We start from the raw sequence: 55,950 nt of genomic DNA on the forward strand, positions 1-55,950 counted from the left end.
GGAGAGCACGAGCTGACCGCCCGACACGGTCACGCCGAGGTCCGTGGTGATCGCGGGTTCGAGCAGGTTCACCGACCCGAACGTCATGTTCACGGGCAGGAAGGCGACGAGCAGCGCGGCGAGTCCGGTGCCGGTGAGGGCGCGCGCCGGAAGCGGTGCCCCGGTATGCGCGGCGGGGGCGGCCGGGCCGCCGTGGGTGGCGGCCACGGGGACGGCCGGTGGGGTGTGCGTGGCGGGGACGGACGGTGCGGTCGTGAGGGTCATGACCAGACTGTGCGCCGCGCGCCATCCTGGTACCAGGAGCCTGTTTATCGGGGTACCAGTACTACCTGGATCCTTTGGCCCCGAAGCCCGACACTGGTGCGGTGACCTCTACGACGCCCGACCGCGACGCCCTCGGCGCCTTCCTGCGCGCCCGCCGTGCCCGTGTCACCCCCGGTGACGTGGGCCTGCCCGCGGGCGGCCGGCGCCGCACGCCCGGTCTGCGGCGCGAGGAGGTCGCGCAGCTCGCCGGTGTCGGGGTCACCTGGTACACGTGGCTCGAACAGGGGAGGGCCAAGAACGCCTCCGACCAGGTGCTCGACGCGGTGGCGCGCGTCCTGCGCCTGGACGCCGCCGAGCACCGGCACCTCATGGTGCTCGCGGGCCGGGGCACGGCCGCCGAGCCGGGACCTCCCATGGACCTGCGTCCCGAACACACCGCCGTCCTGGCGAAGTTGCTGCCCTACCCGGCCGCCGTGCAGACCGACTGCTACGACCTGGTCGCGGCCAACCGCACCTACCGGTACCTCTTCGCCGACCTCGACGCGTACCCGGTGGAGGAACGCAACTGCGCGTGGCTGATGTTCACCGAACCGAGCTGGCGCAACAGCCTGGTCGACGAGGAGACCGTCCTGCGCGACATGACCGCGCGGCTCCGCGCCCGCCAGCCGGAACACCGCGACGACCCCCGCTGGCACGCGCTGATCAACCGGCTGCGTCAGGAGTCCCCGGACTTCGTGCGGCACTGGGAGTCGTACGAAGTCGGCGCCGACCGGACCCAGCTGCGCCATTACCGGTCCCCGCGCGTCGGCCCCCTCGACGTCCAGTTCCAGAGCCTGTGGCTGGACCGGACGCGCGGCGAGCGGATCATCGTCATGACCCCCGACGACGCCGCCACCGCCCAGCGTCTGGAACGCCTCGACTCGCTGGTCGGGGCCGCTCCGGACTGGACCTCCCTCGGCGCCGGTGGAGCCGCCGGAGGCTCGGCCGCCGGGGCCTGAGGGCTGGGCCGCCGCCTTCCGCGGACCTCGGGCCGCGGAGAAAACGGGTTGCCCGGGCGGCGGGCGCCCTCCGAGAATCCGCCCATGACTCCGACATCCTCCGCGCTGCCGCTGCCCTCCCTCGCCGTCGCGAGCCGGGGCCTCCAGCAGCAGCCCGGCGGTCCGGGGAGGCCGACTCCGCCCCGCGCGTGAGCGCGGCGCTGGTCGCGGGGCTGCTGGCCGGGTACGGCATCGCCGTACCGGTCGGGGCGGTCGCGGCCTACCTGGTGGCCCTCACCGCGCGGACCTCGCTGCGGGTCGGCGCCGGTGCCGCCCTCGGCGTCGCGACCGCCGACGGCCTGTACGCGCTGGTCGCCGTAGCCGGGGGCTCGGCTCTCGCCCCGCTCGTCGAGCCGGTCGCGCTGCCCCTGCGGTGGGCCTCGGCCGTGGTCCTGGTGGCGATGGCCGGACGGGGCGCGGTGACGGCCCTACGCCACCACCGTGCGGGACGGGCCCCGGGCGGCCGGGCCGACCGCGGACCGGCGGGCCCGCTGCGGGCGTACCTCGCGCTGCTGAGCCTCACGCTGATGAACCCGGTCACCGTCCTGTACTTCACCGCCCTGGTGCTCGCGGGGCAGGGGGATGCCGCGCCGGGCCACGCGGAGCGGGCCCTGTTCGTCCTGGCGGCCTTCGTGGCCTCCGCCTCCTGGCAGTTGCTGCTGGTCGGCGGCGGGGCGCTGCTGGGGCGCGGACCGACGGGCCCGCGGGGGAGGTTGGCGACTGCTCTGCTCTCCAGTGCGGTGATCACCGCACTCGCGGTGCGCCTGGCACTCGCCCCTTCCTGACGGAGGTCCTACGCGACGGCGTCCCCTGCGGGCGGTGGCGGCGACTGCTCCTTCGCCGTGGCGATCACCTCGTCCAACACGTCCCGGGAACGCAGCAGTTCGGCGATCTTCCGGTCGATCCTGTCGCGTTCCGCACCGAGGTCGCTGACGAGCCGGGGCGTGGCGACGGCGGACGGCCCGCCGTCCGAGTCCCGTACACAGGGCAGGAGTTCGTGGATCTTCGAGCTGCACAGGCCCGCCGCGTAGAACTCCTGGATGCGGATGACCCGGTCGACCGCGCCTTCGGGGTACGCGCGGTGCCCGCCGGGTGTGCGGTCCGAGGCCAGCAGGCCCTGCTGCTCGTAGTAGCGCAGGGAACGCTCGCTGACGCCCGTGCGCCGGGCCAGTTCACCGATCCGCATGACGCCCAGCTCCTTCGGGACTTGAACCTGACACCGGTGTCAATTCTTACTCTCTCGGCATGACGAACGCACCCGTTTCCACCGCTGCGAAGGTATCGGTCTTCGACCCCGCCGGCCTCGGCCCGCTGCGCCTCCCGAACCGGCTCGTGATGGCCCCGCTGACCCGTAACCGCGCCACCGCCGACGGCGTCCCCACCCCGCTGATGGCCACCTACTACGCCCAGCGCGCCACGGCCGGCCTGATCATCGCCGAGGCGTCCACCCCGAACGCGGTCGGCCAGACCTACCCGAACATCACCGCCATCCACCGCCCCGACCACGTCGCCGGATGGCGCCTGGTCACCGACGCGGTGCGCGCGGCGGGCGGGCGGATGTTCCTCCAGCTCCAGCACGGCGGACGGGTCGGACACCCCGACACCAGCGGCCTGGTCCCTGTCGCGCCCTCGCCCGTGGCGCTCCCCGAGACGCTCCACACACCCTCGGGCAAGCAACAGGCGCCCGTACCCCGGGAGATGGGCTTGGACGACATCGAGGAGCACATCGCCGACTTCGCCTCCGCCGCGCGCCGCGCGATCGAAGCGGGCTTCGAAGGGGTGGAAATCCACAGCGCCAACGGCCACCTGCTCCACCAGTTCCTCGCGCAGAACACCAACCGCCGCACCGACGCCTACGGCGGCCCGGTCGACAACCGCGTACGGTTCGTCGCCGAGGTGGTCCAAGCCGTAGCCGAGGAGATCGGCCCCGAGCGCGTCGGGCTGCGCGTCTCCCCCGGCAACATGGTCAACGGCATCGTGGAGGGCGACACCGAGGAGATCTACCCCGCGCTCGTCGCCGCCCTGGCCGACAGCGGGATCGCGTACCTGCACGTGGTGCACGCCGACCCGGACCAGCCCGTATTCCAGCGCATCCGCAAGGAATGGCCCGGCACCCTGATCGGCAACCCGGTGCTCCCGCAGGACCGCCTCCCCGAGGACGGCGGCCTCGCCGCGAGCGAGCGCCTGCTCGCCGCCGGGGCCGACCTCATCGCCCTCGGCCGCCCGTTCCTCGCCAACCCGGACCTGGTCCACCGGCTGCGTACCGGAGCGCCGGTCAACCAGGTGCGGGACGCGTACATGATGTACGTCGGCGGGGCGACGGGCTACACGGACTACCCGACGCTGGCGGAGCTGCCGGGCGTCGAGTGACCCGGGCGGGGCGACGGCCCGTCCGTTTGCGGTCCGTCCCGCCCTTCCGCGGTCTGCCCCCTCCTCCTGCGGTCTGCGCCGCCCCCGGTCCGACCGGTGTCAGGGCAGGGGCAGGGGCGGAGTCAGGGGGCAGGGTCAGGGCGGAGGGAGCCGCCCAGCCAGGCGAAGGCGGATTCCTTGATGTCGCGCTCCAGGTCGCTGCCCTTGGTCGCGAAAACCCGGCTGACCGGGTAGCCGCTGGCCTCCAGCAGGTAGGCGAGCGCCGCGTACTCCCGGGGGTGGCGGGCGACCGCCCGCGCGTCGATGTCGACGATCCCGGCGGGAAAGGTGAAGCTGCCGAAGTCGTAGACGCTCTTGCGGTCGCTGATGCGCCACACCCCGTCCCGCTTCTCCAGCTTGTCGATGAACCGGTTGTGACCGTTGCAGCCGAGCCGGAGGTCGACGTTCTCGCCGATGATGACGGCGTTGGTCTCGCTGACGGCACGGGTCCCGTCGGCCGAGAAGGTCACCACGGGCGCGGTGATCAGGTGCTTGGTGCGGAAGGCGGAGGCCCCCATCCGGGCGGAGGCGTCCACGAACTCGTACGCCGGTCCGTCGAACCAGGTGATCTCGATCCGCCCGTCGGGGTGGAAGAGGGCCTTGAGGCGGTCCCACTCGCCCAGGTCGCGGTGGATCCACCCGGTCATGAGGTCGGCGATGTCCTGTCGGTCCTGAATCGTCACGTTCATGCGTCCAGTGTTCGACGTGAGGAGCGAGGGGTCCAACCGAAAGATACGATCGATTGATCGGCCGGAGCGATGGAAGCACGGAGGTGGACGGTGGAGCTGAGGCACCTGCGCTACTTCGTCGCCGTGGCCGACGAGCGCCACTTCGGCCGGGCGGCCGACCTCCTGCATGTCACGCAGTCCACCCTCAGTGCCCAGGTGCAGGCCCTGGAACGCGAGGTGGGCGGACGCCTGTTCAGCCGCACGAGCCGACGTGTCGAGCTGACCGAGGCCGGTGAGCAACTGCTTCCCGAAGCCCGCCGCGCGCTCGCCCAGGCAGACCGGGCCCTCCAGACCGCCCGGTGGTCGGTGCGCGGCGAGACCGGGGCGGTGCGGGTCGGCTTCTCCGGCGTGGCGGCGCTCCAGGGTGTCCTCTCCGAGGACGTGCGCGGCTTCCGCCGGGCCCGCCCCCGCGTCGGCCTCACCCTGACCGAGCTTCCGCCCGCCGCCCAGGTCCAGGCAGTGCGCGACGGCGCGCTCGACATCGGCTACTGCCCCGACCTCGGCCTGGCCGACACGGACGGCCTGCGCGTCGTCCGGCGCGCCCTCACTCCGATGTCCGTCGCCGTGCGCTCCGACCACGAACTGGCGTCCCTCGCCTCGGTGACCACCGTCGACGTGAGGGCCCACGACCTCATCGTCTTCGCGAGCCGGGAGGAGGACGAGACCGTGCTGTCCCGGCTCTGGCCCGGCCCCGTGGAGGACCGCTCCGGAGTCCGCCTGGTCGCCAGCACCCTGGGCGTCCTCGCCCTCGCGGCAGCGGGTGAGGGGGTGGCCCTCGTCCCCACGGCCACGGAGCGCATCACCCTGCCCGGTCTCACCTACCGCCCCCTGCGCGGAGCGCCACCGGGGCCGGACCTGTTGGTGTTCGGCCGGCACGACGAGACGTCGGGAGCGGTCCGCGCGTATCTCGACACCGTCCCTTCGATGCCGTGACTCCGGCGTCCGGCGCGGCTGCGGTGGCGCCTGACGCTCCGGACGCTCCGGGGGAGAGGGGAGGGCCGGGGGAGGAGGCCCCGAGATGCCGAGGCTCCAGGAGGACCGGGACTGATACGCTCCGCGCCCGTCCGTCGCCGGGACCGACGCTCCGGGTCGGCCGGGACGCGGGACCGCTGCCGGGTCCGCCGGACGGCCCGGCTCGGTCGCGCGCGAGGTGCGACGACCGGGGGAGGGGCGTTCGGCGCCCACCAACCAATCTGAGCGAGGAACAGTGCAGGACGCGGAGAAGGACATAGCGGCGTTCGAACTGCCGCTGGTCAAGGCTGTGTTCAGGGACGTCACCCCGCTGAACGTCTCCCGGTCGGCGGCTCGGGCCGCCGCCTCGGTGACGCGGACCGTGCTGACGGGCCTCATCGACGGGGCGCTGCGGGCGGCGGCTGAGGAGTCCCGGAAGAAGCTGCTTCCCCGGGACCTGGTGACCGCCGTGGACCGGGACGTCGAGCTGGAGGTGGGAGCCGCCTGGTACCACCACAGCCCTACGTTCAAGGGACTGACCGGAGTCGTCCACGACGCGGAGGGCGCCGTCGTGGAGGCTCCCGGGCGCGGCGGCTCACCCAAGCTGAGCGCTGTGGTGGGCGCTCACCGGTTCGAGGGCGGGATCAGGAAGCTGCTGCGCGAGCGGGGAACGGGGGCCGTCCCGGAGATGGTCCGCGAACTGGACGGGATCGCGAGCGTGTTCCTGACGGACCTCGCCCGGGACGCGGCCAGGGTTGCCCGGGAGGGCGGGGTCGGACGGTTCGGCTCGGTCGCCTTGGTGGTGCCGGGCGAACTGTCCGACCCGCTCCCGGTGTCCGATCCGGCCCGGGTGTCCGAGCCCGCCCGGGTGTCCGATCCCGCCCGGGTGTCCGATCCCGCCCCGGTGTCCCCGGCCCGTTCCACCCGCACGGGAGACGGGCGGACCATCGACAGGGACGACGTCCTGGCCGCCACCATGATCCAGCTGTTCGGTGGAGTCAGGCAGCGTGCCGTCGCCGCGGTACGGGAAGCGACGGAGACGGCTCAGTAGTAGCCCTTGGTGCCGTCGAGCAGTTCCCGGACGATGTCCGCGTGCCCCGCGTGGCGCCCGGTCTCCTCGACGAGGTGGATCAGCATCCAGCGAAGGTTGGCGCCGGCGGAGTAGAAGCCGGAGTGCCGGCCGACGTCGTCCAGGGAGGCCGCGGCGACGATCTCGTTGCTGCGCGTGCACTGGGCCTCGTACTCCGCGAGGAGTTCCGCCAGCGGACGGCCGTCGGTGACCCAGTCGGCGGCCTCGCTCGACTCGCCGAACGCCGGGTTCTGCTTCTCGTCCCCGCCGAGGAACAGCACCTCCAGCCACATGTGCTCGGTCCAGCGCATGTGGGAAACGAGACCGGCCATCGTCATGAGCGGCGACGTCGGGACGACGGAACGGTGCGCGTCCTCCTCGCCGACACCCTCGCACTTCCAGCGCAGAATCTGCCGCTGGAGGTCCAACCAGCCGACCAGCGCGGTGCGTTCGTCGGCCTGGAGTGGGGGGCGCTTCAGTTCCGGTGTCATAGCGGCGCACGCTACCGGGGTGGCTGGGAAGCGCAATCGGATTTACGGGCCGCGGGGTGCGCGCCCGGTGACGGCCGAGGAGGGGCAACCCCGGCTCGGGAAGGCTCCCGAGCCTCCCGGACAAGCCTCGGCCCCGAGCCGGTCCATGGCCCGGGGCCGCAGGCGGAGCGGCGGGCGCGGGGGCATGCCCGCGTCCGGCGACTCAACGACGGGCGGCGAAGGGGACGAACTCCGCCCAGGCGGTGGCGGTGATGAGGAGCACGGGTCCGGCGGGGTTCTTGCTGTCGCGGACGGGGACGATGCCAGGGAAGTCGTCTGCAACTTCGAGGCAGTTGTTCGGCCCGCCATCGCTGAAACTCGACTTGCGCCAGCTGACGTTGCTGAGGTCGAGCGAGCGGTTCATGCTCGGTTCTCCTTCAAGAAGTCGTTGATGAAAGTGATGGAGTCAGGCGGGGACAACGCCAGATCTCGGACGTGATCGTAAGACAGACGGAGGCGGGTGACAGCTACTGGATCTTCGATCAGCTCGCCACAGCTGTTGCCCTCGGTAAAGGCAACACAGCTGCCGTCGTTCTGCCACAGCAGCGACAGGGCTCCGGTCATGAGAGCGTGTGCGCCGGCCGAGAGGGGCAGCACCTGAAGGGTGAGTGATGGCGCCTCCGCCATCTCGACGAGGTGGCACAGTTGCTTCTCCCAAGCCTTGGCATCGGACACGGGACGATGGAGTGCGTACTCGTCCATGATGATCCGGACCGACGGCGCCGGAACACGATGGAGCAACTGCTGTCGGCCGAGGCGCGCTATGACCTGTTCCTCCACCAGCTCAGCCTCAGCCGTCGTTTCCTGGGCCCCGGACAACGACTCCCGAGCCACATCCTCGGTCTGGAGCAGCCCCGGAATTCCCAGGGTGAACAGGTGCATGATCCGGGCCGTCGGCTCCAGCCGCATGAACTCCTTGTACTTGTCCTTGAAGACTTCCCTCCGGGCGACCTTCCATAATCCCTGGAGCAGTTCCCCGCTCCTGTAGTGCCGGTCCAGGTCCTCCATCACCTCCAGCCGCGAGAGGCGTTGGCCGACCTCCAGCCGGTACAGGTAGCTCTTGTCGTAGCGGGTCTCCTCGGCGAGTTGGCCCAGGGACTTGCCTGCCTTCTCCCTGAGGTAGCGCAGCGTCCGTCCGAGCGCGGCGCGTCCTGACTCCTCGTCCACGTCGGCCGGTTCGGTCATGGTGGGCCTCCCGTTGTCCTGTGTGCGGGCAATCGTGTGCTGCTTCCGAGCGTAGGTCGCGGCGGTGATCATCGAGTCACGAACGGTGACTGTCACCCGATGGAAGTCACCCCGAGTCACTACGTCTGCGAGGCGCACGTCATGGCCGATTCCCAGTTCCGTCTGCTGCCCTGGAACTCGCCCGAGGGCAGGCGGTGTTATCTCAGCACCGATGATCCGGACAGCCGGATGTCGCGGCTGGCCGACGAGGTGGAGGCCGATCTCGTGGCGTGCGGGGAGGACGTGCTCGCCGGGGCGCGGGAGGTGCTGGCCGACGAGGTGGCGGGGGAGGCGGCCGTACGGTTCGCGCTCAGGGCGACCGCGGACGCGTTGCGGGACGTGCTGCGTGTGGCGGAGTGCCGGGAGGGCAGGCCGCCGCTGGCCTGGATGGTCGGCGGGGTGAGTCCGGGGCCCCGGCGGGACGGCTACCGGTCCTCCTGGGCGGCGGGAGACGACGATGCGGCACCCGGGGCGGGACCGGCGGCGGACCCCGGTCGTCCCGGAAAACCCTGATGAATGCCGTTCAAAAGTGATCTCCAGAGCTACTCCGTACATTCCGTTCCAGCCCTGAATCAGTCGTTCCCGTTCTATTACAGTGCTGGCGGAGCCGTACCGACGGTAGGGGGACTGGCCGGATGACCATCGGGACCACAGCTGTCTGGGGCCGTGTGGAACAGCAGGACTTCCGCAGCCGGGTACGGGGAGCGCTGCTGGGCGCGGCGCTCGGGGACGCCCTCGGGGCCGGGGTCACTCTGCTGACGCTGGAGGAGATCCGGGCGGCGCACGGGGTGGGCGGGGTCGCCGACTTCGTGCCGGTGGACGGGCGGCGGGGCGGGGTCACGTCGGTCACCCAGCTGACCCTGTTCACCGTGGACGGGCTGATCCGGGCGCAGGTGCGGCGTGACACGGGGGCCTGGCATCCGCCGACCGACGTGTACCGGGCCCATCTGCGGTGGGCGGCGACGCAGCGCGACTGGGGGCCGGACGAGCGGCGCGAGGGGGACGGCTGGCTCGCGCGCGAGGAGTGGCTGTACGCCCGCCGCGCGCCCGCGCGGTCCTGCCTGCACGGCTTCGGCGACACCACGATGGGCACGCTGGAGCGCCCCAGGAACCCGGAGGCGCGGGATTCGGCCGCGCTGACCCGGTCCGCGCCGTTCGGGCTGCTCGTGGGGTGGGAGCCGCAGTTGGTGTGCCAGCTCGCGGTGGAGTGCGCGGCTCAGAGTCATGGGCACGCCACCGCCCAACTGGCGGCCGGTGCCTTCGCGGTGGTGATGCACGGGCTGGCCCGGCGGGACACCCTGGACGGTTCGGTGCAGCGGGCGCTGGCGCTGCTCGCGGAACGCCCGGGCCACGAGCCCGTCACCGAGGCGTTGCGCAGGTCCCTCGGAGCCGTACGGCAGGGAATTCCGGGTCCCGCGCTCATCGAGTCGCTGGGCGCGGAGGACTCGGCGGAGGACGTACTCGCGGTGGGGCTGTACTGCGCGCTCGTCGGCGAGGACGTGCGTCACGGGCTGCGGCTGGCCGTGAACCACGGCGGGCCGTCCTCGCCCACCGCGGCGGTCTGCGGGGCGCTGCTGGGCGCGCTGCACGGGGAGACGGCCCTGCCGCCGTCCTGGCTCGCCGAGATCGAGGGCCGGGCCACCCTCCTCGAACTCGCCGACGACTTCGCGATGGAGATGACGCAGGGCCCGGCCCTGCACAACGCGACGGCCGCGTCACCGGGTTGGCTCGCCCGCTATCCGAGGGCCTGAGGCGGTCCGGGTTTCTGAGGTGGCAGAGGTCCCCCGGACGGCCCGGACCCCGGCCCGCTGCCCCCCCCCGGGTCCCCCGCCCCCGGTCCCCGTGGACGGGGCGAGCGGTGCCAGGGGCGTGCCGTGGCGTGATCGTTAGGCTGTCGCGGTCCTCCCGCCCTGGAGGAAAGACGAGTTGGAGGAAAGCGATGACGCCGCTTCGAAGAACCCTGCTGCGCTGGGGTGTACGCCTCGCCGCCGCCCTGACGCTGCTCGCGGGCACCACGACGGCCGCCGGTGCCGACACCGTGGACCCGGTCACCGCGCCGCCGGTGCGGACGATCACGTACAACGTCTGCGGCGCGTACACCTGCCGGAGCGGGCTGGACCTCGCGACGTGGACGGCGAAGGTACGCGACCAGACGGTCTCCTGGGACACGGACGCCCTGATGCTCCAGGAGCTGTGCTTCGGCCAGTGGGCGGCGCTGCGCGACGCCCTGCCCGAGTACACAGGAGTGTGGACCAGCACCGTGGGCTCCGCCCCCGGCTGCGCCAAGTGGTCGTCGGACACCCGGTTCGGCATGGGTGTCTTCGTCAAGGCGCCTTCCGCCGAGCGGTACGCGGCCAACCTGACGGTCCCCGCCGGTGAGGAGTCGCGGGCGGTGCTCTGTGCCCGTGCCGCTCTCGACGGGCGCACCACACTGGCCTGCACCACGCATCTCGCCCAGTACATCGAGGACAACGGCACCCCCCAGGTCCTCGCCCGGATCGACACCTGGGCGGCCGGCGTCCCGGTGATCCTCGGCGGTGACTTCAACGCGGGCCCCGCGTATCCGGCGCTCGACCCGCTGCGCGCCGGGCTGCCCGGCACCGGCCCGTTCGCCGAAGCGGACGAGAACGACCGGGACTTCTTCACCGCCCAGTGCCTCGCGGACGGGGTCACCGAGTGCCGTTCGGGGGAGCCGACCGTCGCGTCGGGCAAGAAGTTCGACCATGTCTTCCTGACGGCGGGTGACTTCCACACCGTGCGGGCGGACGCGTTCGAGCCCGAGCCCGACGGGGTGGCTCCGCTCTCCGACCACCTGCTGCTGCGGGCCGCCGCCTACCCGGAGCCTCGCGCGGGCTCCGGCGTGGGCGGCGACCTGACCGGTGACGGCCGCCCCGACTTCGTCGCGGTCAAGGACGACGGCAACCTGCGTCTCTACTCCGGGACCGGTGGCGGGGCCGTCGGCGTCCAGCGCCAGATCGGTACCGGTGGCTGGGCGGGCGCGGGAGTCAGCCACCGGGGTGACTGGACGGGAGACGGCCGGGAGGACCTGGTCGTCCGTATCGGCGACAATCTGTGGGTCTACCCCAACGACGGCAGCGGCGGCCTCGGCACGCGCGTCGCGATGGGCGGGCGTCCCACCGGCTGGAGCAACGCGACGCCGGTCAGCGCCGGAGACGTCGACGGCGACGGGCTGCCCGACGTCCTCGCCCGGAGTGCCACCGGTCTGTGGCTGCACCGGGGCGGCGCGGCCGTAGGCGGTGTCCCCTCCTTCGCGGCCAAGGCCGCGGTGCGGATCGGGGGCCCCGAATGGGCCGGCCTCGACGTGCTCGCGCCGGGAGACGTCGACCACGACGGCCGGGCCGACGTGTGGGCCCGCGACCCGTCCACCGGAGCGGTCACCGAGTACCGTTCGGCCGGAGCCCAGGCACTCGGTGAGCCCCGGCCCCTGGACGGCGGACCGCTGACCGCGTCCGACCGGCGCCTGGCGGTGTCGGCCGGAGACGTGAACGGCGACGGTGCCGCCGACCTGTGGACGACCCGGACCGCGGACGCCGCCGAGAACCTGGAGTTGCTCCCCGGTACCGCCGTCGGCTTCGGCACGCCAGTGCTGATCGGCACCGGCGGCTGGCAGTGGATGACCGCTCTAGGCTGACCGCTCTGGGCTGGGCTCTGGGCTGGCCGCGCTGGGTTGGCCGCGCTGGGTTGGCCGCCGTGGAGTTCCCGGACCCGGCTTCGTGGCCGGGGCCGGTCGCCGGCGGTCAGTCGCTCGGGCGCCGGGCGTCAGTCGCCCCGGGGCCGCCCGTGGGTGCGCCCGTGGGCCCGGCCCGGTCGCAGGAGCACCGGTCGCAGCCTGCTGTAGCCCCGCACCGATACGGGTCGCAGGGACCGGAGTTCGTACGCGGGCAGGCCCGAAAGCTCCCCGGCCAGTTCGGTGTTGACGAGTACGGTGTCGGGGCGGGCCACGGCGGTGAGCCGGGCGGCGATGTTCACGGCCGCGCCGTAGACGTCGCCGAAGCGGCTGAGTACGGCTCCGTGGGCGAGCCCGGTCCGTACCTGCGGCAGCCGCTCCTCCGCCCCGGCGCGGGCGGTGAGCTCCAGGGCGATGTCGGCGGCCTCGGACGCCGACTCGCAGACGAAGAGCACTTCGTCGCCGATGGTCTTCACGACGCGGCCCCGGCCCTCGGCGACCACGTCACCGGTGAGGCCTTCGAACAGGTCGAGTACGCGGACGAGTTCGGCGTTCCCGAGGCCGCGGGTCATCCGCGTGTAGCCGACCATGTCGGTGAAGCCCACCGCGCGGTCGCGGACGTCGGCGCCCTCGTGGTCCGGCAGCGGTTCGTCCTGCCCCGGTCCGGCGGGCGCGGTCTGCGCCGCCTCCTGCGCCTCGGCGAGGACGCGTTCCGCGTACGCCGCGAGGTGCCGGCGCCACACGTGCTGCTGCAACCGCTCCATCTCCGGCAGCAGTGCGGCGGCGTGCGCCATCAACTTCGCCCCGTCGAGCGAGAATTCCGACTCGCGGTTGATCCAGGACCAGAGCGTGTGCACCTCCCACTCGGCCAGCCGGGACAGGTGGTGGCCCAGGGCGCGGGCCATCATGATCTCGCTCTCCTCGGTGATGAGCCCGGCCGCGATGAGCCGTTCCCCCGCACGGAGCGCCTCGACGTCGGCGTCGGTGAAGACCCGCGCGTCCTCCTCGACCATCGGGAAACCGAGGGCGCGCCAGATCTGCGCGGTGCGCCCGGCCCCCACCCCGGACCGTTCGGCCAGCTCCTGCCGCGTCCAGACACGACCGCCACCGAGCAGCACCTCCTCGATGGCCGGGCCGAGTTCGACGGCGCCGAAGAGTCCGGGTGCCCCGCCCACCGGGCTGCTCACACCCGCCGGGCCGCCGGCGGCCAACGGATCGGGGGCGCCGGCGCCCTCGGCTCTCTCCGCCGCGCTCATGTGGTGTGCACGATCAGCACGTCGAGCGGGGCCTTGCGGGCGATGTCGGCCGGTACGGAGCCGAGGATGCGTCCGGCGAGCGAGCGCAGCCCCCGGTTGCCGACGACGAGGAGGTCGGCCGAGGTCTCCCTGGCCGTCCGGGTGAGCGCGGCGACCGGCTCGTCCTCCACCGCGATCGTCCGAACCTTGTCCGCGCCCTGCGCCCGTGCCCGGTCCTTCGCGACGCGCAGGGTGGACTCGGCGGGAGCGGAGCCGACGACCTGGTACGCCTCCGCACCCAACTGGTCCTGTGCCGCGACGAGTTCGTGCCCGCGCATCGGGACGTACGCGCAGGCTATGACGAGTTCGGCCTCGCTGTCGGCAGCCAGCCGGGCCGCCCTCTCGACCGCCGCCAACGACGACTCCGAGCCGTCCGTGCCGACCATGACCGTGCGGTAGGCGCCCACACCAAACCCCTTACTCCGCAGTAAACTTACTGAAAAGTAAGGTAGGGCGGGGCGGTCCGTCGGGCAAGGGGCGGGACGTGTGCGGGGCGCGTGACGTGCCGCACGTCGCCGCGCTCCCCGCTCCCCGCCTCTCCGCTCCCCGCTTCCCCGCTCTCCGCCTCCCCGCTCTCCGCCTCCCCGCTCTCCGCCGTCCCTACGCTCGCGCCCGTGTGGGCAGGGTGAGGATGTCGGCTCCGTCGTCGGTGATGGCGATGGTGTGCTCGGTGTGCGCGGTCCGGCAGCCTGTCGCGCTGCGCAGCGTCCAGCCGTCGGCGTCGGTGACGAGGGTGGCGGTGTCGGCCATGATCCAGGGCTCCAGGGCGAGCAGCAGTCCCGGGCGCAGCTGGTAACCGCGGCCGGGCCGACCGGTGTTCGGGACGTGGGGGTCCTGGTGCATGGTCGAGCCGATGCCGTGGCCGCCGAACTCGGTGTTGACCTGGTACCCCGCCTCGCTGAGGACGGCGCCGATGGCGTGGGAGAGGTCGCCGATGCGCGCTCCGGGCCCGGCGGCGGCGATGCCGGCTGCCAGCGCGCGTTCGGTGGTCTCGATCATCGCGACGCTCTCCGCCGGCCCGGTCCCGCCCACCAGGAAGCTGATCGCGGCGTCCGCGGCGACCCCGCCCTTGGACACGGCGAGGTCGAGGGTCAGCAGATCCCCGTCCGCCAGCGTGTAGTCGTGGGGCCGCCCGTGGAGCACCGCGTCGTTGACCGCCGTGCAGATGTAGTGCCCGAACGGGCCCCGGCCGAAGGAGGGCGCGTAGTCGACGTAGCACGACTGCGCGCCCGCCTCGGTGATCATCTCCTTGGTCCACCGGTCGATGTCCAGCAGGTTCGTACCGGCCGTGCTGCGCTGCTTCAGTTCGTGCAGGATGTCTCCGACCAGGGCGCCGGAGTTCCTCGCCCGATCGAGTCGCGCGGAGTTCAGGATTTCGATCATGGGGGACCTCTCGCATGCGCCCAATAACTATACCGTTCTCACTGTACCGGTATAAGAATGGGTCCATGGTCGGGTCGTGGTCGGTTCAGGCCGGGTGGGCGTAGTTCTTCCGGCCGGAGTACACCCACGACCCGGACGTCCAGGTCCCCAGCCGGAGCCGCAGCCCGCTGTGCGGCGCGAGCGTGCCGGAGAGCGCGATGTCGTGGTACCGCGACCGGCCGTTGGAGCACGCGGTCTCCGGGGAGTTCTTCCACCCCTCGCCGGACCCGCCGTACTGCAGCCGGACAGTGAAGCGGGTGGCGGTGTGGCAGTGGGCGAGCAGACGTCCCTTGAGCGTGTAGGTGCGGTGTCCCGCCCCGCTCCAGGACAGCCGGCCGCTGAAACTCAGGACCGCGGAGACGTCTCCCCGCTGGACCCGGAGCCCGACCGGCTGGTCGGCGCGAACGGCCTGGAGGAGAGGGGCGGCCGGGGCTGTCGCGGCGGTGGCCGCCGTCGCGGGGACGAGCAGCGCGGCGGCGGTCACGGTCGCGGCGGCGGTACGGGCAGGGCGCACGGGAGGAGCCTTTCGGAGAGCGCGAACAGGTCGGGATCTTCCTACCGGCCCACCGCGTCACCGCTCGCGGATGAACGATTCACCCCTCACCCGGATGGGCGTCGCGTCACCCGGGCGGGGCCGGGCACGCCGCCGTCACGCCTCTTTCCCGCCGCCGTCACGCCCTCCCGGCGGCCGGCCGGCTGTCCGGCGGTGTCCCCGGGTCCGGCTGTCCGGCGATGCCCCCCCGGGTCCGGCTACCCGACGATGTCTCCCGACCGTGTCGGGACCGCGTCCAGCGCGGCGAGGGCCGGGGCGTCGAGGGTGATCGCCCCCGCGTCCACGTTCGCCGCCAGGTGCCCGGCGTCGGCGGTGCCGGGGATGAGCAGCACGTTCGGGGCGTGGTGCAGCAGCCAGGCCAGGCCGACCTGGGCCGGGGTGCGGTCCAGCGACTCGGCGACCGCGAGGACGGCGGGCTCGTCGGTCACCTTCGGCATGCCGGGGAAGGCGCTGCCGAGCGGGAAGTACGGCACCCAGGCGATGCCCTCCGCGACGCAGAGGCGGAGCATCTCCTCGTCGTCGCGGGAGACCAGGCTGTACGCGTTCTGCACGCAGTCCAGGCCCACCGGCAGCGCGCGGCGCAGCTCCGCCATGCCGACGTGGCTGATGCCGATCCTCTCGATCTTGCCCTCGTCGCGCAGTGCGGTCATGGTCGCGAGCTGGTCGTCGATGTCGACGATCTGATCGCCCTCGGCGATCAGCCCGGGGCCGCGTGCGGCCCGGCGCAGGTTGACCAGCGGAATCCGGTCGAGGCCGAGGCTCTTCAGGTTGTCCTCGACCGAGGCCCGCAGCTCCTCGGGCCGCTGGGCGAGGCGCAACGGATGGGGCCCGCCGGAGTGGGGCGTGGCGCCGACCTTGCTGACGACGAGGACGCCGTCCTCGGGCCGGAGGGCCTCGCGGATCACGTCGTTGGAGAAGCCGTCCCCGTAGAACTGGGCGGTGTCGATGTGGTCGACGCCGAGCTCGACCGCCCGGCGCACGAGCGCGAGGGCGGCGGCGCGGTCGTCCCGGAGGCGGGGGAGCTGCATGGCGCCGAAGCCGACGCGGGAGACGGTGCGGGCGCCGATCCGGCCCGCTCCTCCCGCTCGGAGGGCGCCGGTGGCCGTGGTGGTGGTGTCTGTGGTCGCCATGAGGTCATCCCTGTCTCGTGAGAGCATGGGTAAACGGAGGAACCTCCGTTCAGTCGACCGTAGCACTACCGGAGGGTCCTCCGCTTTGATGACACCCGAAGCATCCGAAGCATCCGAATGTAGTCCGCGACCCGGTCCGAACACGAACCTTTGCGCCAACTACCTCGCCGGAGGGCCGCCGAATGGTATGGGGGCCCGGGCGACGGGGGAGCGGACGGAAGGTGGTGACGGGGTGGCTTCTTGCCGGTCGGCTCCCCCGCAAACCCGCGTGCACACGGAAGAGTGGCGCGGTGTTTCATGGAGGGGCGAATGGGCAGCCGCGAGGAGGAACGGAATCCTCCGCATCGACACCGGTACGGCACCGGTCTCGTCGGGAGCCCCCGGAACGAGAGGTCCAGTCGCGTGGTGCTGAAGGTGGACGAGGCCGAGCAGGGCGACTGGACCGTGCTCCGGATAAACGGCGAACTCGACCTGGTCACGTCACCCGTCGTCCGTCAGTCCGTGCACGGCGCCGTCGCGGCCGGCCGGCACCGGGTCGTCCTCGACCTGACGGAGGTCCTCTTCTGCGACTCCAGCGGCGTCGGCGTGCTGATCGCCTCCCGCCGCCTGATGAAGTCCTGCGGCGGCCGGCTCCGGCTGATCCTGCCTGCCCGGGGCGCCGCGGACGGCTCCCACGTCAACCGGGTGCTGGCCGCGCTCGGCGTGCGCCGCCTCTTCGAGGTCTACCCGGACGCGAACGCCGCCGTGGACGAGTCCGCCCGGCCGCTGCCCGCCTGAGCACCCAAGAGGCCACCGATGCGGTGAGGTTGTCATACCGCGTCGTCACACGTCCGTCGCGCCACGGTGACACGTGACGACCCCGGGCGTCGTACGCTCCCGCCATGGACAGCGCAGAATACGAGCGCAAGATCGCGCACCGCTTCGCCGCCTTCGACCAGGACGGCAGCGGCTACATCGACCGGACCGACTTCAACGCCGCCGCGGCCCGGCTGCTCGCCGAGTTCGGCACGACGGCCCGCTGCGACCGGGGGCAGGCCCTCTACAGCGGGGCGGAGGCCTTCTGGCAGGGCATGGCCGGGATCGCCGATGTGGACGGGGACCAGCGGGTCAGCCGCGAGGAGTTCGTCGGCGGGGCGGTGAAGCGGCTGCGGGACAGCCCCGAGCGGTTCGCGGAGATCGCCCGCCCCTTCCTCCGCGCGGCCATCGACGTCGCCGCGGCCGACGGCACGGAGGACCCCGTCACCCCTTCCCCGGGCGCCTCGGTCGCCGGTACGGCCCCGGTCGACGCGGTGGAGCGCGCCCTGCGGGTGCTCGGTGCGGACGTGGACATCGCGCGCCTCGCCGCCCGGAGCCTGGACACCGACCAGGACGGGCGCATCGCCGAGGACGACGCCGTGGCGGCCCTCGCCGCGTACGTCACCGTGGTCGAGCCGGACGCCTGAAAGACCCGTGCGCGGAACGGACTTCCGGCGGGCCCGCCCGGGCCTCCCCGTGAGCCCCCCGCACTCCGGCCGCGCGCTCCGTAGTGCGCCGGGCGTGCGGGTGGGCGTGCATTCGCTCAGGCGTCCTGCCTCCCTCTTCGCGCAGATGTCCGGCCCGGCCACCCGTCGACGGCGGAGCGAACCGTTCCGCCAGGGGTGAGTCCGGTCGCCGCATGCGGTGACGTGCGGTGACGTTCGCGCGCCGCCGTTCACACCGAACCGGGCACGCCTCGTGATCATTTCGTCACCGGCAGGAGTCGTCGGCGTGCTCGGGTACGCTCCGTGGGATGCGAGAGCCAGTGGAACCGGAGACTCCGGAGGCAGCCCGCGCTGCGGTCGAAGACCGGGTGCGGGGCCTTGCTGGTACCTCGGGGAGCTGCACCGGGCCGGGCCGGACGGCGATGTCAGGGGTACGGAGGACCGTCTCGGCGGCCTCCCGCCGCGTGCGTCGCACAGTATGCACCACGCGTGCTCATTCGCGCGTGAATATGCCCGAAGCGCTTGTTGCGGTGACTGTACGTCAACCATGCTGTCGCGCACAGGAATCACGTTCCGTGATCCTGAGGAGGCGCGAGGCGATGTGTCCGCCGGTTCGGATGGTGTGAGCGGTGCAGGTGCTTCAGGTTCAGCTGGAGGTCGGGGCGGATCCCGCAGAGGTGGGACGTGCCCGCAGATGGGCGCGGTCGCGCCTGGAAGGGTCGGGGATAAGGAAGGACGAGCCGCTCGCCGAGACGCTCATCCTCCTGATCTCGGAACTGGTCACCAACGCGGTCGTGCACACGGGTTGTCCGGCCGTGCTGCGGATGCTCTTCGGCCCGACCGGTGCGCCGGGCGCGGGGGGCACCGTGCGCGTGGAGGTGGCGGACGCCAGCGCCCGCCCGCCGAAGCAGCGGCACGCGGAGGGCGACGACACCAACGGGCGTGGCCTGGAGCTGGTCGACGGGCTCGCCGACCGGTGGGGCTGGATGCCCGAGGGCACCGGGAAGCAGATCTGGTGCGAGGTCGACCGGAACGGCCGCGCGGCGGCCCAGGAGCGGACCGAGGACCCGGCCCCGCCCCCGCTCGACTCGTACGACCCGCTGCTCGCCTTCACCGACCTCTACCCCGATCTGACCTGAGGTCCGCGCCGGGCCGGACCGGATCCGGACGGGAGCTCGGACGGGAGCACCGGCCCGGGGCCGGTCACCCCCGGGTGCCGGCGGTCGCGCGGAAGGTTCTGCGGTAGACGGTCGGAGGGACGCCCAACGCCGCCTGGAAGTGCTGGCGGAGCGAGGTCGCGGTGCCGAAGCCGGACTGCCGGGCGACCTGGTCGACGGAGAGGGACGAGGACTCCAGGAGCCGGCGGGCGTGCTCCACCCGCTGCTGGGTGATCCACTGCCCGGGGCTGATGCCGACCTCCTCGCGGAAGCGCCGGGTGAAGGTCCGTACGCTCATCGACTCCCGCTCCGCCATGTCCCGCAGCCGGATCGGCCGGTCCAGGCGGCCCAGCGCCCACGCGCGGGCGGCGGTGGTGGTGGCGAACCGGGGTTCGGGCACCGGGCGTTGGATGAACTGACGCTGCCCGCCCTCCCGGTGCGGGGGCACGACGGTGCGGCGGGCCACGTCGTTGGCGACGGCGGTCCCGTGGTCGCGGCGCACCAGGTGGAGGCAGAGGTCGATCCCGGCGGCCACCCCGGCCGAGGTGAGCACCTCCCCGTCGTCCACGAAGAGCACGTCCGGATCGACCCGGATCTTCGGGAAGAGGCGCTGGAAGTGGTCGGCGTACGCCCAGTGGGTGGTGGCGGGCCGGCCGTCCAGATACCCGGCGGCGGCGAGGACGTACCCGCCGGTGCAGATCGCGACCAGCCGGGTGCGGGGCCTGATGTGGGCCAGCGCGGCGGCGAGTTCAGCGGTCAGCCGCCCCTCGGCGTGCACCGGGCCCAGCTCGTACGAGGCGGGGACCACGACCGTGTCGGCGGTGGCGAGGGCTTCCGGGCCGTTCTCGACCAGCACGGCGAAGTCGGCGTCCGTCCGGACCGGGCCGGGCGGGCGGGCGGAACAGGTCACCACCTCGTACAGCCGCTCGCCCGGGCCGTCGGGACCAAGGCTCCGGGCGATCTTGAAGATCCGCTGCGGGATGCCCAGTTCGAAGGGGAGCAGCCCGTCCAGGGCGAGCACGACCACGCGATGCGGCACGACCGACTCCTCGATTGACGGCGGGGAAAACCCTTAGTGGTATAGACCTTCACCTGATACACCTCTGCGGTGTGAGCGACAAGCGACGGGACGCCACGCGCATTCCCGCATACAGCGACCTGGGGACGGCACCCGCCCCGCGGCCCCCGGCCCCCCGGCAGGACCCGACCGTACCGCCGACCGGATCCCGGGACGGCACCGGATCGGCCGCCGGGCTCTGGAACCGCAACTTCCGGTACTTCTTCGTCGCCCGCACCGTCGCCCTCTTCGGGGACGGCATGATCCCCGTGGCGCTCACCGCCGGGCTGCTCGGCGCGGGCCGCCCCACCTCCTCCGTGGGGTACGCGCTCTCCGCGTGGATGGCCCCGCTGGCGGTCTTCGTCCTCTTCGGCGGGGTGCTCGCCGACCGGTTCACCCCGCGCCGGATGATGGTCGCCGCCGACGCGCTCCGGCTGGCCGGGGCCTCGGTGCTGGCGGTCCTCTTCGCCACCGGCAACCCGCCGCTCTGGGCGGTCTGCGCGCTCAGCGCGGTCGCGGGCGTCGGCGCCGCGCTGTTCCAGCCGGGCGTCGCCTCGACCGTGCCCCGGATCTCCACCGACGTGCAGCGGGCCAACGCGGTGCTCCGGGTCTCCGAGGCCCTGATGGCGATGGCCGGTCCCGCCTTCGCGGGGATCCTGGTCGGACTCGCGAGCGCGGGGGCGGTGTACGTGGCGAACGCGACCACCTTTGGAGTCTCCGGCGTCTGCCTGTTCCTGCTGCGCCTCGCCCCCGCCCCGCACGACGACGCGCCACGCGGCGGACTCCTCGCCGAACTGGTCGACGGGTGGCGGGAGTTCCGGGCCAGGTCCTGGCTCTGGGGGGTGATCGTGATCTGGACGGTGTACGGCTTCGCCGTCCTCGGCCCGAGCCTCCCGCTCACCGCCGTCCGGATCACCGAGGGCCACGGCTCGGGGACGTACGGCGCGATGATGGCGGTCAGCGGCGCGGGCAGCGTCGTCGGCGGGCTGCTCGCCCTCCGGCTGCGCCCCCGACGCCCGCTGGCGGCAGGCGCGCTGGCGCTCCCGGCGGTCGCGGTGAACCTGGTGGTGCTGGGCCTCGACCTGCCGGTGGCGTTGCTCGGCGCGGGCCAGCTGCTGGCGGGCGCGGCCTCCGCGTTCTGGCTGGTGATGTGGTCCACCACGGTCCAGACGCACGTACCGCCCGAAGCCCTGAACCGCCTGCACGCCTACGACGTGGCGGGTTCGCTCCTGATGGTCGCGGCGGGCCGTGCCCTGGCCGGACCGGTCGCCGAGGCGGTCGGCACGTCCCGGATGCTGCTCGCGGGCGCGGCGGTCAACCTCCTCGTCGTGGCCGCCCTGCTCGGCGCGCGCCCCATCAGCCGACTGGAACGGACGCGGTGAGCGGACGCTCCGCCCGCCCTGCCGCCCGCGGCACCGACCGCGCCCGCACGGGCGGGCGTTCGGGTGCACGGCAGGCGATCGTACGCACTCCGCACCGGCACGGCGGTCCGTGGCCCGATCCCTTCGACAGGTGGCCTTCGGGCCACTCGTCCGTACCCCCTTCCGCGCCGGATGATCCGACACGTGACCCAGACAACCGAAAGCGCCGCCCGGGGCGAGGACGAGGGCCGGGCCCCCGCCCCGGAGGCGCGCCGCTCGACGCCCTCCCGCCCGTCCCGCCTTCCGGCCGGTCTCCGTGTCCACCGCGCCTGGATCGTCGCCGCCGTCACCTTCGTGACGATCATCGGCGGCGCGGCCTTCGCCTCGCTGCCGGGGCTCCTCATCGACCCGCTGCACACGGAGTTCGGCTGGTCGCGCGGCGAGATCGGCCTCGCCGTCTCCGTCGACCTCGCGCTGTACGGGGTCACCGCCCCCTTCGCCGCCGCGCTGATGGGCCGGTTCGGCATCCGGCGGGTGGTGGCCGCCGCGCTGGCCGTGGTGGCGGCCGGGGCGCTGGGCAGTGTCTGGATGACGGCGTCCTGGCAACTGCTCGTCTACTGGGGCCTGCTGGTCGGCCTCGGGACGGGCTCCATGGCGATGTCCTTCTCCGCGACCGTCACCGACCGCTGGTTCGTCGCCCGGCGCGGCCTGGTCACCGGCATCCTCACCGCCGCCGGGGCCTCCGGCCAGCTGGTCTTCCTGCCGCTCTGCGCCTGGATCGTCAAGGAGCACGGCTGGCGTCCCGCCTCGGTGACCGTCGCGCTGGCCGCGCTCGTCGTCGTCCCGCTCGTCTGGTTCCTGCTCCGCGACCACCCCGCCGACGTGGGCCTCGCCCCCTACGGCGGTACGTACACGGAGAAGCCCGCCCCCACCCGGGGCGCCGCGGCGAGGGCGCTGCGGGTGCTCTTCGACGCGGCCCGCACCGGGCCGTTCTGGCTGCTGGCCGGGGCGTTCGCGATCTGCGGCGCCTCGACCAACGGCCTGATCCGCACCCACTTCGTGCCCTCGGCCCACGACCACCACATGCCGGTCACCGCCGCCGCCTCGCTGCTCGCCGTCATCGGCGTCTTCGACATCGTCGGCACGGTTTTCTCCGGCTGGCTCACCGACCGCTTCGACTCCCGCCGGCTGCTCGCCGTCTACTACGCGCTGCGCGGGATCTCGCTGCTCCTCCTGCCCCTGCTGATGGCGCCCTCGGTGCACCCGCCGATGGTCCTCTTCATCGTCTTCTACGGCCTGGACTGGGTCGCCACCGTCCCGCCGACGATCGCCCTCTGCCGGGAGCAGTACGGCGACGACAGCGCGATCGTCTTCGGCTGGGTGCTGGCCTCGCACCAGATCGGGGCGGCCGTGGTCGCCTTCCTCGGCGGCGTCGCCCGGGACGTCTTCGGCTCGTACGACGTCGTCTGGTACGCCGCCGGAGCGCTCTGCGCGGTCGCTGCCCTGATGTCCCTCGTCGTCCGCCGCACGCCCCCGCCCGCGGGCGGGAAGGCGGTGGTGGCGGCCTGAGAGGTACGGAGTACGCACGGCAACTCCCGTACACGCCAGGGTGATCGGGGCGAGAATGCCTCCATGACGGGGATGCGCGCAGGGGGCAGGACGACCTGGTGGGTGCTGGCCGGGGCCGGTGCGGCGGTGGCGGCGGGGCTGCTGGTCTGGGTGACGGCGGCGGACCTGGAGCGGTCGAGCCAGATCGCGGGCGTGGTCGGTTCGGTGGTGGGCGTCGTCGCGCTGGGGGTGGCCTTCCGGCAGCTCCGCGCGGGTACGCCCGCCGCGCCCGTACCCGCCCCCGAGCCCGTACGGGCGGCCGACGGGTCCAACGCGGCGCGCGGCAGCGTCCGGGCCGCCTCCGCGCACGACACCGCGCCCGGCCCCGGCCCCGCTCCCGCGGCGGGAACGGACGCCCCCGGCATCACCGCGACCGGCGGCTCGAACGCGGCGGGCGGCGACATCGACGGCTCGACCGCCCGGCACGGCTCGTGAAACGCAGACCACCGACCGGCCCGGACACCCCGCAGACGCCGCCCGTCTTTGCCCGCGCGGGGTCCAACGCGGCCGGACGGGACATCCTCAACTCCGTCGCCCTGCACGTCGAGAACGCCACCCTGCCGCCGGCCGAGGCGTACGGGCCCATCCCGGGCGAGGCGGCGGACGGCGGTCTCTCGAACCTGCCGCGCGGTGCCCTCTTCGTCGGCCGGTCCGCCGAACTCGACGCGCTGGACGCCGCTTTCGAAGCGCCCGGCGGTGTGGTGCTGCGGGCCGTGAGCGGGCTCGGCGGAGTGGGCAAGTCGGCGCTCGCCGCACGCTGGGCGGCCCGGCACGCCACGGCCCGGCTCCGCTGGTGGATCAACGCCGACAGCCCCGCCGGGGTCGAGACGGGTCTCGCCGGACTCGCCCGCGCCCTCCAGCCGGGGCTGACCGGACTCCCGCAGGAGCTCCAACGCGAACGCGCCCTCGCCTGGCTCGCCGCCCACGACGACTGGCTCCTCGTCCTCGACAACGTCAACCACCCCGACGACGTGAGCCCGTTGCTGGACCGGCTCGGAGGCGGCGGCCGGGTCCTGGTCACCACCCGCCTCGCCACCGGCTGGCACCACCTGACCGCCACCACCGTCCGGCTCGGCGTCTTCGCCCCCGCCGAGTCCGTCGAACTGTTCCGCCGGGTCCTCACCCAGGACGGGCCCCGCGACACCGAGGGCGCCGCCGAGGTGTGCGAGGAGGCCGGCCACCTGGCCCTCGCGGTCGAGCAGGCCGCCGCGTACTGCCACGAGAACGGCACCACCCCGCGCGCCTACCTCGCCATGCTGCGCTCCTGGCCCGCCGAGACGTACGCGACCGGCGCGGAGACCACCGACGCCGACCGCACGGTGGCCCGCGTCTGGCGCATCACCCTGGACCGCCTCGCCGACACCCCGCTCGCCGGAGACGTCCTGCGCACCCTCGCCTGGTACGCCCCCGACCACATCCCGCGCGACCTGCTGGACGGACTCGCCCCGCCTCCCGTACTCGCCAAGGCGATCGGGCGGCTGGTCGCCCACAGCATGGTCACCGCCGGACCGGACGGCACCCTCTCCGTCCACCGCCTGGTGCAGGCCCTCGCCCGCACCCCCGACCCGGACGACCCGCACCGCACGGCGGACGCGGTGGCGGAGGCCAGGGAGCGGGCGACGGACGGCCTGCTCGCACGCGTCCCCGACGAGGAAGGGCCGGACAGCTGGCCCCTGAGCCTCTCGCTCCTCGTGCACGCCGAGACGCTGGCCGAGCGCGCCCGGCCCGAGGAGGACACCAGAGCGACGGCCCTCCTGCTCGTCTGGATGGCCGAGCTGGTGAAGGAGCAGCGCGACGCCGTGTCCGCGATCGCCCTCCACCGGCGGGCCCTGCGGGCGTTGGTCTCCGCCGTGGGCGAGGACCACGCGGAGACCTGGACGGTCCGCAGCAACATGGCGGGCCTCCTCATGATCACGGGCGGGCCCGAACAGGCCGCGCAGATCTTCGAGGAAGCCCTCGTGGGCATGGGCCGCCTCGTCGGCGAGCACCATCCGGACATCCTCGCAGTCCAGGTCAACCGGGCGACGGCGGTGATGAGGGCAGGACAGCTGGACCGCGCCGCGGCGCTCTTCGAGCAGGCCCTCGCCGACGCGCTGCGTCTCGACGGCGAGGGGGAGCGGTACGCCCTGGCCGTCAGGGGCGGCCTCGCCTACCTCCACGAGCTGCGGGGGGACGTGCGGCAGGCGCTCACGATGTACGAACGCGTCTACGCCGACCGGCTCCGGGTGCTCGGCGAGGACCACCTGGACACCCTGGCCTCCCGCGACTTCCTCGCGCACGCCTACGAGACGACCGGCAGTCCCGTCCGGGCGGTCCCGCTGCTCCGCAGGAACCTCGACGACCACCGGCGGCTCCTGGGGGAGCGGCATCCCGCCACCCTCACCGCCCGGGGCCGCCTCGCGGAGTCGTACCGGCTGGTGGGCAACGCGGCGCGGGCCGTCCGCCTGCACCGGCAGAACCTCGCGGACGCCGAACGCTGGTTCGGCGGGGACCACACCCAGGTGCTGCTCTCCCGGTTCCAGCTGGCGCGGGCGCACCGGGCGAAGGGGGAGTACGCGCCCTCCATCGCCCTCCTGGAGGAGGTCGTCGCCGAGCGCGCCCGCCTCCAGGGAGCGGAAGACCTCGATGTGCTCCGCGCCCGTGACCAGCTGGCGGCGGTCTGCTCCGAAGCCGGTCAGCAGGACCGGGCGCACGCGCTCTACACGCGCAATCTCGCCGCCTTCGAGCGGGTCGCCGGGAAGGACGACCCGGAGACGCTGGCGACCCGGCACCACCTGGCGATGCACCTCATGGTCTCGGGCAGGCCCGAGGCGGCGTTGGGGATGCACCGGCGCCTCGCGGCCGACCGGGCCAGGGTCCTCGGCCCGGACCACCCGGAGACGTTGTCGTCCCGGGCCCAGACGGCGATGGCCCTGCTCCTGGTCTTCCGCCCGGCGGAGGGGATCGCCCTGCTGGAGCGGACGCTCGCCGACTCCGTACGGGCGCTCGGCACGGACCATCCGCAGACCGTGGAGCTGCGGGAGGACCTGGCCACATCCGTCGCGACGGTCAGCGGGGCGCCCGGCCGATCCGGTGCGCGATCCTCACCGCGTCCCGGGCCATCTCGCGGAACATTCCGCTGATCGGGTTGGAGAACCCGGTGAAGTACAGCCCCGGCGCCTCCCGCGGCGACCTCGCCCCGTGCACCACCGGCCGCCCCCGCCCGTCCAGCACCCCGAGGTGCCCGACCAGCCCCTCCAGCGCACGGCGGTAACCGGTGGCCGCGATCACCGCGTCCGGCGTCAGCCGCGTCCCGTCGGTCAGCACCACGTCCGCACCCTCGAACGAGGCGACGGCCGCGACCGGCCGCACCCGCCCCGCCCTCACCGCGTCGATCAGCCCCACGTCCTGCACCGGGATCGCCCCGTCCTTCACCCGCGAGTACAGCCCGGTGGTGGGGCGCGGCAGCCCCTGCGCCGCGAGGTCCGGCACCGCGGCCTTCGCCATCAGCGCGCCCGCCCGGTCGACCAGCCACACCGGCAGCCGCCGCACCAGGATGCCGGTCGCCTGCGCGGGCCAGCCGGCCGTCGACCGCCGCACGATGTGCGGGACCGTGCGCACCGCGATCCGTACCTCGCGGGCGCCGCCCTCCACCAGGTCCACCGCGATCTCCGCACCGGTGTTCCCGATCCCCGCGACGAGCACGCTCCGCCCCGCGTACGGTGCCGGGTTCCGGTACCCGGCCGCGTGCACCAGCTCCCCGGACCATGCCTCCCGGCCGGGCCAATCGGGTATGTGGGGCGTGTGGTTGAAGCCCGTCGCGACGACCACCGCGCGCCCCGTCAGCACCCGCCCGCCGGTCGCCGAGAGCACCCACCCGGCCCCGTCCGGCGCCCGGTCGACGCGGGAGACCTCGACGCCCGTGATCACTTCCAGCTCGTGGAACTCGGCGTACTTCTCCAGGTAGCGCACCACGTCGTCCCGGGACACCCACCGCCCGAACTTCCGGGGCATGGCCAGCCCCGGCAGCGCCGACCAGCGCCGGGTGGTGTGCAGATGGAGCCGGTCGTAGTGCCCCCGCCAGGAGGCGCCGACCCGCGGCGCCTTCTCCAGCACGACGACCCGCACCCCCTCCGCGCGCAGCGCGGCGGCTGCCGCCAGCCCGCCGGGCCCGCCCCCGATCACGTAGACGGGACGGTCCTCCGTACGGTCGATGGAGGCGGGGATCGCGGCGGGGCGAACGGAACCGCCGTCGGCGGGCGCGGTGTCGGACATGAGCGTCGAGCCTAATCGGGTGGTACCCGAATGGGTCTCGGCGAAGACCGGAATCCGTTGCGAATCGATCACGGGACGCGGTCGGGTGAGGTTCCGTCAGCCGGAGCCCACAGGTCCAAACAGGTCCCCGTCCGACTCCTCCCACGCCAACTGCGCCCGTACCAGCCCGTGCAGCAGTTCCGGGTCCACGTACGCGTCCTCCTCCGGAGCGCCGCACCGCCAGCTCAGCGGGTACGTGTTGCCCTCGACGCCCGGGATGCCGACCCAGTGGTCCCGGGCGGCCGGCCCGAAACAGGTGGCGCCCGGCGGCCAGTCGAACTCCCGGCTCGATCCGGGAGGGATCAGGAAGTACGTCCACCGCGCCCCCGCGACCTCCCGCACCACCGGACCGGGTTCACCCGCGGTGAGCGTGATCAGGTGGTGGACGACCGCCTCACCTCGTACGCCCTTCAACCGGATCGCGTCGAAGTGAACTCCGGACAGGCGGAGTTGATGGCCGGCCACGGGGACCCATGCGGGGAGATTCTTGATCGTCACGGCTACGAGAATCCCGCCGGCCGCCCGGCACGTCCCGCACGACACGGACCCCATCGGGTGATGCGGAAGGACGGCGGTGGCCGCGGGCGCCGAACGCGTCCCCGCACCGGAGCACCCGCGCGCCGCCGACCGTCCGGCCGGCTCCCGCCCGCGGGTGCGTACGGTTCACAGACCCGGCGCGCCCCACACCGGGAACCACCGGGCCAGCTCCTTCTCCACCCGCAGGTCGTCCCCGAGCGCCGCGCGGACCTGGAGTTCCAGCTCGTTGTCCCGTTTCTCCCCGGCGCCGGGGAGCGGGGCGAACGGGTAGAAGGTGCCGCGCTTGTACAGGTACACCAGCGCCAGCGAGCGGCCCTCCGGGGCGCGGAAGCCGATCAGCGAGCAGAGCAGGTGCGGGCCGAAGCCGCCGTCCTGGAGCAGGGTGTTCACCGCGTGCAGGTCGTTGACCAGGGCGGCGGCGTCCTCCGGCGGCTGCTGGGCGAGCAGCCAGGTGTAGCCGTACGCGTCCTGGCTGAACTCCACCGGCACCCCGCCCGAGTCCGTGGCCGCGTCGACGTCCAGCAGCTCCCGTACGTCCTGTTGGAGGCGCGCGAAGTTCGCGCCTTCCACCCCCGCGAAGCAGACCGATCCCCGGCCGGACGGGGTGAAGCCGGTGGCGGCCTGGAGGGTCAGGGCGGCGGACGGCACGGCGAACAGCTGATCCAGATCCGGACGGACCGGCTTGCTCCGGCCGAGGATCGCGTCGAACAGACCCACGGGGGGCTCCTCCAGGGTGACCGGGACCCGGGTTCACCGGGGCCCGGGACTACGGGCGGGACAGGTCGGCGGAGATGCGGGCCAGCTGGTCGAGGCGCTGCTCCAGCGTCGGGTGCGAGGAGATCAGCCGACTGAAGCTCTCCTTCGAGGAGAAGGCGGGGACGAAGTAGAAGGCGTTGTACGGTTCAGCCTTCCGCAGGTCCTCCGTGGGTATGCGCGCCATCTGCCCGCTCACCTTCGTCAGCGCGGAGGCGAGCGCCGAGGGGCGGCCGGTGAGCAGGGCGGCGGTGCGGTCCGCGGAGAGCTCGCGGTAGCGGGAGAGCAGCCGGGTCAGCAGGAAGCTGAGCGCGTAGACGACCGCGCTGATCAGCGGGATCAGCATGATGATGATGCCCGCCGGGTCGTTCCCCCGGCTGTTGCGGGCGAAGCCGCCCCACAGGGCCACCCGGGTGATGATGCCCGCCAGGACCCCCAGGAACGACGCGATGGTCATGACCGCCACGTCCCGGTGGGCGACGTGCGACATCTCGTGCGCGAGGACGCCCTCCAGCTCCTCGGGCTCCAGTCTTCGCAGCAGCCCGGTGGTCGCGCAGACCAGGGCGGATTTCTCGTTGCGGCCGGTGGCGAACGCGTTCGGCACGTCACTCTGCGCGACGGCCACGCGTGGCTTGCGCATGTCCGCCAGCGCGCAGATCCGGTCGATCGCCCCGTGCAGCTCCGGCGCCTCCTCGGGGGTGACCTCGCGGGCCCCCATCCCGTACGCGGCGATCCGGTCGCTGAACCAGAACTGCACGACGAACAGCCCGCCGGTGATGACCAGGATCACCGGCCAGGAGCCGCGCAGCACGGCCAGCAGCACCCCGACGAGGACCACGTACAGCAGACCGATGAAGAACATGGTCGACACCATGCGTGTGGTCAGCCCCCGGTCGGGGGCGTAACGGGAACGGGCTCTGGCCATCGGTGCCTCCCAAGCCGTACATGCCGCACATGCCTGCCACGTCTCCATGGTGCTCCTGTCCGGCGGAAAGCGGACCCGCGCGCCCCGCGGCCTTTCGGCCTGCCCTCCGGGGCGGACGCGCGGGTTCCCGTTCGCTGGATAGCGTGGTCAGCGCTGTGCGAGGAGTTTTCGGCGTGCGGAAAACGCGGGAAAGCGGACCGGAATACGGACCGGAATCCGGACCGCGGCACCGACCGGAATACGTACCCGGGAGAACCCGGTAACCGAAAGAGAGAGGCCGCGATGGAGAAGCCCGAGATCGAACCCCCCGTGGGCGATCCGCCGACCGAACTGCGGATCAGGGACCTCGTCGTCGGCGACGGAAAAGAGGCCAGGCGCGGCCAGGTCGTCCGGGTCCACTACGTCGGAGTCACCTTCGCGACGGGAAAGGAGTTCGACTCCTCCTGGGAGCGGGACACCCCGTTCAAGTTCGCCGTGGGCGGCGGCCGGGCCATCAAGGGCTGGGACCGGGGCATCGTGGGGATGAGGGTCGGCGGGCGCCGCGAGCTGGTCGTCCCCCCGCGCCTCGCCTACGGCAAGCAGTCGCCCTCCGCGCTGATCCCGCCGGGCTCGACGCTCGTCTTCGTCGTGGACCTGATCGAGACGTCGTGACGCGGAGAGCGCGGGCGCCCCTCTCCGGGGAGAAGGGCACCCGCGCTTTCGCGCCGTGGCGGCGGGCCTCAGCCGACCAGCAGCGACGACTTCAGCTCCTCGATCTCCTTCGAGGAGAGGCCGAGGCCCTTCTTCTCGTAGTTCTCGAACGAGCCGAACGCGGCCTCGACCTCGTCGAAGCCGGAGTTCAGGTACTCGGCGCGGACGTCCAGCATCGGCTTGTACGCGGCGGCCATGTCGGCCGGCATCGCGGCCAGCGCGGCGGCGTTCGCCTCGGCCCGGTAGGTGTTGCTGGCCAGGTAGTCCTGCATGACCGTGGCCCTCGGCACGCCGAGCGCGGTCAGCAGCGCGGCGTTCGCCCAGCCCGTGCGGTCCTTGCCGGCCGAGCAGTGGAAGAGCACCGCGTGCTGGTCGTCGTCGGCCAAACCGGCGAAGACCTGCTGGTAGGCGGCCTTGCCGGTGGCCGAGCTGACCATCGCCTTCTCGCCGTCCACCATGTACTGGGCGGACTTCTCGGCGGAGGACAGGTCGATCGCCGAGGTGACGTCGCCACCGATGACGTCGGCGACCACGTACCGCGCACCGGCCGGCACGGTGTCCGGGGCGGAGGTGCGCTCACCGGCGGTGCGCAGGTCGAAGTCGACCTTGATGCCGAGGCGGTTCAGCTTGGCGACGTCGGCGGCGGTGAGGGTGTTCAGGGCACCGGAGCGGTAGACCTCGCCCATCTTGACCCACTGGCCCGTGCTGGTGCGGTAACCGCCCGCGTCACGGAAGTTGACCGTGCCCTGGAGCGCGATCTCGCGGTCCGCGAGGTGGAGCGAGCCACCCTCCGACGGCACGAAGTCGAACCACTGGCGGTCCGACGCCGGCAGGTGCTTCACGGTCACCGTGGCGTGGCTGCCGCCCCGGGCGACGACCTTGCCGTTCGCCTTGATGGTGACCTGGCGGACGCCGGGGGCGTTCCAGCTCAGGGTGTACGAACCGTTGTCGTTCGCCGTGACGGTCGCGGCGGTGAACGGTATCCGCTGCTGGTGCTGCTGCCCACGCTCGTGCGAGGCCGACGGCTTGCCCCGGTGGGCGGAGGCGTGGTGGGGCGCGGCCGAAGCGGCCGAGGCACCGGCCCCGACGAGCAGAGCGGCGGCGGCGACGGCCGCGGAGACCTTGGCGCGGTTCATGGTGTTCATGGGGGTGAGCCTGCTTTTGCCGGACGAGCAAGGGGGAAACCCCGGATGAACTGCTGACAAAGCCGAGCTGCACCTCTGGGCCCGTGTGCTTCGCAGGCTCACGGCCAGAGCAGTTCTCGCACCCACCCCGCTCCCCGGCGGCGGTAGCGGAGCCGTACGTGGCGGCGGCGGGGGTCGCCCTGGAAGAACTCGACCTCCTGCGGCTGGACGACGTACCGCCGCCAGCTCGCCACCTCCGCCCCGGGTTCGTCCCGCGCCCGCCGCCACGCGGCGTCCGAGGCGCGGGCCAGCTCCCCGAGGTCGTCCAGGACCTCGCTCTGCCGCCCGACCAGGCCGGAGGCGAGTGCGCCGGTGGAGCGGGCGTGCAGATCGGCCCGGCTCTCCTCGGCGGACCCGAGGGCGACGGGGCCGCGTACCCGTACCGTCCGGCCCTGCACCGGCCAGTAGAAGGCGAGCGCCGCGTGCGGGTGGGCGGCGAGCTGGTGGCCCTTGGCGCTGGTGGCGTGGGTCGCGAAGCGCCAGCCGCGCTCGTCCGCGTCGTGCAGCATCAGCGTCCGCACGTCCGGGTGGCCGTAGGCGTCGACGGTGGCCAGCGCCATGGTGTGCGGTTCGGGCTGCCCGGCGGCCACGGCCTCGGCGAACCAGGCGTGGAAGAGGGGGACGGGCGCGTCGGGCGCGGTCGCCGGATCGAATCCGGGCAGCTCGGTGTCCCACACGCGCTGCGCGTGCAGCAGGCGGAGGAAGGCGGTGTGTGCGTCGGTACGGGACGCGTCGTCGTCGCTCATGGCGCCATTGCAGCAGGCCGCGGCGGGGGAGGGGGGCGCGGGACGCGGGACGCGGCATGTCCCGGGTCCACCGGCATGTCCCGGGTACACCGACGGCGGGCCACATCGCGCGTGTGGCCCGCCGTCGGTGAGACAGGATGCCGGGCGTCCGGGGTTGGCCGTGCGCCGCCCGGTGAAGGGGGGTGGATCCGTCGCGGGCGCCTACTTCGTGGGCTTCTTGCCGGTGACACCGAGGTGCACCAACAGGGCGAGGTTCGGGCGGAGTTCGCCGACCTTGACACCCGTGCCCGTGGTCAGGGCCTTCTGGTGCGAGGCGACGGCGGCCAGCATGGCGACGAGCGATCCCGCCACCGCGGCCGGGTTGACGTCCTTGTCGACCTTGCCCTTGCCCTGGAGCTCCTTCACCGCGTCCGTCAGGGAGTTGGTGAACGAGCTCAGGATCTTCACGCGGATCTTGTTGAACCGCTTGTCGCCCTCGGCCGAACCGAGGTCGATCACACGGAGAATCGCGTCGTTGCGGCGCCAGAAGTCGAGGAACCCGTCGACGAGTTCCTCGGCCGCCTGCCAGCCCGCCTTACCGACCCACGAGCGTCCGGAGGCCAGTTCGTTCAGCCCGGTGCCCTCCTTGGCCAGTTCGTCGGCGACTTCGAGGACAGCGCCTTCCACGTCCGGGAAGTACTGATAGAAAGTCGCGGGTGAAGTCCCCGCCTTCCGTGCGACGTCGATGACTTTGACGTCCCGGTACGGCGAGGAGCCGAGCATCTCGCTGAGGCAATCGAGCAGCTTCTGCCGCGTCGCCTGACCGCGCCGACCGGCCACGCGGCCGTCGACGGTGCGTACTTGTCCTGTCATGCCGTCAGCTTACCGACGGGTGAACGGAGCGCGATTCGGCCGAGTGCAAATGGGGAATTACCCAGCGCGCAGAGGGCGGCGGGTGGTATTTCGGCCATCTTTTTCGTGTGGTCCGAAGAGGCCGGTGGATACTTCTGTTGCCTTTGCGGCGTGCGTGTTCACCAGAGGTCGCGCGAGCGGACGGATGCGCGAGTAAGTGTTATCAACAGCCTGTGGACAACATCGGTGGACAACTTTCCTCCCCGGCCCGGCGCATCCGCCGAGCGGGCCGGTGTGCGGAATCCGCCCGGTCCGCCGATCCGGCCGGCGTCCCAGGTCCGTCGCGTCCACCTCCTCCCGTTACGTCCTGCCGTGTCCCGTCACGTCCGTGTCCCGTCGCGTCGCGCCGCCGTCCCTCTCGCGGGGGAGCGCGGGCGCCGTTACGTTGGCCGGGACAGGTGTCACGCCCACGTGACGCGCCCGGCCGCGCGGCAGGACCGCGCTCCCGGCGAGGGAAGGACCCGGCCCATGGCGGCATTCGCGCACTCCGTGCCCTGCTGGGTGGAGGTGCACCTCTCGGACCTCGAAGCGGGCAAGCGCTTCTACGGCGGGCTCTTCGGCTGGACCTTCCGCGCCGGGGACGGCATGCCCTTCGCCGACGCCTACAGCGACGGCCGGCTCGTCGCCGCGCTCGCCGCCAAGACGGACGGCCGGATGCCCACGACCTGGGGCGTCCACTTCGCCACCGACGACATCCGGGCCACCGTCTCCGCGATCCGCGCGGAGGGCGGCCAGATCATCACCGACCCCGTCCGCGCGGGCCGCGCCGGAATCCTGGCGCAGGCCGTCGACCCGGACGGTGCCGCCTTCTGGCTGTGGCAGGCGGAGGAGCGGCCGGGCTTCGAGAAGCAGAACGAACCCGGTTCGTACTGCTGGACCGAGCTCTACACCCGCCGCCCCGACCGGGTGGACCCCTTCTACGCCGCCGTCTTCGGCTTCCGCAGCGCCGACCTGGACGCCGCCACCAGCGGGGATCCCGGGACGGCCGAGAGCGGCATCGACTTCCGCATGTGGTCCCCGCCCGGCGCCACCCCCGGCCCCGACACGGCGATCGGCGGCCGGAGCGTCATCACGGACGACTTCCCCGAGATGATGCCCAGCCACTTCCTGACGTACTTCGCCGTCGCCGACTGCGACCGCACCGCCGAACGGGTGCGGGAGCTGGGCGGCCGGGTCACCGCCGTACCGTTCGACATCCCGTACGGGCGGATGGCGGCGTTCCAGGACGACCAGGGCGCCGCGTTCGCCGTGCTCCAGCCCGCGGAGCTGATGCTGCCGTAGGCCGTGTGCCGCCCTGGGCGGGCCGGTGGCCCGGGTCCGCGGGCGCCCACGGAGCCGTCACCGGTGGACCCGTCCCCCGGGCTCGTACCGGTGGACCCGTACCCGCGGACCCGTCCCCGCGGGTCCGTACGGGGCCGTGATAGGACGGGCCCGTGTCCGGGATGAAGATCGACGTGGTGATAGCCGACGACCAGGAGCTGGTCCGGGCCGGGTTCCGCATGATCCTGGACGCGCAGCCGGGCATCGAGGTGGTCGGGGAGGCGGCGGACGGCGTCGAGTGCGTGGAACTGGCCCGCAGGCTGCGGCCGAGGGTGGTGCTGGCCGACATCCGGATGCCGCGCCTCGACGGCCTTGAGGTGACCCGGCTGCTGGCCGGCCCCGGAGTCGCCGACCCGATGAACGTCGTGGTGATCACCACCTTCGACCAGGACGACTACGTGCGCGGCGCCCTGCGCAACGGCGCCTGCGGCTTCCTGCTGAAGGACGCCACCCCGGCGCTGCTGGTGGAGGCCGTGCAGGCGGCGGCCCGGGGCGACGCGCTGGTGTCCCCGGCGGTGACGGTACGGCTGCTGCGGCGCCTGGAGCAGGCGGAACAGGGCGGCGTCCTCGCCGCACGGACCGAACCCCAGGGGCTGCTGAGCACCCGGGAGCGGGACATCGTGCGGCTGGTCGCGGTGGGACGCACGAACCAGGAGATCTGCGCCGAGCTCTTCCTCTCGCTCTCCTCGGTGAAGACCTACCTGGGCCGTATCCAGGGCAAGCTGGACGCCCGCAACCGGGTCGAGGTCGCTGCGTGGGCCTGGGAGCACGGGGTGGTCCGGCCGCGCGGCTGAGCACACCCGGCGGGCCCTGCCGGGACTCACGGACCGAAGGCCGCCGGAGCCGAGCAGGCGGCGGCGGACGCGGGCGGCGCGTGGAGCGGGAATCCCGCCCCGACCTCCCAGCCGCCCCCGGGCACCCCGCCCGCCCGCAGGGTCCCGTCCAGTGCCTCCACCCGCTCACGCAGTCCGATCAGCCCGAAACCGCTGGACCCCCCGGCGGGCGACGGAGAGCCCTTGGGCGAGGCGGTGTTGGTGACGGTGACCCAGAGCCAGCCCGCGTCCACGTCGAGACGCACCGCGGCCCGGGAGCCCGGGGCGTGCCGGCGGACGTTGGTCAGCGCCTCCTGAGCGACCCGGAACACGGAGATCTCCACCTCCGGGCTGAGCTGTGCGGTGCGCGCCGACGCGGTGGCCTCCAGCCGGGCGGGGCAGGCCGGGGAGCCGGACGCGCCGGGTGCGGAATGGGCGGCCGTCAGCTCGGCCAGCTCGCTCAGCAGATCGCCGGGGCGCTGCGGGACGTGGCCCTCCTCCCGCAGGACCCGGACCAGGCGGCGCATGGACTCCAGCGTCTCGGTGCCGGACCGGGCGATGTTCCGCAGGATCGGCTCCACCTTCTCCGGGGCGGTTTCGTGGATCGCCGTCGCCGCGTGGGCCTGCACGATGATGCCGGTCATGTGGTGGGCGATCAGGTCGTGCAGGTCACGGGCGAGCGCCAGGCGTTCGGCCTGCCGGACATCGGCGACGTTGCGCCGCCGACGGGCCTCCAGGGCGCGGATCGCACACCCGAGGGTGATGCCGATGGTGAGCGCCACGGTGAGTACGTACCCCCCGGGGACGAACACCGCCCAGGAGCGCATCCGCAGCGGCAGCAACAGCGCGGCCACGCCGAGCGCGGCCGTGGAGAGGGCGGCGGCCCTGGTGCTCGGGGCCTGGGCGATGGTGCGGATCACCAGGGCGATCAACGCCGCGCCCTCCAGCCCGCCGAAGGAGGACTGCGCCGGGGCGACCGCCAGACAGACGGCCGTCAGCGTCAGCGACACCGCCACCACGCCCGCGACGCGCCACCGCATGGGGGGCGAACGGCGGGTCTCCGCGACGGTCAGCGCGGCGAGGGGGCCGGTCACCAGGACGGGCAGCCAGTTGGTGGCGGGGGAGAAGGCGTCCGGGGCGAAGCTCAGCAGGGCGAGGTCCGCCAGCCACGTCATGGCGAGCGCGAGCAGGCTGAACGTGGTGATGAGCCGTCTGACGGCCGGAGCAAACGGAAGGTGCCAGTCCACGCCCACCAGCCTAAGGAGCGGCCCGGGGTGCGGTGTCGGCCGAATGACCGACAGACCGGCGCCGGAACGGTACCTGTGACCGACCTGGCCGGGCACCCGCGCGGGACACCATGGTGATCACCGGTGGCCCGGCGCCTCTCCCGAGGCCGGGCGCCGGAGGCCGTGCCGTCGCACGCGGCGACGGTGCCGGGTGTGCTGCCGCCCGTGGGGACGGGGCCGGCACGCGCCGTGGCCCCCGCCGCCCCACCCGGCGGCGGGCGCCGCGGCCCCGTGTCCGCCACCGCCCGCGCCCCACCCTCACCACGCACCCTTTACGGAGCCCTCCACTCTCATGGCTACCTTCCTGCACAGGATCGGCCGCTTCGCCTTCCGGCGGCGCTGGCTGGTCGTCGTCCTGTGGGCCGTCGTCCTCGGTGCCGTCGGTGCCGTCGCCGCCGGCACCACGAACACGGCCTCCTCCAACTTCTCCCTGCCCGGGACCGAGTCGCAGCGGGCCTTCGACCTCCTCGACGAGAAGTTCCCCGCCGCCAACGCCGAGGGCGCCAGCGCCCGCGTCGTGGTGCGTGCCCCGCAGGGGGAGCGGGTCGACGGCGGCGCCAACCGGGCCGCCATGGAGAAGGTCCTCGCGGAACTGAAGGACTCCTCCTCCCGTGTCGCGCAGGTCAGTGATCCCTTCGCGGCCAAGACGGTCAGCGCGGACGGCGTCACCGCCTACGCGCAGATCACCTACACCGTCGGGGCCGCCGACCTGACCGACGCCGACCACACCGGCATCGACGAGGCGCTGGAAACAGGCCGTGACCAGGGCCTGACCGTGGAGGCGTCCGGCGACGCGCTCGCCGAACCCGAGCAGGGGATGGCGGCCGAGGCCATCGGCTTCCTGCTCGCCGCCCTCGTCCTCGTCGTCACCTTCGGATCGCTGGTCGCCGCGGGCTTCCCGCTGCTCACCGCCCTGACGGGCGTGGGCGTCAGCACGTCGCTGATCACCGCGGTCAGCGCCACCTTCGAGCTCGACAGCAGCACCTCCGCGCTGGCCTCGATGCTCGGCATCGCCGTCGGCATCGACTACGCCCTCTTCATCGTGTCCCGCTACCGCGCCGAGCGCGCCGACGGCTACGACGCGAAGGAGGCCGCCGCACGTGCCAACGGGACAGCGGGCTCCGCCGTCGTCTTCGCCGGTGTGACCGTGATCATCGCCCTCGCCGGGCTCTCCGTGGTCGATCTGCCGCTGCTCACCGCGATGGGCCTCGCCGCCGCCGGTGCCGTCGTCGTCGCCGTGCTGGTCGCGATCACCCTGGTCCCCGCGCTGCTGAGCTTCGGCAGCGAGCGGGTCCTCGGCCGCGCCCGGAAGCGCGGTGGAGAGCCCGCCCCGGTGAAGACCGTGAACGGCGCCCCCAGGGCCACGGTCGGCCGTCGCTGGATAGCCCTGGTGATGCGCCGGCCCGCCGCGGTCCTGGTCCTCGCCGTCGTCGCCCTCGGCACCCTCGCGCTGCCCGCGGCCGACCTCAAGCTCGGGCTGCCGGACGACGGTTCCAAGGCACCCTCGTCCACCCAGCGCAAGGCGTACGACCTGCTCTCCGAGTCGTTCGGCCCCGGCTTCAACGGGCCCCTGATCGTCACCGTCGACGACCGGACCCCGGCCACCGCGGCCGGCACCGCCGCGTCCCTCGGCAAGGCCATCGCCGCGCTGCCCGACGTGAAGGGCGTGTCGCCCGCCGCCTTCAACCAGGCCGGCGACACCGCGATCATCACCGTCGTCCCCGGCAGCGGACCGACCACCGACGCCACCAAGGACCTCGTCGCGAACATCCGCTCCCTGGCCGGGAAGTCCCAGGCCGAGAACGGCGCCCGCGCCATGGTCACCGGGACCACCGCGCTCAACATCGACGTCTCGGACAAGTTCAGCGCCGCCATCGCGCCCTACCTCGTCCTCGTCGTCGGGCTCGCCTTCCTCGTACTGATCCTGGTGTTCCGTTCGATCCTGGTGCCGGTCAAGGCGGCGCTCGGCTTCCTGCTCTCGGTCCTCGCCTCGCTCGGCTCGCTCGTCGCGGTCTTCCAATGGGGCTGGCTGAAGGATCTGTTCGGCCTGGAGCAGACCGGTCCGATCATGAGCCTGATGCCGATCCTGATGGTCGGCATCGTCTTCGGACTCGCCATGGACTACCAGGTCTTCCTGGTGACCCGGATGCGCGAGGCGTACGTCCACGGCGCCGATCCCCGTATGGCGGTCGAGACCGGCTTCCGCCACAGCGCGAAGGTCGTCACGGCCGCCGCCCTCATCATGATCTCGGTGTTCGCCGGCTTCATCGGCTCGCACGAGGCCATCATCAAGGCCCTGGGCTTCGCGCTCGCGGTCGCCGTCGCCCTGGACGCCTTCGTCGTCCGCATGACGATCGTGCCCGCCGTCCTCACCCTCCTCGGCAAGCACGCCTGGACGCTGCCGCGTTGGATCGACCGCATCCTGCCCGAGGTCGACATCGAGGGCGAGAAGCTGGCCCGCCACGACCCGGAGGCCGAGGCGGATCGCGGGCCCGCAGCGGAGACCACCCCGCAGCTCAGCGGCCGGTACTGACGGGACGTACGGGAACCCGCGAGAGCGGGGAACCGCGACCGGAGGGCCGGTGGCCCGGGGCCCGCGACCGGAGGGCCGGTGGCCGGGGACCCCTGACCCGGGGGCGTGCGCGGAGGTTCTGCGCACGCCCCCGCTCGCGCACCGGACGGACCGCGCGAACAACGCGAGTGCGCGCCAGCGCACTTCGGCCACACCCCGTGCTCCGTGCACGCCTTTCCGTCGCCCGTACGGCGGTTGCGCGGGAGCGGGCCCATAGCAGCGGAGCCCGTCCTCCCGCCACCGACAGGGCTGGTGACACCCCGATTCGCCCCCGGGTTCGCAACTGGGGGCCGCGCCAGGAAGAATCGGGGTGCGCACCGCCAGGTGGTGCCCGGTGGTGAGACGCTGCACGGGGCGGGAATTCGCGGGCAGGGTCGTGGGACCAGGGCCCGTACGGGGAGGTGGCAGGCAAGTGGAGCAGCTGACGCAGCACGACCCGAGACGGATCGGCCCGTTCGAGGTGCTGGGACGGCTCGGAGCCGGCGGCATGGGGCTCGTCTATCTCGCGCGCTCGGCGTCGGGCAGACGCGTCGCGATCAAAACCGTCCGCACCGAGCTCGCCGAGGACCAGCTCTTCCGCGTCCGGTTCACCCGCGAGGTGGAGGCCGCCCGCGCGGTGAGCGGGTTCTACACCGCCGCCGTGGTGGACGCCGACCCGCGCGCCGCCGTGCCGTGGCTGGCCACCGCGTACGTACCCGCCCCCTCGCTCGAAGAGATAGTGAACGAGTGCGGGCCCATGCCCACCCAGGCCGTCCGCTGGCTGGCCGCCGGTATCGCCGAGGCCCTCCAGTCCATCCACGGTGCCGGGCTCGTCCACCGCGACCTGAAGCCGTCCAACGTGCTCGTCGTGGAGGACGGCCCCCGGGTCATCGACTTCGGCATCGCCTCCGGGGTGTCCAACACCCGCCTCACCATGACGAACGTCGCCGTGGGCACCCCCGCCTACATGTCGCCCGAGCAGGCCCGCGACTCGCGCAGCGTCACCGGCGCGAGCGACGTCTTCTCGCTCGGCTCGACCCTCGTCTTCGCGGCCACCGGCCACGCGCCCTTCCACGGCGCCAACCCGGTGGAGACCGTGTTCATGCTGCTGCGCGAAGGTCCCGACACCGAAGGGCTGCCGGACGAACTCCGCCCGCTGATCGAGTCCTGCATGCAGATGGACCCGTCCCGCCGCCCCAGCCCCGCCGACCTCCAGGCGCAGCTCGCCCCGCACCTGTTCGCCTCGGGCAGCGACGACAGCGGCACCGCGTCGGCCTGGCTGCCCGGCCGGGCCACCGCGATGATCGAGCAGCGGCGCGGCGGCGGACGCACCATGGCGCCCGCCCCCGCCCAGGTGGTGGCCCCGCCGCCGCCCCCGCGCCCGCCGGCCGCCGACTGGGACACCAACCGGCTGCCCGAGACCGCCCCGATTCCCCCGCCGCCCGCCCGGCCCGCGCTGCCCGTGGGCCCCGGCCCCTCGGCAGGCCCCCCGGCACCGGCGGCGCCCTCCACCGACGGCGGGCCGGTCCGTCTGATCGGCGCGAAGGTCGCGATCGGGCCCGGACCGCGCGCCGCCGAGATCCGGGGCGCCGCCGCCGCGCACCCGGCCGCCGCCACCGGGTGGGTCCGCCCGCCCGCCGGGCTCGCCGGTGCGCTCCCGGCCCCGGTCACCGCGCCCGTACCGGCGCCGGCCACCGCCCCCGAGGCGGCGCCCGCCGCGCCCGACCGCTGGCGCCCCTGGCGCTTCCGCATGTCCAACGACGTCTGGGGCACCCCGGTCGTCGCGGGCGGCCTGCTCTACGTCACGTCCTTCGAGATCCACGCGCTCGACATCGGCAACGGCCGGCGCCAGTTCAAGACCCGGGACGTGGCCTGGGCGATGGCCGTCGACGGCGGGACGATCCACGCCTCCGACGGCCCCTCCCTCTACGCGCTGGACGCCATGAGCGGCACCGAACGGTGGCGGCGGCGGACCGACGCCTGGGTCTACTCCCTCAAGGCCGACCGGGGCACCCTCCTGACCGGGACCCGGGGAGGCGGCGTCCAGGCGTGGGACGCGGGCGGCGGCGAGCAGCTGTGGGAGATCGCCGGCGCCCAGACCGACTTCGAGACGGCGGAGGCCGGCCCGGCGCTCCACGACGGGATCGCGTACGTCTGGCAGGACGCCCGGCTGCGCGCGCTCGACGCCCGTACCGGCTCCGAGCGCTGGTCGTACCCCGTCGGCGACGCGGCGTCCTGCGGCGGTGTCCCGGTCCGGGTCACCCCGGCGCCGGACGGCAACGTCTACGTCGCGGCGGGCACCCGGGTGCTGGCCGTGGAGAGCGTCTCGGGCCATGTGCGCTGGCACTTCGAGGCGCCCGCCGTCTTCCTCTCGCCGCCCGCGTTCGCGCCCGGCCCGGCGGTGACCGGGGGAGGCGTGTACCTCGCGGACTACCTCGGTACGGTCTACGCGCTCGACGCCGCGAACGGCAAGGACCGCTGGCGCATCGCCACGGAGGCCCGCCACTCCGTCGAACCCGTGCTGGTCACCGGCGGAAACGTGCACGTCGGCAGCGGCAGCGCGCTCTACACCCTCGACGCGGTGACCGGCACCCCGAAGTGGCGGTTCGCGGCCGGCGGCGACGTGGTCGGCAGCCCCGTCGTCGCGGACGGGCGCGTGCACTTCGGCTCCGCCGACCACGTCCTCTACACCCTGGACGCGGCGGGCGGCACCCTGCGCTGGAAGCTCGCCACCGGCGGCGAGATCACCGGCTCCCCGGTCGCTCGCGCCGGAGTCGTCTACGCCTGCAGCAAGGACCGGTGCGTCTACGCGCTGGACGCCCTGAAGGGCACGGGGACGGGGAACAACCGGGCGCGGTAGTGACGGGTGCCGCTCGTCGCGGGCCGCTCCGGGGCCCGCGCGCGGCGCCCACCCGAGGGGTCAGGGGCCGTCGTGCCTGCGCGGGTCCTCCGGTCCGGTGTACGGGTCCGGTTCCGGCTCGGGGTACGGGCTCGTCTGCGCGGACGGGCCCGGCTCCTGCGTGGGCGGCCAGGTGTCGGGGTGCTCGTAGCCGGGGGTGGGGTACGGCGCGGTGCGGGCGTCGTAGTCCGGGGTGCCCGTACCCGCGTCCCGTCCGCGCCCGCGTCGGCGGCGGCCCGACATCACCAGGGACCCGATCAGCAGCAGGAGGCCGCCGCCCAGGGCGAGAGCCACCCCCCACTGGAGCCCGGAACCGTCCGGGTCCACCGTCAGGCTCCCCGTCGCCTGGCCCTGGCGGACCATCCACAGCACGGTGAAGCCGAGCGCGACCAGCCCGCCGAGCGCCACCACGAGCCGCGAGCGGAGCGCGACCCCGGCCACGGCAAGCACCGCCACCACCAGGAAGGGAAGGAACAAGGAGACCATCACCGCCGACGAGGTGGTGGTGATCCCCTCGAAGAGGTCCCGCACACGGTAATCGTGCCCGGGGCGGCCGTCGTACCAGTCACGGAAGGGGCTCAGGACGACGGCCGCCGCTCCTGCGAGAGCGACCACGGAGCCGAGGACGTTGCGGATCATCGTCAGCCTCCTGCGCCATGCGCGCGAACCCAACCGACGGCGCACGCGCGGACACCTGCGTGACGCTCTCGCGCTCGACGCTACGCCCGACCTTCCGCCCCCGCGACTTCGAAGCGACGCCGCGACCCCCGCCCCGCACCGTGCGGGAGGTCCCGTCCCGCACGTCACTTCCGGTCCGTCCCGTCCCGTGCGCCACTTTCGGTCCGCCCGACCCATGGTTTTCGGCCCCGCGAGGCACATCATGACCAATCCATGACAGGGTCATGACGCGGCACGGGGCCTTCGCCCCGATGCTGGTCCGGAAACGAACGTCGGGAGAAGGCGCCGGGAGAAGGCGTCGCGAAGAAGAAGACGAGACACGAGGGGGGCTGCATCCATGATGCGGCAACAGATCAAACTGGCGGCGGTCCTGGCGGTGGTGGTGCTCTCACTCACCGGGTTCTCCAAGTCCAGCCACGGCCACGGTCACAGCGGGTCGAGCCACGGCTCCGGCGGCGGCTGCTCCAGCTCCAGGTCGTCCAACGGCGGCTACCACAGCAGCACCGGCAACAACGACTACGACGACGATGACGACGGCTCGGGTTCGGGCTCCGGGAGTTCCGGATCGAACTCCGGATACAGCACGCCCACGAACGATCCGACCACCGCGTACACGGCGTCGGCCGACTCCGCCCCGACCGTGCGGGTGATCAAGTGCGCCCAGCCGGCGGACGGTTCGCGCAAGGCGGTGACCTCCTCGCAGGTCGAACTCACCCCGACCAGCTACGGCGCCGCCAAGGTCGCGATCACCGTGACGTTCTTCGACTCCGCGGGCAACCTGCTCGACACGGCCCACAAGAAGGTCGAACTAGACGCCACCGACGGCATGGCCCCGAAGAAGTTCACGGTGCCCATGGCTACCCCGGCCAAGGTGGACGAGGTGTACCGCTGCTCCGCCACGGCGGTGCTCGCCCGCTGACGCCGGAACGGACGACGCCACCGGCAGGACGCCGAGAGGCCCGACGCGACGTGGTCGCGTCGGGCCTCTTCCCGTTTCCGTACGCCGGGCTCCCGGCTCCCGTTCCGGCTCGTGCGCGCCTGGCCAGTGGCCTCTGTCCGGCTCGTGCCCGCCGGGCTCGTGGCCGCTGTTCCGCCGCGGGACGCACGACGGCCGCGGTGGCTCCCCCTCCGCGCCACCGCGGCCGTTCCCCCGTGCCCCGCGGCTCCCCCGAGCCCCGGGCCCCCGTGATGAAAAAAGTTTGTCAGGTGACGGGCTCCGACGTGGCGTGCATGTCGTCGGTCGTCGCCGTACCGCCCGTGGCCTGCGTGGTCAGCAGCTTCGAGGTTCCCGTGGCGTGCATGTCCAGCGTGGTCAGCTCCTCGGCGGTGACCTCGGTGCCGGTGGCGTGCATGTCCTGGGTGGTGAGCTTGGAGTCCTTCTCGGCGTCCGCCATGTTCCGCTCCCTGCGATTCTTCGTATGGGGTGGGCGAGGCCCGTACGGCAGTTCCCCCGAAATCGACTGCCGTACGGGCCCCGCCAAGAGCCGCTCACCTTAGTGCCACGGCCCACGGTCGCCCCGTCTGCCCCCCGACGCGACGGATCGACTAGAAGGAAGAGTGCCGGTCCGCGATAAACGAATGATGAACGTCCGCTGCCGGGACGTCACGCGGGCAGCACGGACGCGAACCGGTCCAGCAGAGCGCGCACGTCCGCGGCCTCGTGGGAGCCCAGCCCGTCGTAGATCCCGAGCGCCTCGTGCCAGCAGACCTGCGCCCGGCCGAACTGGCCGATCCGTACCAGGGCCTGGCCCAGCACGGTGAGCACGTTGGCCTTCCGCCAGTCGCCGCCGATCCCGCGCAGCGCGGTCAGCGACTGCTCGGCCTCGGCGGCGGCCTGCACCGCGCGCCCGGCCGCGAGATCGACCTCCGCGAGGCGGAACAGCGTCATCCCCACCCACAGCCGCTGCCGGCTCTCGCGGAAGACCACCAGAGCCTCCTGCAACCGGTCCGTGGCAGCGTCGAACGACTCGCTCGTGGTCAGCGCCATGCCCAGGGCATAGCGGCCGTTGGCGCTGCGGAGGGCGTGGCCCATGCCGTCGTAGATGTCGGTGCCCCGCTGCGCCAGCTCCACCGCGCTGCCGGTGCGGCCGGTCGCCAGGTGGATACGGGACAGGTTGCAGAGCGCGCTCGCCTCGCCCGGCCGGTCGCCGACCAGCCGGAACGCGTCGATGGCCTGGGAGAAGTACGTCTCGCCGTCGTCGTGGCGGCTCTGGTAGAGCGCCATGATCCCGAGCGCGTTCGACGCCCAGCACTTCGGCAGCGGGTCCAGCGCCGGGTCGACGAGCGCCATGATCCGGGCCGCCTCCCGTTCGGCCTGGTCGAACCGGCCCGAGGCGTGGTGCACATCGGCGAGGGTGACCAGCGCGCGCACCTCCGCACGGCGGTCACCGCAGCCCGACGCCGCGCCCAGCAGCGCCAGCGCCGTCGTCTCGTACTCCTTCGCGTTGGCCCCCGACTCCCCGAGGTCCAGCGCCGCCCACAGCAGGTCCACCGCACGCCGCAGGGTGGCGGCCCCGGCGGACTGGCGGGCGCAGGCGAGGATCGTGGCCGCCTCCGCGTACAGCCAGTCCAGCGCCGCGGCCCGGTCGGCGAAGGCCAACCCGGCCCGTTTGGTGGGCTCCAGATGGTCCACCAGCCGGTCGCCCGGCCGCTCGAGCGCGTACACGGCCGCGGCGGTCGCGAGGTAGAAGTCGATCAGCCGGGAGAGCGCCCGCGCCCGCTCCTCGGGAGGATGCTCGTCGCGCTCGGCGCACGCACGCGCGTAGAGGCGGACGAGATCGTGGTACCGGTAACGCCCCGGTGCGGCCGACTCCACCAGGGAGGTGTCGACCAGCGACTCCAGGATGTCCTCGGCCACCTGCGGTTCCAGATCGAGGAGCGCCGCCGCAGCCGCCAGCGACACGTCGGGGCCGTCCGCCAGACCGAGGAGACGGAAGGCACGGGCCTGGGCGGGCTCCAGCTGGCCGTATCCCAGCTCGAACGTCGCCTTCACCGCGAGATCGCCCGCCCGCAGCTCGTCCAGCCTGCTCCGCTCGTCGGCGAGCTTGGCCGCCAGCACCGACACCGTCCAGGTGCGCCGCGAGGCCAGCCGCGAGGCGGCGATACGGATCGCCAGCGGCAGGAACCCGCAGGCGGCCACCACGTCGAGGGCCGCCTCCCGCTCCGCGCCCACCCGTTCCTCACCGACGATCCGGGTGAAGAGCTGCAAGGACTCCGCCGGGGACATCACGTCCAGGTCCACCAGATGCGCCCCGGCCAGGTCGATCATCCGCACCCGGCTCGTCACCAGGGCGGCGCACCCGGGCGTCCCGGGCAGCAACGGCCTTACCTGTGCGGCGTCGTGGGCGTTGTCGAGCAGCACCAGGACCCGGCGGCCGTCGAGCGCCGACCGGTACAGCGCGGCCCGTTCGTCGAGCGAGTCCGGAATCGCCGACTCCGGGGTACCCAGCGCACGCAGGAACGCACCGAGCACGGTCTCCGGCTCCGCGACCCGGGCCTCCGCACCCTGGAGGTCCACGTACAACTGGCCGTCCGGGAAGTGGTTCCGGGACCGGTGGGCGACGTGCACGGCGAGCGTGGTCTTGCCGACGCCCCCTATGCCCGCCAGCGCCGACACCGCCATCACCGAACCCTCGGCCGTCGCCAGCCGGTCACCGAGCTCGCGCACGAAGGAGTCGCGTCCGGTGAAGTCCGCGACCGCGGCCGGAAGCTGGGCGGGACGCACGGCGGCCGGCGCCACGGGCGCGGATTCCTCGACGGGACGGGCCAGTTCGTCGTCCGCGGACAGGATGCGCCGCTGGAGCCGGGAGAGCTCGGGGCACGGATCGACGCCCAGCTCCTCCGCGAGGAGGCGCCGGGTGTCCGTGTACACCGCGAGCGCCTCGGACTGCCGGCCGCTGCGGTACAGCGCCAGCATCAGCAGCTCGCGCAGCCGCTCCCGCAGCGGATGTGCGGCGGTGAGCGCGGTGAGTTCGGAGACCGCCTCCGCGTGGTGGCCCAGCTCCAGATCCAGATCGAGCCGGGTCTCGGTCAGCTGGAGGCGCCACTCCTCCAGGCGGGTGCGCTGGTTCTCCGCGTACGGCCCGGGTACGGAGGCCAGCGTCTCGCCGTCCCAGGCGGCCAGGGCCTGTGCGATCAGATCCCGGGCCCGCGCCCGGTCGCCGGACGCCCGCGCCTTCTCCGCCGCGCTCACCGACTCCTGGGCCCGACGCACGTCGAGGGAACCCCCACGGAGCCGGATCGCGTATCCGCCGGACTCGCTGACCAGCACGTCCTGCCCGAGCACCTTGCGCAGCCGGGAGGCGTACGTACGGATCGCCGCCAACGCCCGGGGCGGCGACTCCTCGCCCCAGATGGCGTCGATCAGCTCGGAGGCGGTCGCGGTACGGCCGTCCCGGAGGAGCAGCGCCGCCAACAGGGCACGCTGCTGCGGAGAACCGGAGGCCAGCGGGGTCTCGCCGAGCCGGACACGTACGGGCCCGAGGACGGCGAAGTGCAAGGCGGGGGCTCGGGATTCCGGAGCGGGGCACGGTTCGGCCGCGGACACCGGCCCGTGCGTGGCGCTCTGCTCCGGAACGCGCCCGCCCGGCCCGTCGTCGCGCTCCATTGATGCCCCCTGTCCTGCTTCCGCCCCGCTCGGCCCTGCCGTGGTCGCCGGCACCGGGGCGCGGAGGAGCACCCGGGTATGACGTGAGGGCGTTTCCGGACCGATCCGTACCGTTGATACCGCTGTCGACAGTCTGCCTTGTCGCGGGCTACCCCGTCAGCACTGCGTGATGCTCTGCACAAGGCTTCGACAACGATCGCGGAACCTTGCCCAGCGGACCGGGGGCTGCCGGACGCCGGCCGGGGCGGGCCGAGGGTCGGCCGGGGCGGGCCGAGGGTCGGTTCGGGGGCGGCTCGGGGGTCGGTTCGGGACCGGTCAGGGTCGGCCGAGGGTGTGCGAGGGCCCCGGCCGGGGCGTGTGGATGGGCCCCGGCCGGGGTGGGTCACGGGTGCGGGGTCAGGCCTTGACGATCGCCTGCTGCAACTCGGTCACCCACTTCTCCTTCTCCTCGGGGCACTCCAGGTTGACCTCCCGGGTGTAACCGACGGACCGGTAACCGCTGTTGTCCAGCCAGCGGGCGAGTACCTGCTCGGTGGAGAGAACCGCGTCCATCGAGCCCCGGTGCACGAGGGTGGCCGCCTCGAACGCGGGCAACTCCACCACCCTGACGCCGCTGTCGCCGACCGGCCCGACCGGCGCGGAGACCGTCACTCCGGCGTGCACGAGGACCGCGCCCGCAGAGGTGTTCTTGTCGTCCGGGGCGTCCTCGTACCGGGCGACCCCCGGGCCGGTGGGAGTGACCCCCGCCGCGGCCAGCAACGGGAACAGCCGCTCGTACAGGGGGACGATCACCGGGGTGATGTCCTGCGGCCGGAACCCGGCGGCCGTGCCGGTCAGTTCGGCGACCCGTACCGCCGGAACCTGCTTGATGACGACGTCTTCGGTGTCCATGCGTCCCTCACTCTCGATCGACCGGAGTCGCGCCTCCACCTGGTTCAGCCGTGCTGCCGCCGCTGCCATCGCCGCCTCCAGCTCTGCGCGCCGCAGCCGCAGCATCCCGCGCAGCTCCTGCGCGGTGATCTCGTCGTCGAGGATGCTCCCGACTTCCTGGAGCGTGAAGCCGAGATCCTTGAGCGCGATGATGCGGTTGAGACGGGCGAGCTGGGCGGCGCCGTAGAAGCGATAGCCACTGGCCGGGTCGGTACGGTCCGGGCGCAGCAGCCCGATCGCGTCGTAGTGGCGCAGCATGCGGGGCGACACCCGTCCGTACCTGGCGAAATCTCCGATGGTGAACATGATGTCTCCGAGTGCACGGCTTCACACGGTGTGAGGGTCAAGGGCGGCGCGGAACTGGATGGCGACGTGGAGGCGGGGGCGCGGATGCGGATGCGGGCGGGCTGCCGGGGCAAAGGCAGGAGCCCCGTCCCTTGCCGAAGCAAAGGGCGGGGCTCCTTGGATACTGCTTACCGGCCGCGATCGGCCGACCCGGGCAACTAGACCGGGGTGACGTTCTCAGCCTGCGGGCCCTTCGGACCCTGAGTGACGTCGAAGTTCACGACCTGGTTCTCCTCGAGGGAGCGGAACCCGGACGCGTTGATCGCGGAGTAGTGAACGAAGACATCCGGGCCGCCGCCGTCCTGGGCGATGAAGCCGAAGCCCTTTTCAGCGTTGAACCACTTGACGGTTCCGGTAGCCATAAAGCCCTCCTTGGGCCAAAGGGTTGCCCTGCTCCAGAACCTGCAAAGAAGTCTGAAAACTACAAAAGCCTGCGGGTTACATGATCCGCAGGCTTTGTACTGCAAGGGAAACCAAACTGCAACTTGCGGGCGAGCCTAGCACGCAGCCTCTGGGGAGCGGTAGAGGGAAAGATCACTTCACTCGAATGTTTGATTGGGTGATCCGATAGGTGACCGGCGCATCGCGCGGCGGGTGCGGAAGCGGGTGTGAGGGCGGGTGCGGGGGCGGGCCGAGGTGGTCCGTGCGGAGGGGGTGCGACGGGGGCGCGTAGAGAGCGGTGGCGAGGGGCGCGAGGGGGCGCGAAGTGTGGCGCGGAGGGGTGTGCCGAAGGAGAGCGGAACGCGCCTGGGGGAGCGCCGTCGGCACGAGGGCCCACGCCGTGATCGCCCCGGTGGTCGCACCGTGACGGCGCCCGTGATCGCCCCGGTGGTCGCACGGTGACGGCGCCCGCGATCGCCCCGGTGATGCTGCCGCCCGGACGCAGGTCTAGCCTCGCGATGTGGACAATTCAACCGTCTCTCCCGTCGAAGGCGGCCATCGCCGCAGCCGGCCCCGCGTCGGCCACATCCAGTTCCTGAACTGCCTTCCCCTCTACTGGGGGCTGGCGCGGACAGGGACCCTGCTCGATCTGGAGCTGTCGAAGGACACCCCGGAGAAGCTCAGCGAGCAGCTGGTCAAGGGTGACCTGGACATCGGCCCCATCACCCTGGTGGAGTTCCTGCGCAACGCCGACGACCTGGTCGCCTTCCCCGACATCGCTGTCGGCTGCGACGGCCCCGTCATGTCGTGCGTGATCGTCTCGCAGGTGCCCCTGGAGCAGCTCGACCGGGCGCGGGTGGCCCTCGGCTCGACCTCCCGCACCTCCGTCCGGCTGGCTCAGCTGCTGCTCGCCGAGCGTTACGGAGTGCAGCCCGACTACTACACCTGCCCGCCCGACCTCGCCGCGATGATGCAGGAGGCGGACGCCGCCGTACTGATCGGCGACGCCGCCCTCCGCGCCAACCTGCACGACGCCCCGCGTCTCGGCCTCCAGGTCCACGACCTCGGTCAGATGTGGAAGGAGTGGACCGGGCTGCCGTTCGTCTTCGCCGTCTGGGCCGCCCGCAAGGACTACCTGGCCGCCGAGCCGGAGTACGTCGACAAGGTGCACAAGGCGTTCCTGGCCTCGCGGGACGTGTCCCTCGAAGAGGTCACCAAGGTCGCCGAGCAGGCCGCGCGCTGGGAGGCCTTCGACGCGGAGGTGCTGGAGAAGTACTTCACCACCCTCGACTTCCGCTTCGGGCCCGACCAGCTCGCGGGCGTGAAGGAGTTCGCCCGGCGGACCGGTGGCACCACCGGCTACCCGGAGGACGTGCGCGTCGAGCTGCTCGGCGGCTGACCCCACACCGTACGACCCCACGGCCGTACGACCCCACGCAGTACGGCCGCCCGCTGCCCGGGCCCCTGCGCATGGGTGCCTGACGGGCCCCGCGACCGTGGCCCCGTCCGTCTTGACGAGCACGTACCGGCCGCCGCGCACACGCCCCGGCCGGTACGTGCTCCGACGCATGCGCGCGGGCGGCCCCGCCGCCACCTCCACCGCCCTCGCCTTGACCCCGGGGCAGCCCTGGGTGTCCCTCTCGTCGCCCCTTTCTCTCGCTTCTCGGCCTTCGCTGTCTTTCGCGGCTTTCTTCCCGAACGCCCGATCCTCCGACGCCGTTCTCCTGTTCTCCGGGGCGGTCCGGGGATACCCGAGGCGAAAGCGGGCTGCCGTGCCCCGGAGAGGGCGGCGAGGCGCGCGGTACTCCCGTGCGGGTCGTTGCTTCGGCCCCTCGGCGGGGAATGGCCGGGCGGCGAAGGGCCTTTGGTGCGCGCACCGAAAGGGCTTCATTCCTTCTTGTCGATGCGCTCTCCGCGTCATCCCCGTCCCCCTCCTCCTATTCCTTCCGGGGGATCTCCTCGCTGATGCCTGCATTTCCACGTCTTCGCGCGCTGCTGTTGCCGGCTCGTCTCTTTCCGCTCATCTTTTCCCCGTCCATCGGTAACCCCTTTGCCTTCCTCTCCGGCCCAGGGAGTGCCTGACGCGGGTGAGGTCGTCTCCGCCGTCCCTACAGGTAGGAGGGAGGGAGGGAGGGAGGGAGGGAGGGAGGGAGCGAAAAGCGGAATTCAGCATTCCGTAACCCGGGGAAGGGCATGCTTTCCGGCGGGGAATCGGTGGAAAGTTTCCCTGTGACCGGGCGACGGGCAGCCCTTACGCTTCGGTCGAGGTCCGGTCGCTTCACAGGGGGAGTCGCCATGCAGCCGCTGGAAGCCGGCGAACCGCGCACCATCGGCGCCTACCGGCTGCTCGGCAGACTCGGCGCGGGCGGCATGGGACGGGTCTACCTGGGGCGGAGCGCGGGAGGCCGCACGGTCGCGGTCAAGGTGGTGCACCCGCACTTCGCCCTCGACGAGCAGTTCCGGGCCCGGTTCCGGCGTGAGGTGGACTCCGCGCAGCGCGTCGGGGCCCGGTGGACCGCTCCGGTCCTGGACGCCGACCCCGACGCGCCAGTGCCGTGGGTGGCGACCGGGTACGTGGCGGGGCCGTCCCTCTCGCAGGCGGTGACCCGGCACGGCGCACTGCCCGAGCGTGCGGTGCGGGCGCTGGGCGGCGGTCTCGCGGAGGCTCTGGGCGCCGTGCACCAGCAGGGCATCGTCCACCGCGACGTGAAGCCGTCCAACGTCCTCCTCGCGCTCGACGGGCCCCGGCTCATCGACTTCGGCATCGCCAGGGCCCTCGGCGCCACCGTCTCGCTCACCTCCACCGGGGTCTCCGTGGGGTCGCCGGGCTACATGGCACCCGAGCAGATCCGGGGCGGCGACATCTCCGGAGCGGCCGACGTGTTCTCGCTCGGCGCGGTCCTCGCGTACGCGGCCACCGGCTCGGCACCCTTTCCCGGCGACTCCTCCGCCGTGCTCCTGTACAAGGTGGTCCACGAGGAGCCCGAACTCGGGGATCTGGGGGGCGAACTGAGGGACCTCGTCGCCGCCTGCCTGGCGAAGGACCCGGCCGTCCGGCCCTCGCCGCCCGACCTCGCCCGCGCTCTCACCCCCGGCGGTGCTGCGGCCTCGGTGGCGGCGGGCTGGCTGCCTGCCGAACTCGTCCACGAGGTGAGCCGGGACGCCGTGGCGCTGCTCGACCTCGAACCCCAGGAGGGTCCGGTGCTGTCGGGCCCCGTCCCCTTCAGCAGCGCCTCGCTCGGCGTACCTCCCGCCGACAGGCGAGGCGTCGAGGACCGGACGGAGGCACCCGACGACAGCGGCGAAGAGCGCGGCGAAGAACGCGGCGAAGCGGGAGCGCATGCGGGCGCCCATCCTTCCGATCCCCGGTCGGCGGGTGGTCTCGGGGTCTTCGGGCCGCCGATCCCCCTGCCGGCCGACCGGTCCGGAGACCGCTCCCCGTCGGAGCCGCCCCTCTCCCCGCACGGGCCGCGCTTCTCCGTCTCCATGAGCGCCGACAGACTGCCCGAGCAACGTCCCGGGGCCCGTCCCGGGCGGAGGGTGAGCTGTACGGTCGCGCTGGCCGTCGCGGGCGCGCTCGCCGTCGTGGGCCTGACGTCGGGCATGCTCGGAGACCTGATGCCCTGGGGCGGCTCCGGCGATGCCGACAAGCGCAGCACCGACAGCGCCGCCTCGCCGCCCTCCACCTCCCCCTCCGCCCCCACGGACCCGGCCACGGGGGACTCCACCGGCACCGGCTCGGGCACCCCGTCCGGCGGTACCTCCTCCCCGCCCGCTCCGGGCGGCGGCGATCCCGGTGACGGCGAAGGAAGCGACGGCGGAGAGAGTGGGGGCGGGGGGAGCGACGACGGGATCGCTGCCCTTCCCAAGGCGTTCGTGGGGACCTGGTCCGGGCCGACCCTCGAACGCTCGGGTGCCTCGCACGGCATCCTCACCGCCGTCTTCACCGAGGGGAAGAAGGGCCAGGACGTCGTCCGGATGACCCAGTCGATCCGCTTCCTCGATTCGCAGGTCTCCTGTTCGAGCATCGGGACGCTCTCCTCCGGCACCGAGAAGGTGCTGAAGGTCCATGAGCGCTCGGTCGCCGACAGCTCCGCGAGCCTCTTCTGCACCGGGGCCGAAGCGGAGCTGACCTTCACCCTCAACGACGACGGAACCCTCGCCTACCGGTCGTACGAGGAAGCCGCCGGACTTCCCACCGGCACGCTGAGCCGGTCCGGCCGCTGAACGCGGCAAGGGCTGGCGTAGGCTGATTCGGTCCGTGGATCCGTCGAAACACCGCCGAAAGGTGACAGCCCGGTGACCGAGAAGGCCGACCTTCAGCCCATCCTCGACCGCGCCGCCGAAGGCGGGCGGATCTCTGCGGAGGAGGCGCTCGACCTGTACCGGTCGGCCCCGCTGCACGCGCTCGGAGCAGCGGCCGACGCCGTGCGCCGACGCCGCTACGCGGGTACGGAGCACATCGCGACGTACATCATCGAGCGCAACATCAACTACACCAACGTGTGCGTCACGGCGTGCAAGTTCTGCGCCTTCTACGCCGCGCCGAAGGACACCGCCAAGGGCTGGTCCCGCGACCTCGACGACATCCTGCGCCGCTGCGCGGAGACCGTCGAACTGGGCGGCACCCAGATCATGTTCCAGGGTGGCCACCACCCGGACTACGGCGTGGAGTACTACGAAGAGCACTTCTCCGCCATCAAGAAGGCGTTCCCGCAGCTGGTGATCCACTCGCTGGGCGCCTCCGAGATCGAGCACATGGCCCGCATCTCCAAGGTGTCCGCCGAAGAGGCGATCCAGCGCATCCACGCCGCCGGTCTCGACTCCTTCGCCGGTGCCGGCGCCGAACTCCTGCCCGCCCGCCCGCGCAAGGCCATCGCTCCCCTCAAGGAGTCCGGTGAGCGCTGGCTGGAGATCATGGAGATCGCGCACAACCTCGGTGTCGAGTCCACCTCCACCATGTTGATGGGCACCGGCGAGACCAACGCCGAGCGCATCGAGCACCTTCGCATGATCCGTGACGTGCAGGACCGTACGGGCGGCTTCCGCGCCTTCATCCCGTACACCTACCAGCCGGAGAACAACCACCTGAAGGGCCGCACGCACGCGACGCTCTTCGAGTACCTCCGCATGATCGCCATCGCGCGCCTCTTCCTGGACAACGTCGCGCACATCCAGGGCTCCTGGCTGACCACCGGCAAGGAGGTCGGCCAGCTGTCGCTGCACTACGGCGCGGACGACCTCGGCTCGATCATGCTGGAGGAGAACGTCGTCTCCTCCGCCGGGGCCAAGCACCGCTCCAACCGCCTGGAGATCATCGACCTGATCCGCAAGGCCGGTCGTGTGCCCGCGCAGCGCGCCACGACCTACGAGCACTTGGTGGTCCACGAGGACCCGGCGCTGGACCCGGTCGACGACCGTGTCGTCTCGCACATCTCGTCCACCGCCCTCGAGGGCGGCACCGCCCACCCCGAGCTGAAGCTCCTCGACGCCCACTGAGGGCTGTCCCGCCACCGGCATTCCGTCCTCCTTCCGTCTCCCCGACCCCTCCGGGCCAGGTGCTCTCCGTGCTGACGATTCACGCCGCCGATCTGCTGCTGCCCGGCCCCGGGCGGCGGGCGGTCGCCGGTGGCGCGGTACTCGTCAGGGACGGGGCCGTCGCGGCCGTCGGCCCGTACGAGGAAATCGCCGCCGGACATCCGACGGCCCGGGTGCGCCGCTGGCCCGGAGTGCTGACGCCCGGGCTCGTCCAGCGGCAGGGCAGCGCGCTGCTGGAACGGGCCTACCACCCCGACCCCCGGGAGTCGGACGTCCTCGGCACCGAGCCCCTGACCGGGGCCGCGCTGGACGGCGTGGACATGGACGAGAGCCGGTGGGGCGCGAGTGCGCGGCGCGGGGTGCAGCGGATGCTCGCCCACGGCACCGTCGCCGTCGTGGGACCGCTCGGCCGGCCGGCCGTCGCGGACGCGGTGCAGCGGTCGGGGTTGCGGCTCCTCGGCGGGGCCCCGGTCGAGGAGACCGCTGCGCGGGCCTCGCTGGACCCGCTCGCCCGGCGCCGTACGGCCGCCGAGGTGTTCGCGGCTCCGGCGCTCGACGCCGAGAACCGGGCCGCGGACTTCGCTGTCTTCGACGCCCCCGACGAGGAAACCCTCCTCGGGGTGGGCGCGGCCTGCTGCGTCGTCACCGTCCTCGGCGGACGCATGGTCCACCGGCGGCGCTGACGGCCCGGTCCCCGGGGGCGGCTCCGGGTCGTGTCAGCCGCCGACGACGGTGGTCTGTTCCTCCTCCATCGGGTTCCTGTCGGCGTACGCCACCAGCCGCAGGAAGTCGGCGTCACCGGCGATCGCGGTCAACTGCTCCACCGTGACCGGCGCCGAGGCACCGTGCAGGTCGTCCGGCGACACGCTGACCTCGACCAGACTGCCGCCGTAGCCGAACTCGATGCTGACGCCCGTGGTGTCCAGGGAGTTCATGGCCGCCGTCCGGGCCGTCGCGTGTATGCCACCGGGCAACTCGACCTCTTGGCAGGTGGAGTGCTTCGCCGGGTCGTCCACGCATGCCGGAGCGTGGTGGTCCCCGTCCTTTGCGGCGGGCCGCACGGAGAAGGTGAGCGGGAAGACCTCGGAGCCGTCGGCGAGTTGGTACAGGTTGACCCGCAGGTCCACCGGCCGGATCGTCCCGGTGCCGGGGAGCAGGTGGTCGATGGTGGTCGCGGCGGTCTGCTGGAACCTCTGCTGACGCTTCCGCTCGGCGGCCGGAAGGTCCGCCATCGAGGACTCGCCGGGCGAGGGCACCACATGCACGGGTGTGCGGGACGCGTCAGTGGGGTCGGAGCCCGGACCGGACTCCGGGCTGGACTCCCGGCCTGAATCCCGAACGGAATCCGAGGCGGAGCCCACGCCCGTGGCCTGGGCCGGGGCACCGCTCGACCAGGGGGCCGTCACCGCGAAGACCCCGAGCGCCACCGCGGCGGTCACCCCGGCGCCCATCGCGATCTGGGCGCGGGCACGGCGCCGGCGTCCCTGGGCGACCGCACCGGCCACCAGGTCCCCCGGCGGCTGGGCCTGCTCGGAGGCGTGCTCCATGGCGGCCCGGAGCAGCGCCGCGCTCGTCTCGCGTTCAAAGTCCGTGGGGTCGGTCAGCATGGTCGTACTCCTCTTCGTGGTCGTGTGGCTCATGC

General features: G+C 73.0%; 52 protein-coding genes (2 of these 52 running past the window's edge). 25 read left to right on the plus strand and 27 right to left on the minus strand.

Going from position 1 to position 55,950, the window contains the following annotated elements:
- Nucleotides 1–264: the beginning of an MFS transporter gene (locus ACFWEE_RS17890; protein ID WP_386890140.1), read on the minus strand. It extends 1,263 nt beyond the left edge of the window; 264 of the gene's 1,527 nt are visible here — the first part of the coding sequence; the start codon lies at nt 262–264; its stop codon lies off the left edge, out of view.
- A 101-nt stretch (nt 265–365) separates the two neighbouring features.
- Between ACFWEE_RS17890 and ACFWEE_RS17895 the strand changes: the two genes are divergently transcribed.
- Both ACFWEE_RS17895 and ACFWEE_RS17900 read left to right on the plus strand, forming a co-directional pair.
- On the plus strand, nt 366–1,262 hold the full coding sequence (locus ACFWEE_RS17895; protein ID WP_386890142.1) for a helix-turn-helix transcriptional regulator: 897 nt from the start codon (nt 366–368) through the stop codon (nt 1,260–1,262).
- Between the two features lie 188 nt (nt 1,263–1,450).
- Entirely contained in the window at nt 1,451–2,086 is a 636-nt protein-coding gene (locus tag ACFWEE_RS17900; protein ID WP_386890144.1) for a LysE/ArgO family amino acid transporter, read from the plus strand.
- An 8-nt stretch (nt 2,087–2,094) separates the two neighbouring features.
- On the opposite strand, the gene ACFWEE_RS17905 is transcribed toward ACFWEE_RS17900, so the two are convergent.
- Nucleotides 2,095–2,487 (minus strand): MerR family transcriptional regulator, encoded by a 393-nt coding sequence (locus ACFWEE_RS17905; protein ID WP_386890146.1) that lies wholly within the window; start codon nt 2,485–2,487, stop codon nt 2,095–2,097.
- A 59-nt stretch (nt 2,488–2,546) separates the two neighbouring features.
- Here ACFWEE_RS17905 and ACFWEE_RS17910 point away from each other — a divergent pair, with 59 nt between their 5' ends.
- Nucleotides 2,547–3,671 carry an alkene reductase gene (locus ACFWEE_RS17910; RefSeq protein ID WP_386890148.1) on the plus strand — a complete coding sequence of 375 codons (1,125 nt, stop codon included), beginning with the start codon at nt 2,547–2,549 and terminating at the stop codon, nt 3,669–3,671.
- Between the two features lie 122 nt (nt 3,672–3,793).
- On the opposite strand, the gene ACFWEE_RS17915 is transcribed toward ACFWEE_RS17910, so the two are convergent.
- Nucleotides 3,794–4,399: a nuclear transport factor 2 family protein gene (locus ACFWEE_RS17915; RefSeq protein ID WP_386890150.1), complete on the minus strand. Its 606-nt coding sequence runs from the start codon at nt 4,397–4,399 to the stop codon at nt 3,794–3,796.
- 90 nt (nt 4,400–4,489) lie between these two features.
- Between ACFWEE_RS17915 and ACFWEE_RS17920 the strand changes: the two genes are divergently transcribed.
- Together ACFWEE_RS17920 and ACFWEE_RS17925 are read left to right on the plus strand one after the other, a co-directional pair.
- Nucleotides 4,490–5,371 (plus strand): LysR family transcriptional regulator, encoded by an 882-nt coding sequence (locus ACFWEE_RS17920; protein ID WP_386890152.1) that lies wholly within the window; start codon nt 4,490–4,492, stop codon nt 5,369–5,371.
- Nucleotides 5,372–5,645: 274 nt separating this feature from the next.
- The gene (locus ACFWEE_RS17925) at nt 5,646–6,440 is read left to right on the plus strand and encodes a hypothetical protein (protein ID WP_386890154.1); all 795 of its coding nucleotides are present in this window, start codon (nt 5,646–5,648) and stop codon (nt 6,438–6,440) included.
- Here ACFWEE_RS17925 and ACFWEE_RS17930 read toward each other — a convergent pair.
- The 3 genes from ACFWEE_RS17930 to ACFWEE_RS17940 form a co-directional block, all read right to left on the minus strand.
- Nucleotides 6,434–6,949 carry a DinB family protein gene (locus ACFWEE_RS17930; protein WP_386890156.1) on the minus strand — a complete coding sequence of 172 codons (516 nt, stop codon included), beginning with the start codon at nt 6,947–6,949 and terminating at the stop codon, nt 6,434–6,436. The two genes, ACFWEE_RS17925 and ACFWEE_RS17930, sit on opposite strands and share 7 nt — an antisense overlap.
- A 202-nt stretch (nt 6,950–7,151) precedes the next feature.
- Nucleotides 7,152–7,352, minus strand: coding sequence for a DUF397 domain-containing protein (locus tag ACFWEE_RS17935; protein WP_386890157.1), 201 nt, complete (start codon nt 7,350–7,352; stop codon nt 7,152–7,154).
- The gene (locus tag ACFWEE_RS17940; RefSeq protein ID WP_386890223.1) at nt 7,349–8,173 is read right to left on the minus strand and encodes a helix-turn-helix domain-containing protein; all 825 of its coding nucleotides are present in this window, start codon (nt 8,171–8,173) and stop codon (nt 7,349–7,351) included. Before ACFWEE_RS17940 ends, ACFWEE_RS17935 begins: the two co-directional genes overlap by 4 nt.
- A 99-nt stretch (nt 8,174–8,272) precedes the next feature.
- On the opposite strand from ACFWEE_RS17940, the gene ACFWEE_RS17945 reads away from it, so the two are divergent.
- From ACFWEE_RS17945 to ACFWEE_RS17955, 3 genes are all read left to right on the plus strand, one after another.
- Nucleotides 8,273–8,725 carry a hypothetical protein gene (locus ACFWEE_RS17945; protein ID WP_386890159.1) on the plus strand — a complete coding sequence of 151 codons (453 nt, stop codon included), beginning with the start codon at nt 8,273–8,275 and terminating at the stop codon, nt 8,723–8,725.
- Nucleotides 8,726–8,847: 122 nt separating this feature from the next.
- The gene (locus tag ACFWEE_RS17950) at nt 8,848–9,963 is read left to right on the plus strand and encodes an ADP-ribosylglycohydrolase family protein (RefSeq protein ID WP_386890161.1); all 1,116 of its coding nucleotides are present in this window, start codon (nt 8,848–8,850) and stop codon (nt 9,961–9,963) included.
- A gap of 188 nt (nt 9,964–10,151) precedes the next feature.
- Complete coding sequence (locus tag ACFWEE_RS17955; protein ID WP_386890163.1) at nt 10,152–11,864, plus strand: FG-GAP-like repeat-containing protein; 1,713 nt, start codon at nt 10,152–10,154, stop codon at nt 11,862–11,864.
- A 128-nt stretch (nt 11,865–11,992) separates the two neighbouring features.
- Here ACFWEE_RS17955 and ACFWEE_RS17960 read toward each other — a convergent pair whose 3' ends face one another.
- The 5 genes from ACFWEE_RS17960 to ACFWEE_RS17980 all read right to left on the minus strand — a co-directional run bounded on the left by ACFWEE_RS17960 (nt 11,993) and on the right by ACFWEE_RS17980 (nt 16,300).
- A complete protein-coding gene (locus tag ACFWEE_RS17960; protein ID WP_386890225.1) occupies nt 11,993–13,111 on the minus strand; it encodes an adenylate/guanylate cyclase domain-containing protein in 1,119 nt (372 codons plus the stop codon).
- 41 nt (nt 13,112–13,152) lie between these two features.
- The gene (locus ACFWEE_RS17965; protein ID WP_386890164.1) at nt 13,153–13,602 is read right to left on the minus strand and encodes a universal stress protein; all 450 of its coding nucleotides are present in this window, start codon (nt 13,600–13,602) and stop codon (nt 13,153–13,155) included.
- A gap of 193 nt (nt 13,603–13,795) precedes the next feature.
- Complete coding sequence (gene map / locus ACFWEE_RS17970; protein WP_386890166.1) at nt 13,796–14,578, minus strand: type I methionyl aminopeptidase; 783 nt, start codon at nt 14,576–14,578, stop codon at nt 13,796–13,798.
- Between the two features lie 85 nt (nt 14,579–14,663).
- Entirely contained in the window at nt 14,664–15,131 is a 468-nt protein-coding gene (locus tag ACFWEE_RS17975; RefSeq protein ID WP_386890167.1) for a hypothetical protein, read from the minus strand.
- Between the two features lie 236 nt (nt 15,132–15,367).
- Nucleotides 15,368–16,300 (minus strand): aldo/keto reductase, encoded by a 933-nt coding sequence (locus tag ACFWEE_RS17980; RefSeq protein WP_386890169.1) that lies wholly within the window; start codon nt 16,298–16,300, stop codon nt 15,368–15,370.
- A 402-nt stretch (nt 16,301–16,702) separates the two neighbouring features.
- Here ACFWEE_RS17980 and ACFWEE_RS17985 point away from each other — a divergent pair, with 402 nt between their 5' ends.
- The 3 genes from ACFWEE_RS17985 to ACFWEE_RS17995 all read left to right on the plus strand — a co-directional run bounded on the left by ACFWEE_RS17985 (nt 16,703) and on the right by ACFWEE_RS17995 (nt 18,899).
- A complete protein-coding gene (locus tag ACFWEE_RS17985; RefSeq protein WP_386890170.1) occupies nt 16,703–17,077 on the plus strand; it encodes an STAS domain-containing protein in 375 nt (124 codons plus the stop codon).
- A 104-nt stretch (nt 17,078–17,181) separates the two neighbouring features.
- Complete coding sequence (locus ACFWEE_RS17990) at nt 17,182–17,742, plus strand: EF-hand domain-containing protein (RefSeq protein ID WP_386890172.1); 561 nt, start codon at nt 17,182–17,184, stop codon at nt 17,740–17,742.
- A 647-nt stretch (nt 17,743–18,389) separates the two neighbouring features.
- Nucleotides 18,390–18,899 carry an ATP-binding protein gene (locus tag ACFWEE_RS17995; RefSeq protein ID WP_386890174.1) on the plus strand — a complete coding sequence of 170 codons (510 nt, stop codon included), beginning with the start codon at nt 18,390–18,392 and terminating at the stop codon, nt 18,897–18,899.
- A 64-nt stretch (nt 18,900–18,963) separates the two neighbouring features.
- Here ACFWEE_RS17995 and ACFWEE_RS18000 read toward each other — a convergent pair whose 3' ends face one another.
- Nucleotides 18,964–19,956: a GlxA family transcriptional regulator gene (locus ACFWEE_RS18000; protein ID WP_386890176.1), complete on the minus strand. Its 993-nt coding sequence runs from the start codon at nt 19,954–19,956 to the stop codon at nt 18,964–18,966.
- A gap of 119 nt (nt 19,957–20,075) precedes the next feature.
- On the opposite strand from ACFWEE_RS18000, the gene ACFWEE_RS18005 reads away from it, so the two are divergent.
- From ACFWEE_RS18005 to ACFWEE_RS18020, 4 genes are all read left to right on the plus strand, one after another.
- A complete protein-coding gene (locus tag ACFWEE_RS18005; protein WP_386890227.1) occupies nt 20,076–21,356 on the plus strand; it encodes an MFS transporter in 1,281 nt (426 codons plus the stop codon).
- A 171-nt stretch (nt 21,357–21,527) separates the two neighbouring features.
- Nucleotides 21,528–22,904, plus strand: coding sequence for an MFS transporter (locus ACFWEE_RS18010; protein WP_386890178.1), 1,377 nt, complete (start codon nt 21,528–21,530; stop codon nt 22,902–22,904).
- A gap of 63 nt (nt 22,905–22,967) precedes the next feature.
- Complete coding sequence (locus ACFWEE_RS18015) at nt 22,968–23,378, plus strand: hypothetical protein (RefSeq protein WP_386890180.1); 411 nt, start codon at nt 22,968–22,970, stop codon at nt 23,376–23,378.
- A complete protein-coding gene (locus ACFWEE_RS18020; RefSeq protein WP_386890181.1) occupies nt 23,375–26,065 on the plus strand; it encodes a tetratricopeptide repeat protein in 2,691 nt (896 codons plus the stop codon). The genes ACFWEE_RS18015 and ACFWEE_RS18020 overlap by 4 nt, the downstream gene beginning before the upstream one ends.
- On the opposite strand, the gene ACFWEE_RS18025 is transcribed toward ACFWEE_RS18020, so the two are convergent.
- The 4 genes from ACFWEE_RS18025 to htpX form a co-directional block, all read right to left on the minus strand.
- Complete coding sequence (locus ACFWEE_RS18025) at nt 25,992–27,197, minus strand: flavin-containing monooxygenase (RefSeq protein WP_386890182.1); 1,206 nt, start codon at nt 27,195–27,197, stop codon at nt 25,992–25,994. The two genes, ACFWEE_RS18020 and ACFWEE_RS18025, sit on opposite strands and share 74 nt — an antisense overlap.
- A gap of 96 nt (nt 27,198–27,293) precedes the next feature.
- A complete protein-coding gene (locus ACFWEE_RS18030) occupies nt 27,294–27,734 on the minus strand; it encodes a hypothetical protein (RefSeq protein WP_386890183.1) in 441 nt (146 codons plus the stop codon).
- A 165-nt stretch (nt 27,735–27,899) separates the two neighbouring features.
- Entirely contained in the window at nt 27,900–28,490 is a 591-nt protein-coding gene (locus ACFWEE_RS18035; protein ID WP_386890184.1) for a hypothetical protein, read from the minus strand.
- A 49-nt stretch (nt 28,491–28,539) separates the two neighbouring features.
- Nucleotides 28,540–29,451, minus strand: coding sequence for a zinc metalloprotease HtpX (htpX, locus tag ACFWEE_RS18040; protein ID WP_386890186.1), 912 nt, complete (start codon nt 29,449–29,451; stop codon nt 28,540–28,542).
- 282 nt (nt 29,452–29,733) lie between these two features.
- Between htpX and ACFWEE_RS18045 the strand changes: the two genes are divergently transcribed.
- Nucleotides 29,734–30,102: an FKBP-type peptidyl-prolyl cis-trans isomerase gene (locus ACFWEE_RS18045; protein ID WP_386890188.1), complete on the plus strand. Its 369-nt coding sequence runs from the start codon at nt 29,734–29,736 to the stop codon at nt 30,100–30,102.
- Between the two features lie 68 nt (nt 30,103–30,170).
- On the opposite strand, the gene ACFWEE_RS18050 is transcribed toward ACFWEE_RS18045, so the two are convergent.
- The 3 genes from ACFWEE_RS18050 to ACFWEE_RS18060 form a co-directional block, all read right to left on the minus strand.
- Nucleotides 30,171–31,286 carry a tyrosine-protein phosphatase gene (locus tag ACFWEE_RS18050; protein ID WP_386890189.1) on the minus strand — a complete coding sequence of 372 codons (1,116 nt, stop codon included), beginning with the start codon at nt 31,284–31,286 and terminating at the stop codon, nt 30,171–30,173.
- 98 nt (nt 31,287–31,384) lie between these two features.
- The gene (locus ACFWEE_RS18055) at nt 31,385–32,071 is read right to left on the minus strand and encodes a pyridoxal 5'-phosphate synthase (protein ID WP_386890191.1); all 687 of its coding nucleotides are present in this window, start codon (nt 32,069–32,071) and stop codon (nt 31,385–31,387) included.
- 201 nt (nt 32,072–32,272) lie between these two features.
- Nucleotides 32,273–32,923: a TetR family transcriptional regulator gene (locus tag ACFWEE_RS18060; RefSeq protein WP_386890193.1), complete on the minus strand. Its 651-nt coding sequence runs from the start codon at nt 32,921–32,923 to the stop codon at nt 32,273–32,275.
- A 507-nt stretch (nt 32,924–33,430) separates the two neighbouring features.
- Here ACFWEE_RS18060 and ACFWEE_RS18065 point away from each other — a divergent pair.
- Both ACFWEE_RS18065 and ACFWEE_RS18070 read left to right on the plus strand, forming a co-directional pair.
- Nucleotides 33,431–34,243, plus strand: coding sequence for a VOC family protein (locus tag ACFWEE_RS18065; RefSeq protein ID WP_386890195.1), 813 nt, complete (start codon nt 33,431–33,433; stop codon nt 34,241–34,243).
- Between the two features lie 161 nt (nt 34,244–34,404).
- Complete coding sequence (locus ACFWEE_RS18070) at nt 34,405–35,076, plus strand: response regulator (RefSeq protein WP_386890228.1); 672 nt, start codon at nt 34,405–34,407, stop codon at nt 35,074–35,076.
- 26 nt (nt 35,077–35,102) lie between these two features.
- Here ACFWEE_RS18070 and ACFWEE_RS18075 read toward each other — a convergent pair whose 3' ends face one another.
- Nucleotides 35,103–36,341, minus strand: coding sequence for a sensor histidine kinase (locus ACFWEE_RS18075; RefSeq protein WP_386890197.1), 1,239 nt, complete (start codon nt 36,339–36,341; stop codon nt 35,103–35,105).
- A gap of 331 nt (nt 36,342–36,672) precedes the next feature.
- On the opposite strand from ACFWEE_RS18075, the gene ACFWEE_RS18080 reads away from it, so the two are divergent.
- Nucleotides 36,673–38,913, plus strand: coding sequence for an MMPL family transporter (locus ACFWEE_RS18080; RefSeq protein WP_386890198.1), 2,241 nt, complete (start codon nt 36,673–36,675; stop codon nt 38,911–38,913).
- A gap of 451 nt (nt 38,914–39,364) precedes the next feature.
- Nucleotides 39,365–41,791, plus strand: coding sequence for a PQQ-binding-like beta-propeller repeat protein (locus ACFWEE_RS18085; protein ID WP_386890200.1), 2,427 nt, complete (start codon nt 39,365–39,367; stop codon nt 41,789–41,791).
- A gap of 60 nt (nt 41,792–41,851) precedes the next feature.
- Here the strand turns inward: ACFWEE_RS18085 and ACFWEE_RS18090 are convergent, their stop codons facing one another.
- The gene (locus ACFWEE_RS18090) at nt 41,852–42,469 is read right to left on the minus strand and encodes a hypothetical protein (protein ID WP_386890201.1); all 618 of its coding nucleotides are present in this window, start codon (nt 42,467–42,469) and stop codon (nt 41,852–41,854) included.
- A 376-nt stretch (nt 42,470–42,845) separates the two neighbouring features.
- On the opposite strand from ACFWEE_RS18090, the gene ACFWEE_RS18095 reads away from it, so the two are divergent.
- Nucleotides 42,846–43,427, plus strand: coding sequence for a hypothetical protein (locus ACFWEE_RS18095; RefSeq protein ID WP_386890203.1), 582 nt, complete (start codon nt 42,846–42,848; stop codon nt 43,425–43,427).
- Between the two features lie 283 nt (nt 43,428–43,710).
- On the opposite strand, the gene ACFWEE_RS18100 is transcribed toward ACFWEE_RS18095, so the two are convergent.
- The 4 genes from ACFWEE_RS18100 to ACFWEE_RS18115 all read right to left on the minus strand — a co-directional run bounded on the left by ACFWEE_RS18100 (nt 43,711) and on the right by ACFWEE_RS18115 (nt 48,751).
- Entirely contained in the window at nt 43,711–43,902 is a 192-nt protein-coding gene (locus ACFWEE_RS18100; protein ID WP_386890204.1) for a hypothetical protein, read from the minus strand.
- 209 nt (nt 43,903–44,111) lie between these two features.
- Nucleotides 44,112–47,114 carry a BTAD domain-containing putative transcriptional regulator gene (locus tag ACFWEE_RS18105; protein ID WP_386890205.1) on the minus strand — a complete coding sequence of 1,001 codons (3,003 nt, stop codon included), beginning with the start codon at nt 47,112–47,114 and terminating at the stop codon, nt 44,112–44,114.
- Nucleotides 47,115–47,510: 396 nt separating this feature from the next.
- On the minus strand, nt 47,511–48,350 hold the full coding sequence (locus ACFWEE_RS18110) for a MerR family transcriptional regulator (RefSeq protein ID WP_386890207.1): 840 nt from the start codon (nt 48,348–48,350) through the stop codon (nt 47,511–47,513).
- Between the two features lie 197 nt (nt 48,351–48,547).
- Nucleotides 48,548–48,751: a cold-shock protein gene (locus ACFWEE_RS18115; protein WP_327176284.1), complete on the minus strand. Its 204-nt coding sequence runs from the start codon at nt 48,749–48,751 to the stop codon at nt 48,548–48,550.
- A 539-nt stretch (nt 48,752–49,290) separates the two neighbouring features.
- Here ACFWEE_RS18115 and ACFWEE_RS18120 point away from each other — a divergent pair.
- The 4 genes from ACFWEE_RS18120 (at nt 49,291) to ACFWEE_RS18135 (ending at nt 54,991) form a co-directional block, all read left to right on the plus strand.
- Entirely contained in the window at nt 49,291–50,169 is an 879-nt protein-coding gene (locus tag ACFWEE_RS18120; protein WP_386890208.1) for a menaquinone biosynthetic enzyme MqnA/MqnD family protein, read from the plus strand.
- Between the two features lie 896 nt (nt 50,170–51,065).
- Nucleotides 51,066–52,997, plus strand: coding sequence for a serine/threonine-protein kinase (locus tag ACFWEE_RS18125; protein WP_386890210.1), 1,932 nt, complete (start codon nt 51,066–51,068; stop codon nt 52,995–52,997).
- Nucleotides 52,998–53,069: 72 nt separating this feature from the next.
- Complete coding sequence (gene mqnC, locus ACFWEE_RS18130) at nt 53,070–54,269, plus strand: cyclic dehypoxanthinyl futalosine synthase (protein WP_386890211.1); 1,200 nt, start codon at nt 53,070–53,072, stop codon at nt 54,267–54,269.
- 68 nt (nt 54,270–54,337) lie between these two features.
- Complete coding sequence (locus ACFWEE_RS18135) at nt 54,338–54,991, plus strand: hypothetical protein (protein ID WP_386890213.1); 654 nt, start codon at nt 54,338–54,340, stop codon at nt 54,989–54,991.
- Between the two features lie 33 nt (nt 54,992–55,024).
- Here ACFWEE_RS18135 and ACFWEE_RS18140 read toward each other — a convergent pair whose 3' ends face one another.
- Nucleotides 55,025–55,915 (minus strand): hypothetical protein, encoded by an 891-nt coding sequence (locus ACFWEE_RS18140; protein ID WP_386890215.1) that lies wholly within the window; start codon nt 55,913–55,915, stop codon nt 55,025–55,027.
- Nucleotides 55,916–55,944: 29 nt separating this feature from the next.
- A protein-coding gene (locus ACFWEE_RS18145) for a SigE family RNA polymerase sigma factor (RefSeq protein ID WP_386890217.1) crosses the window boundary here: on the minus strand, nt 55,945–55,950 show its 3' end. It continues 552 nt past the right edge of the window; the window shows 6 of its 558 coding nt (coding positions 553–558); its start codon lies off the right edge, out of view — the gene reads right to left on this strand; the stop codon is at nt 55,945–55,947.

Origin of the sequence: Streptomyces sp. NPDC060184 (assembly GCF_042728795.1) — a bacterium.
Classification (GTDB): Bacteria; Actinomycetota; Actinomycetes; order Streptomycetales; family Streptomycetaceae; genus Streptomyces.

What these genes read in the sequence shown, in the direction of transcription:
- ACFWEE_RS18110 (WP_386890207.1), bottom strand. Translation starts at nt 48,350, where the DNA reads ATGTTCACCATCGGAGATTTCGCCAGGTACGGACGGGTGTCGCCCCGC.
- ACFWEE_RS18050 (WP_386890189.1), bottom strand. Translation starts at nt 31,286, where the DNA reads ATGAACACCATGAACCGCGCCAAGGTCTCCGCGGCCGTCGCCGCCGCC.
- ACFWEE_RS18100 (WP_386890204.1), bottom strand. Translation starts at nt 43,902, where the DNA reads ATGGCGGACGCCGAGAAGGACTCCAAGCTCACCACCCAGGACATGCAC.
- ACFWEE_RS18070 (WP_386890228.1), top strand. Translation starts at nt 34,405, where the DNA reads ATGAAGATCGACGTGGTGATAGCCGACGACCAGGAGCTGGTCCGGGCC.
- map (WP_386890166.1), bottom strand. Translation starts at nt 14,578, where the DNA reads ATGATCGAAATCCTGAACTCCGCGCGACTCGATCGGGCGAGGAACTCC.
- ACFWEE_RS18125 (WP_386890210.1), top strand. Translation starts at nt 51,066, where the DNA reads ATGCAGCCGCTGGAAGCCGGCGAACCGCGCACCATCGGCGCCTACCGG.
- ACFWEE_RS18105 (WP_386890205.1), bottom strand. Translation starts at nt 47,114, where the DNA reads ATGGAGCGCGACGACGGGCCGGGCGGGCGCGTTCCGGAGCAGAGCGCC.
- ACFWEE_RS18055 (WP_386890191.1), bottom strand. Translation starts at nt 32,071, where the DNA reads ATGAGCGACGACGACGCGTCCCGTACCGACGCACACACCGCCTTCCTC.
- ACFWEE_RS18025 (WP_386890182.1), bottom strand. Translation starts at nt 27,197, where the DNA reads ATGTCCGACACCGCGCCCGCCGACGGCGGTTCCGTTCGCCCCGCCGCG.
- ACFWEE_RS17910 (WP_386890148.1), top strand. Translation starts at nt 2,547, where the DNA reads ATGACGAACGCACCCGTTTCCACCGCTGCGAAGGTATCGGTCTTCGAC.
- ACFWEE_RS18090 (WP_386890201.1), bottom strand. Translation starts at nt 42,469, where the DNA reads ATGATCCGCAACGTCCTCGGCTCCGTGGTCGCTCTCGCAGGAGCGGCG.
- ACFWEE_RS18015 (WP_386890180.1), top strand. Translation starts at nt 22,968, where the DNA reads ATGACGGGGATGCGCGCAGGGGGCAGGACGACCTGGTGGGTGCTGGCC.
- ACFWEE_RS17940 (WP_386890223.1), bottom strand. Translation starts at nt 8,173, where the DNA reads ATGACCGAACCGGCCGACGTGGACGAGGAGTCAGGACGCGCCGCGCTC.
- ACFWEE_RS18115 (WP_327176284.1), bottom strand. Translation starts at nt 48,751, where the DNA reads ATGGCTACCGGAACCGTCAAGTGGTTCAACGCTGAAAAGGGCTTCGGC.
- ACFWEE_RS17935 (WP_386890157.1), bottom strand. Translation starts at nt 7,352, where the DNA reads ATGAACCGCTCGCTCGACCTCAGCAACGTCAGCTGGCGCAAGTCGAGT.
- ACFWEE_RS17990 (WP_386890172.1), top strand. Translation starts at nt 17,182, where the DNA reads ATGGACAGCGCAGAATACGAGCGCAAGATCGCGCACCGCTTCGCCGCC.
- ACFWEE_RS18140 (WP_386890215.1), bottom strand. Translation starts at nt 55,915, where the DNA reads ATGCTGACCGACCCCACGGACTTTGAACGCGAGACGAGCGCGGCGCTG.
- ACFWEE_RS17980 (WP_386890169.1), bottom strand. Translation starts at nt 16,300, where the DNA reads ATGGCGACCACAGACACCACCACCACGGCCACCGGCGCCCTCCGAGCG.
- ACFWEE_RS17950 (WP_386890161.1), top strand. Translation starts at nt 8,848, where the DNA reads ATGACCATCGGGACCACAGCTGTCTGGGGCCGTGTGGAACAGCAGGAC.
- ACFWEE_RS18010 (WP_386890178.1), top strand. Translation starts at nt 21,528, where the DNA reads ATGATCCGACACGTGACCCAGACAACCGAAAGCGCCGCCCGGGGCGAG.
- ACFWEE_RS17955 (WP_386890163.1), top strand. Translation starts at nt 10,152, where the DNA reads ATGACGCCGCTTCGAAGAACCCTGCTGCGCTGGGGTGTACGCCTCGCC.
- ACFWEE_RS18095 (WP_386890203.1), top strand. Translation starts at nt 42,846, where the DNA reads ATGATGCGGCAACAGATCAAACTGGCGGCGGTCCTGGCGGTGGTGGTG.
- ACFWEE_RS18045 (WP_386890188.1), top strand. Translation starts at nt 29,734, where the DNA reads ATGGAGAAGCCCGAGATCGAACCCCCCGTGGGCGATCCGCCGACCGAA.
- htpX (WP_386890186.1), bottom strand. Translation starts at nt 29,451, where the DNA reads ATGGCCAGAGCCCGTTCCCGTTACGCCCCCGACCGGGGGCTGACCACA.
- ACFWEE_RS17915 (WP_386890150.1), bottom strand. Translation starts at nt 4,399, where the DNA reads ATGAACGTGACGATTCAGGACCGACAGGACATCGCCGACCTCATGACC.
- ACFWEE_RS18080 (WP_386890198.1), top strand. Translation starts at nt 36,673, where the DNA reads ATGGCTACCTTCCTGCACAGGATCGGCCGCTTCGCCTTCCGGCGGCGC.
- ACFWEE_RS18060 (WP_386890193.1), bottom strand. Translation starts at nt 32,923, where the DNA reads ATGACAGGACAAGTACGCACCGTCGACGGCCGCGTGGCCGGTCGGCGC.
- ACFWEE_RS18065 (WP_386890195.1), top strand. Translation starts at nt 33,431, where the DNA reads ATGGCGGCATTCGCGCACTCCGTGCCCTGCTGGGTGGAGGTGCACCTC.
- ACFWEE_RS17930 (WP_386890156.1), bottom strand. Translation starts at nt 6,949, where the DNA reads ATGACACCGGAACTGAAGCGCCCCCCACTCCAGGCCGACGAACGCACC.
- ACFWEE_RS17945 (WP_386890159.1), top strand. Translation starts at nt 8,273, where the DNA reads ATGGAAGTCACCCCGAGTCACTACGTCTGCGAGGCGCACGTCATGGCC.
- ACFWEE_RS17905 (WP_386890146.1), bottom strand. Translation starts at nt 2,487, where the DNA reads ATGCGGATCGGTGAACTGGCCCGGCGCACGGGCGTCAGCGAGCGTTCC.